Here is a 51,422-nt window from a genome sequence, read left to right as displayed (position 1 = left end):
CGCCCGCCCCCCCCGCCCACACCCCCCCCCCCCCCCCCGCCGGGGGGGCCCCCGGCGGGGGGGGGGCCCCCCCCCCGCCCCGGGGGGGGGGGGGGGGGGGGCGCCAAACACCCCCCCCCCCCCCCCCCACTCCACTTTTCCGGCCACCCGATCCCGGGTAAGGTTAGGTTTGCCTTATTGATCTCGGCGGGAGGTGGATCCGCGTGTTCGTCTGCAGCTGCTTCGGAGTGACCGAAGCGCAGGTCCAGCGGCATGCGGAGGACGGCGCCTGCACGCCCCGCCAGATTGCCTCCGCCTGCAAGGCCGGCACGGACTGCGGCTCCTGCGTCCGCCGCATCCAGGCGATCCTCGGCCGGGGCGCCTGCCCCCGCCGCGAGGCGGCCGACCAGGGCCGGCCGGTGCTCTCCGCCCTGTCCGGCCCCGGCACCCCGGACGCCCTGGACGGCCTGGACGAGGCGGCCTAGCTCTCCGGCTGTTCGATCAGCTGGGCGAGGTAGAGCGCCTCGCCGAGCTTCTCCAGCAGTTCGAGCTGGGTGTCGAGGTAGTCGATGTGGTGCTCCTCGTCGGCGAGGATGCTCTCGAAGATGTTCGCGGACGTGATGTCACCCTTGTCGCGCATCACCTTGATGCCGCGCCTGAGCCGGTCGATCGCCTCGACCTCGACCTGCCGGTCCGCCTCGAACATCTCCCTGACGGTCTGCCCCACCCGTACATGGAACAGCCGCTGGTAGTTCGGCAGCCCCTCCAGGAACAGGATCCGGTCGGTGAGCACCTCCGCGTGCTTCATCTCGTCGAACGACTCGTGCCGGGTGTACTTGGCGAGCTTCGTCCAGCCGAAGTTCTCCTGCATCTTCGCGTGCAGGAAGTACTGGTTGATCGCGGTCAGCTCGCCGGTGAGCTGCTCGTTGAGGAACTCGATGACCTCGGGATCGCCCTGCATCGCAGAGGCTCCTTCCATACCGGGGGACGGGGGAGGCGTGCCGCCGCATGATTGCACCGACATAGAAGATCGTCCAGTAAGTGCGGGCTTAGTGAGTAAGGGCGGTCTTGTGGTGAGTTGTCCGTTTGTAGGGATGCCTGGTCAGGTGCACCGCCCGGGGTCTGTCAGGATGGAGACATGGGTCATCCGGTGGAGCGCGAATCTGGAGAAGCGGCAGGGTCCGAGCTTCCGCCGGGGCAGCGGCTGCAGCGGGGCTGGCCGGTCACGCACTACGGTCCGGTACCCAAGTTCCGGCCCGAGCGCTGGGACTTCAGGGTCTTCGGTGCCACCGCCGACGGCGACAAAGGGTGCTGGAACCACGAGGAGTTCACCGCCCTGCCGTACACCACCGTGGTGGCCGATCTGCACTGCGTGACGAAGTTCAGCATGCTCGGCGCGGAGTGGGGCGGCATCCCGGCCAGCACGGTCCTCGACCTGGCCCCTCCGGCGCCCGACGTCACCCATGTGATGGTCTGGGCGGAGTACGGCTTCAGCTCGAACCTGCGCCTGTCGGACTTCGCCTCCGAGCGCACGATCTTCGCCACCCACAAGGACGGCGAACTCCTCACCGCCGAGCACGGCTTCCCGGTCCGTCTGATCGTCCCCCACCTCTACGCCTGGAAGGGCCCCAAATGGGTCCGCGGCATCGAGTACATGACCGCCGACCGCCGGGGCTTCTGGGAGGAACGCGGCTACCACAACGTCGGCGACCCCTGGCGGGAACAGCGCTACTCCTACCAGGAGGAGCCGGGGGAGGGCCCGGAGCTGTGAACGGCGTCAGCCGTCCCTCCCCGAGCCGCCTCAGCCGTCCCTGAGCCGCTTCAGCCGCGCCACGTCCGCCGCGTGGCCCTCCTTGCCGCCCGGGGTCTCGATGACCAGCGGGACGCCCTCGGTGGCGGGGTGGGTCATCAGGGCGCGGAAGGGGTCCTCGCCGATGTGGCCGGAGCCGATGTTCTCGTGACGGTCCTTGTGGGCGCCGACCACGTCCTTGGAGTCGTTGGCGTGGATCAGCTTCAGCCGGCCCTCGCCGACCGTGTCCACCAGCAGATCGAGGGTCTGGTGCATGCCGCTCGGGCCGGTCAGGTCGTGTCCGGCGGCGAAGACGTGGCAGGTGTCCAGGCACACGCCCAGCTTCGGATGGGCGTCCAGCGCCTCGAAGTACGGTCCGAAGTCCCAGGTCCGCGAGCACAGGGAGGCGCCCTGGCCGGCGGTGGACTCCAGCAGCAGGAAGGGGTCGTCGTCCCCGGTCAGCTCGTCCAGCACCGGCAGCAGACGCTCGCGCACCTGCTTCAGCGCCACCGACCGTTCCCGGCCACCGGTCGCGCTCCCGGTGTGCACCACCACCCCGAGCGCGCCGATCTCCCGCCCCCGCCGCAGCGAGTGCCGCATCGACTCCACCGACCGCTCCACGGTCGCCTCGGTGTGCGACCCGAAGTTGATCAGGTACGGCGCGTGCACGTAGACCGGGATCGACTCCGTCGCGCACACCTGACGGAACGCCTCGTCCTGCCGGGGGTTCCCGGCGGGCGTCGCCCACCCGCGCGGATTGGCGACGAAGACCTGCACGGTCTCGGCCTTCAGATCATGGGCGTAGCCGATCCCCACGGTGTGCAGACCGCCGGCGACGGGGACGTGACCGCCGACGGGATTGCGCGGAGCGGGGCGGGAGGACAAGGGGGACAGGGAGGGCAGTGAGGGCAGTGAGGTCATGACCCACCCAGCATGCCAGCACGGGTGGGACGGCCCCCGAACCGGGTGGGCACGCCCGCCCGCGCCCGCGTGGGCGTCCCCGTCCCCGTCCCCGTCCCTGTCCGCGTCCTCGTCAGCGGATGGTGATCGTGATCGTCGACCCCTTGGGGGCCGTCCGGCCGGCGTCCACCGACTGCTTCTTCACCGTGTCGCCGAACAGACCGAGCAGACCGCGGTCCTCCTCGGCCTTGAAGCCGGCCGCCTCCAGCTGCTTCTTCGCGTCGTCGACGCTGTCCCCGACCACGTCCGGCACCTGGACCATCACCGGCCCCTTGGACAGCGTCAGGGTCACCGTGTCGCCGGTGGCGGCCTGGCCGCCGCCCGCGGGGTTCTGCTGGGCGACCTGGCCCTTGTCGAAGTCGGAGTTGACCTGGTCGGTGGAGACCCGCACCTTCAGCCCGGCGTCCGTCAGGTCCTGCCTGGCGCTGTCCACGTCCTCACCGGTGACGTCCGGCACGTCGACGGGACTGCCCTTGCTGACGGTGAGCGCGATCGCCGAGTCCGCGTGCCGCGTGGTGCCCGCCTGCGGGGAGGTGGAGATCACCGAGCCGCTGGGAACGTCCGCGCTGAAGTCCCGGGTGATCATGCCCGGTTCGAGACCGGCCTTCCTCAGCCGCTCCTGCGCCTTGTCCAGCGGGACGCCCGCCAGGTCCGGCACCCGCACCGTCTCCGGGCCGCGCGAGACGGTCAGGGTCACCGTGTCGTGGGCCCGGATACGGGCGCGGGGCTGGGGATCGGTGCTGATGACCGAGCCGCGCCGCACCGTGTCGCTGTACGCCCGCGTGACCCGGACCTCCAGACCGGCCGCCTTCAGCCGCTGCCGCGCCTCCGCCTCGGTCCGCGCCAGGAGCGCCGGGACCTTCGTGAACTGGCCGGAGTTGATGTACCAGACCCCGCCGCCCAGCCCCAGCACCAGAAGCACGGCCAGGACGGCCGTCACCAGTCCACGCCGGGACCGCGTCGGCCGCCGCCGCTCGGGAACGGGCGGCGCCTCGAACCGGCTGGTCCGGTCGACCGCCGCCGCGACCTCGTCGGGTTCGCCGACGGGCAGCGGCCGGGGCACCGTCAGCGAGCGCGGGATCACGCTCGTACGGTCCTGCGCGATGTCGTGCTCCGAGGCGAGCGCCTGCGGCGGTACGGCGTCCAGCTGCTCCTCGCTCAGGCCCGCGCGGGCGTCCCGCGCCCGGGCCAGCAGCGCCACCGCGTCGTACGGCCGCAGGTCCGGGTTGCGGGCCGTACCCGCGGCGACCAGCTCGTCCAGTGCGTACGCCAGTCCCGGCACGGCGGCCGAGGGCGGCGGCACGTCCTCGTGGATGTGCTTGTACAGCACCTGGGCCGGGGAGTCCCCCGCGTGCGGCTTCTGGCCGGTCAGCATCTCGTACAGGACGACACCGCAGGCGTACACGTCCACGCGCGGATCCGCCGAGCCCTGCTCGATCTGCTCGGGCGCCAGGTACGAGACCGTGCCGAGGACCGAGCCGGTGGTGCTGGTGACGGTGTCCACGGAGCGCACCAGCCCGAAGTCGGCGACCTTGACCCGGCCGTCGTCCCCTATCAGCACGTTCTCCGGCTTCATGTCCCGGTGCACGAACCCGGCCCGGTGCGCGGCGCCGAGCGCGGCGAGCACCGGCTCCAGGATGTCCAGCGCGGCCCTGGGCCGCAGCGCCCCGCGCTCGCGCAGCACGTCCCGCAGGGTGCACCCGGCGATGTACTCCATGGCGAGGTACACGTACGACCCGTCGGTGCCCTGGTCGAAGACCTGCACCACGTTGGGGTGGGCGAGCCGGGCCACCGACTTGGCCTCCCGGATGAACCGCTCCACGAACGACCCGTCGGCCGCCAGCGTCGGATGCATCACCTTGAGCGCGAGCACCCGGTCCAGCCGGGTGTCCAGGGCCCGGTAGACCGTGGCCATCCCGCCGACGGCGATCCGCGCGTCGACGCGATAGCGGCCGTCGAGCACCTGCCCGACGAGAGGGTCCTGAAGGGTCGTATCCACGCAGGCGAGTCTACGAGCCGGGACCGACAGTCCCACCGGCTGCTCCGTCCGGGGGACGGAATGCAGCACACCTGTGACGCTTGGGTCACGGGAAGGCGGGGCGCTCCGGGTCCAGGCGAGCGCGTCCCTCGGCGGGGGAGGAGGCCTCCGCGAAATGCCGCCGGGGGATGCGTCCCGCGAGCCGGGCCAGCCGTCCGGCCTCCACCGCGTGCCTCATCGCCTCGGCCATCACCACCGGCTCCTGCGCCCGCGTCACCGCCGAGGCGAGCATCACACCCGCGCACCCCAGCTCCATGGCCAGCGCCACGTCCGACGCCGTACCGGCCCCCGCGTCCAGGATCACCGGCACGCGCGCGTGCTCCACGATCAGCTGGAAGTTGTGCGGATTGCGGATCCCGAGCCCCGACCCGATCGGCGACCCGAGCGGCATCACGGCCGCACAGCCCACGTCCTCCAGCTTCCGCGCCAGCACCGGATCGTCGTTCGTGTACGGCAGCACCGTGAAACCGTCGTCCACCAGCGTCTCCGCCGCGTCCAGCAGCTCCACCGGATCCGGCAGCAGCGTCCGCTCGTCGGCGATGACCTCCAGCTTGATCAGGTCGGTGCCCAACGCCTCCCGGGCCAGCCGGGCGGTCAGCACGGCCTCCCCGGCGGTGAAACAGCCCGCCGTGTTCGGCAGCACCCCGATGCCCAGCCGCTCCAGCACCGAGAGCACCGAGCCGTGCACGGAAGGGTCCACGCGGCGCATCGCCACGGTGGTCAGCTCCGTGCCGGAGGCGACCAGCGCCCGCTCCAGGACGTCCAGGCTCGGGGCGCCGCCGGTGCCCATGATCAGGCGGGACGCGAAGGACGCACCGCCGAGGAAGAAGGGATCGTCGGCCATGGTCAGCCTCCTTGGACGGCGGTGAGGACTTCGACGCGGTCACCCTCGGACAGCGCGGTCGCCGCCCACTGCCCGCGCGGGACGACGGTCTCGTTGAGCGCGGCGGCCACCCCGGAGGGCGCCGCGGTCAGGGCACGCACGACGGTGTCGAGAGCCGTGCCGGGCGCGAACTCCCGGGGCTCCCCGTTGACGGAGATGTTCATGCCGGCTGCTCCGAGCGCGCGGCGGCGAACCGCCTCGGGGTGAACGGCAGCGCCTCGTCCGGCAGATCACCGGTGCTCAGCGCGTGCGCGAGGACGTCACCGGTGACCGGGGTGAGCAGTACGCCGTTGCGGTAGTGCCCGGTGGCCAGCAGCAGCCCGTCAAGCTCGGTCGGTCCGAGCAGCGGCGCGTTGTCCGGGGAGCCGGGCCGCAGCCCCGCCCGGGTCTCGGTCAGCGGCAGCTCGGTGATGCCGGGCACCAGCTCGTGGGCGTCCCGCAGCAGCTCGTACACGCCCCCCGCCGTCACCGTCGTGTCCCAGCCCAGCTCCTCGCTGGTCGCCCCGACCACCAGCTCGCCGTTCTCCCGTGGCACCAGGTAGACATGGCTGCCGCGCACCACCGCCCGCACCGTCCGGCTCAGGAACGGCGCGTGCCGCCGGGGCACGGCCAGCCGCAGCACCTGCCCCTTCACCGGCCGCACCGGCGGCAGGACGTGCTCCGGCACGCCCGCCAGCCGCCCGCTCAGACTGCCCCCCGCGAGCACCACCCGGCCCGCACCCAGCTCGGTGCCGTCCGCCGTGCGGACGCCGGCCGCGCGGTCCCGTACGACGTGCAGGCGCTCGGCCCAGGCGTGGTGGAAGACCACCCCCACCCGTTCGCACGCGGCCACCAGCGCGGTGGCCAGCCGTCGTGGGTCGATCTGGTGGTCGCCGTCGACCCGCAGGCCGCCGCGCACGCCCGGCGCGAGCATCGGCTCCAGGCGCCGGCACTCCCGCCCGGACAGCCACACCGACTCCAGGCCCGAGCGCCGCTGGAGGGCGTGCAGCTCGCGCAGATGGGCGCGGTCGTCGGCGTCCAGAGCGACGGCGAGGGTGCCGCAGCGGCGGTAGCCGAGGTCCTGGCCGGTCAGCTCGGTCAGCTCGGCCGCGAAGTCCGGGTAGCGGCGGGCCGAGGCCAGGTTGAGCCCCAGCAGGGTCTGCTCTCCGTAGTGCAGTTCGGTGACCGCGGCCAGCATCCCGGCGGCCACCCGCGCGGCCCCGCCGCCCGGCTCGGGGTCCACCACGGCCGTGCGGAACCCGCGCTGCGCGGCGCGCCAGGCCGTGACCAGGCCGATGATCCCGCCCCCGATGACGAGGACGTCTGACGTACGTGACGACATGGGCGTCCAGCCCCTCCCTTCGCCGGCATGACCCGGATCAGGTTCGTACGGTCGGAGGCCGCCAGCCTCCCTCTCAGCCCGGTGCGTCCGGGCTCCCGCGAGTGCGTGTACGGTCGCCACCCTAGCCCCCCGTTCCACGGCTCTGTAAGGGCACCGCCCGGCGGGGCGCGGCCGCGCGCCCGCTGTGCAACAGGTCACTGAACGCACTTGCTGACTGACGTTTTGTCAGTTGTCTAAGGTGATCGGGTGAGCGAGCAGACGCGGGAAGCGCGGGAAGAGGGCACGTCACAGGGGCGGCGCGTGGTCGTCGTCGGTGCGGGCATGGCCGGGGTGCAGACCGCGGTCGCGCTGCGCGAACAGGGGTTCACCGGCAGCGTGACGCTGATCGGCGCCGAGCCGCACCAGCCGTACGACCGGCCGCCGCTGTCCAAGGCGGTGCTGCTCGGCAAGGCCGAGGGCTCCGCCTTCGACGTCGACTTCGAGGCGCTCGGCATCGAGCTGTCCCTCGGACGCGAGGTGACCGGCCTGCGCCCCGGCGACCACCAGCTGGACACCGGGTCCGGGCCCGTCCCGTACGACGTCCTGGTCCTGGCCACCGGCGCGGAACCGATCCGGCTGCCGGGCGCGGAGGGTGTGCCCGGCGTGCACCTGCTGCGCACCCTGGACGACGCCGAACGGCTGCGGCCCGTGCTCGCCCGGCAGCACGACGTCGTGGTGGTCGGCGCGGGCTGGATCGGCGCCGAGTTCGCGACGGCGGCCCGTGAGGCGGGCTGCGCGGTGACCGTCGTCGAGGCCGCCGACCGTCCGCTGGCGGGCGCGCTGCCCGCCGAGGTGGCCGCGCCGATGGCCGCCTGGTACGCCGACATCGGCGCCGTCCTGCGTACGCACGCGCGCGTGGAGCGCGTCGAGCCCGGCGCGGTGGTGCTGGACGACGGCTCGCGGCTGCCCGCGGGCGCCGTGGTGGTCGGCATCGGCGCCCGGCCCGCCACCGGGTGGCTGGCCGGCTCCGGCGTCGAGCTGGGCGCGCACCGCGAGGTGGTGGCCGACGAGCACCTGCGCACCTCGGTCCCGGACGTGTACGCGGTCGGCGACTGCGCCTCCTTCCCCTCGGCCCGGTACGGCGAACGGCTGCTCGTCCACCACTGGGACAACGCCCTGCAGGGCCCGCGCACGGTCGCGGCGAACATCATCGGCGAGACCCCTTCGGTCTACGACCCGGTGCCGTACTTCTGGTCCGAGCAGTTCGGCCGCTTCGTCCAGTACGCCGGGCACCACGCCTCGGCCGACCGGGCCGTGTGGCGCGGGGACCCGGCCGGACCCGCCTGGACGGTGTGCTGGCTGCGCCAGGACCGCCTGGTGGCCCTGCTCGCGGTCGGACGGCCACGGGACCTGGCCCAGGGGCGGCGGCTGATCGAGGCGGGGCGGCGCATGGACGCGGTGGCCCTGGTGGATCCGGCCCGCCCGCTCAAGGACGCGACCGCCGTCTGACCTCCCATGTGGACCGGCCCGACTTCCGACTGTCAGTGGCAGATGGCAGGCTTGTCCCGTGACCGAGATTGACGCAAAGATCGATGCTCTCGTCCCCGCCTGGCTCACCCTCCCCGACATCGCCGAACAAATGGACGTCGAGGTGACACGTGTGCGGCAGCTGGTCAAGGACGGCCAGCTGATCGCCGTACGCCGTGGTGAGAACCGGGCCCTGCACGTCCCCGCCGCCTTCATCGACGGGGACAAGGTCGTCAAGGGGCTGTCCGGGACCCTGACGCTCCTGAGGGACGACGGCTTCACGGACGAGGAGATGCTGGAGTGGCTCTTCACCCCCGACCCGACCCTGCCCGGCACCCCGGCGCAGGCCCTGAGTGAGAACCGCGGCACGGAGGTGAAGCGCCGCGCCCAGGCGCTCGCCGTCTGACCCACGGCCGACGACCGGCGCCCCGGCCCACCCCCCGAGGCGCCGGCCTCCACCCCCGTGCCCGGACCGCGGCTGCCCGTCCGCCGCCGGCGGAAAGGGGAGGCCGACCGGCAAGACCTCCACTCGCCATGCCCGGCGGGCCGGGTCACCGGGGTCTGCCCAGCCCGACCTGCCCCGACAGTCCGGCCCGCCGACCGGGGCCAACTCGCTCACGGGTAGCCCTCCCGGCCGCTCCCCGGAAGCACGGCCCACTGTCCCGGCAGCCCGCCCTTGCGAGAGGCCGGACCGCTGGTGGACCCGGCAACCCGCGCGCTGACCGCTCCGCCGGCCAGGCCACCCTGCCCGCCAGCCGGACGGGCGATGAAACGCGCTCGGGAAGAACCACCCGCCGACCGGGAAGACGCCCGCCCCCCGGAGGCACCGCACGCTGGGCCGCCGCCCGCCGACCGGGAAGGCACCCGCCTGCCGGAGGCACCGCACGCTGGGCCGCCGCCGACCGGGAAGGCGCCCGCCCCCGGAGGCACCGCACGCTGGGCCGCCGCCGGCCGCGGCCCGCCGACCGGGAAGGCAGCCGCCTGTCGGAGGCACCGTCCGCCGGGCCGCCGCCCCCGACCAGGAAGGCGCCCGCCTGCCGGAGGCACCGCACGCTGGGTCGCCGTCGCCGTCGCCGCCCGCCGACCGGGAAGGCGGCCGCCTGTCGGAGGCACCGCACGCTGGGTCGCCGCCGCCGCCCGCCGCCCGCCGACCGGGAAGGCGCCCGCCCGCCCGAGGCGCCGCCCGCCGACCGGGAAGGCACCCGCCTGCCGGAGGCACCGCACGCTGGGCCGCCGCCCGCCGCCCGCCGCCCGCCGCCCGCCGCCCGCCGCCGCCGACCGGGAAGGCGCCCGCCCGCCGCCCGCCGCCCGGGAAGGCGCCCGCCCGCCCGAGGCACCGCCCGCCGGGCGGCAGACCGGCCGCCAGGCCAATGACCGGCCCCAAGGCAGAGCCCGGCCGCCCGGCTTACCCTCGCCGTCACGCCAATCCCCCGGCCGAGAGGCCAGCCCCCGCCGCTCGGGCCGGCCCCCGCCCTCAGGTCATCACGGCAGCCCGGCCGGGAGGTCGCCCACGTCTATCGACTACGCTCCGCCACGCACCGACCGTCACCAGGGGGACACCCATATGCCCGACACCGCGCGCGCCCAGTTGGCCGATGCCCGTCTCTACCTCTGCACGGACGCCCGTACGCGCCAGGGGGACCTCGCCGGGTTCCTGGACGCGGTGCTGGCCGGCGGGGTCGACATCGTGCAGTTGCGGGACAAGGGCATGGAGGCGGCCGAGGAACTGGAGCACCTCGCGGTCTTCGCCGACGCCTGCGCCCGGCACGGCAAGCTGCTCGCCGTCAACGACCGCGCCGACGTCGCCCACGCAGCCGGAGCCGACGTACTCCACCTCGGCCAGGGCGACCTCCCGGTCCCCGCGGCCCGCGCGATCCTCGGCGAGGACGTGCTCGTCGGCCGGTCCACGCACGCCGAGTCCGAGGCGGCGGCCGCGGCCGTCCAGCCGGGCGTGGACTACTTCTGCACCGGCCCCTGCTGGCCCACCCCCACCAAGCCCGGCCGGTACGCCCCCGGACTCGACCTGGTCCGGTACACCGCCGCCCTCGGCACCGACCGCCCCTGGTTCGCCATCGGCGGCATCGACCTCGGCAACCTCGACGACGTCCTCGACGCGGGCGCCCGCCGGGTGGTCGTCGTCCGCGCGATCACCGAGGCCGACGACCCGGGCGCGGCCGCCGCCGAGTTCGCCGAGCGGCTCGGGCGGCGGTAACCGCCCCGCTGTCCGAGGCGTGGACAACAAGTCGACAAATAGGGCATATCCCCTGCGTCCGGTTGGGGGACCACCGCCCCCTGGCTAACCTGCGAGTATGGCCCTCGGAACCGCGTCCACACGGACGGACCGCGCACGCACCGTGCGCGACATGCTCGCCTCGGGCAAGAAAACGTACTCCTTCGAGTTCTCGGCACCCAAGACACCCAAGGGTGAGCGGAACCTGTGGAGCGCGCTGCGCAGGGTCGAGGCGGTCGCCCCCGACTTCGTCTCCGTGACGTACGGTGCCGGCGGCTCCACCCGCGCGGGCACGGTCAAGGAGACCCAGCAGATCGTCGTGGACACCACGCTCACCCCGGTCGCCCACCTCACCGCGGTCAACCACTCCATCGCCGAACTGCGCAACATCATCGGCCAGTACGCGGACGCCGGCATCCGCAACATGCTCGCCGTGCGCGGCGACCCGCCCGGCGACCCGATGGCCGAGTGGGTGGCGCACCCCCAGGGCCTGACCTACGCGGCCGAACTCGTCAGCCTCATCAAGGAGTCGGGCGACTTCTGCGTGGGCGTCGCCGCCTTCCCGGAGATGCACCCGCGCTCCGCGGACTGGGACACGGACGTCGCCCGTTTCGTGGACAAGTGCCGGGCCGGCGCCGACTACGCCATCACACAGATGTTCTTCCAGCCGGAGTCCTATCTGCGGCTGCGCGACCGGGTCGCCGAGGCGGGCTGTGCCACCCCCGTCATCCCCGAGGTCATGCCGGTGACCAGCGTGAAGATGCTGGAACGGCTGCCGCGGCTCAGCAACGCCCACATCCCCTCCGTCCTGAAAGAGCGGATCCTCACAGCAAAAGACGATCCGACCGCTGTACGCTCCATTGGGATCGAATTCGCCACAGAGTTCTGCGCGCGGCTGCTGGCCGAGGGTGTGCCCGGACTGCACTTCATCACGCTCAACAACTCGACGGCGACCCTGGAAATCTACGAGAACCTGGGCCTGCACCACCCCCCGCAGGCCTAGACCGGCCGCACCGCGATACGACACACTGCGTAGCGGTCACTGGGAGAGGGGCGTACATGGGCTGGACGGTCCTCTACATCGCGTTCGGCATCGTCGCGCTGTGGTTGCTGGGCGAGGTGCTGCTGCAGTACAAGGCGCGGCTGCGCTGGCGCCTGCTCGCCTTCGCCGGCTTCCTCGGTGTCGTCCTGGGTGTCCTGATCCCCTCCGTCGTCGTCATCGGGCTCGGCGCGATCGCCTTCGCGGTCGGACAGACCTACGTCACGCTCTCCTTCCGCCGCGGCTTCGCGGCCGGCTGGGCGGTCAGCCGCCCCGGCGAGAGCGCCGGCGGCAGCAAGCGCGGCCGGCGCGGCGACCCGCAGCGGCAGGAACCCGCCGCGGAGGACGCCGACCCGGAGCCCGGCGAGGCCGGTTACGGCCAGGACGCCGACTTCGGTGCCGACAGCGCGGGCCGCGGCGGCGGCGACAGCGCGGGCTACGGCTCGGACGACGACTACGACCGCGACGACGTGTTCACCCCGGCCGCCGCCCGCTCCGCGCAGCCCTCCGCCGCCGAGACCACCGCCGTCTACGAGCCGCAGCCCCTGCCCGAGGACACCGGCTCCTACGGCGTCTACGGCGACTCCGCCCACGCGGCCGCGGCCCAGCCCCAGGACCAGGGCTACGCGACCGCGGCCCAGGGCTCCGACCAGGCCTACGCCTACGACTACTCGGGCTACGGTCAGCAGCAGTACGGCTACGACACCACCGGCCAGCAGCAGTACGCCAACTACTCCGACCCGTACATCGGCAGCCAGGCCTACGGCCAGACGTCGTACGACACCACCTACGGCGGCCAGGGCTACGACCAACAGGCTTACCCGCAGGGGCAGTACGGCACCGGCGGCTACGGCGAGACGCCGGCCGGCGGGGTCTGGGTCCCGCAGCAGCGCACCGACGAGACCTACGGCGGCGAACTCCCGCAGCAGCAGCCGTACCCGTACCAGGGCGACGGCCACCAGCAAGGCCAGGGCCAGGCGCAGGGCCAGGGACACGGCTACGACGAGCAGTACCGTTTCTGAAGCCCCAGGGGAGCCCGTGCGGCCCTCACTGGGAACCGCGGAAGTCCGGTCCCTCGACGATCAGCCCCGCCACCAGCGCGCCCGACATGCCCGCGTGCGCCAGTCCGCCGCCGGGGTGCGACCAGCCGCCGGCCGTGAACAGGCCCGGTATCAGCGTGGAGTTGGACGGGTGCAGGATCCCGTCGGCGGCGGCCAGCGCGGGCGGCGGGACGGCACCGCCCTCGGCGCCCGTCTCCCGCTCGGTGTCCACGGGGGTGCGGACCTCGCGCCACAGCGTCCGCTCGCGCAGCCCCGGCACCGCCCGCCCGGCGGCGGCGACCATCCGGTCCGCGAAGGCGTCGGCGGCCCCCGGCGCGGCCCAGTCGTACCCCGTCGCGGACGCCACCGTCGCCGTCAGCACCACCGACTCGTGCGCGTCGTCGGGCCGCAGGGCCGCATCGTCCGGGCGGTCGATCCGGACCGTGGGCCTGTCGGGGGTGGTCCCGGGCCCGAACAGGCCGAGTTCCGCCACCGCGTCGGGTGAGTGCACCACCGTACGGTGGACGGCGCCCGGCTCCCGCGCCCCGCGCAGCGCGAGGCACACCACCACCCGGCCGGGATACCGGCCCTCGACCACGGGTTCCACCGACCCGGTCCCGTACAGCCTGTGGCCCGCCCGCACCATGCCGCCCAGGCGCCGGGGCCCGGCGCCGACCACGGTGTCCGCCTCGGCCACCGTGCCGTCGGCCAGCTCCACCCCGGCCGCCCGGTCGTCCTTCTCCAGGATCCCGGTCACGTCGGCGCCGAAGCGGAACTCGACCTTCCGGCGCAGACACCGCTCGTAGACCGCGCGCGCCAACTCCCGCATGCCACCGCGCACGTACCAGGTGCCGAAGGCGTGCTCCAGGTACGGCAGCACGGCCGCGCTCGCCGGGGCCGTGCCGGGATCGACGCCGTAGAGCAGGGCGTGGCTGTGCAACAGGGCCGCCAGGCGCTCGTCGCGCAGCTCCCAGGCGCCGATCTCGGCGAGCGTGGTCGCACGGCGGGTGCGCAGCAGGCGCTTGTGCGGGACCGCCGGATAGGGCTCACGCTCGGTCAGCACCGCCCAGTCGGCCCACAGGGGCTCCTCCAGCAGCGGGCGCCGGGTGCGGTCCCAGGCCTCGCGGGCCCGCACCAGGAAGTCACCCCAGCGCTCACCGGCCCCCGCCCCCAGCGCCGCCTCCAGGGACGAGACGGCACCCGCGCGCGAGGCGTTGGGCAGCGACACCTCGGTGCCGTCGGCGAAGACGTGCCGCGCGGACGGGTCGACCTGGACCAGCTCGACGCAGTCCTCCAGCGGCTCCTTGCCGGTCTTGACGAACAGATCGCGCCAGACGGCCGGCAGCGGCAGCAGTCCGGGACCGGTGTCGAAGGCGAACCCGTCCCGCTCGAACCGGCGCACCGCACCGCCGTACGTCTCCGTACGCTCGTACACCACCACCCGGTGGCCCGCGACGGCCAGCCGGGCAGCGGCCGCCATCGCGCCCATGCCGGCGCCGATCACCGCAATCCGTGCCATGCCTGCGACTTTATCGACCGCCACTGACAATCCGGTCCCCGGGCGGTGTGACACCGATGCGCCGGCGACGCGGCGGTCGTCCCGTGCCGGGAGTGAGCGCGCGGGGCTGAGTATCCGTACTCAGGCGGTGAGATGAGTACGGATGCGGATGGGGCCGCACCCGTGCGAACGGGAGAGTAGGGGCACGGAAAGGGGCGCGGCTCCGGCACCGGCGACACGGGGCGCCGGAACGGAGCGGCCCCGCTCCGCTCCTTCCGCCGATCACGTCGGCGGAAGCGGGACACGGGGGAGGGGGGAAGGCCGGGGGGCGACCGGAACGACACCGTACGGGGGGCGTACGGGGAGCCCGGGGGAGTGGGGGAGGAGGCGCCGGTTCGAGGTGGCCCGCGGGGGACGCGGCCACCCCGGACCGGCGCCTTCCGCGTCGCCCCCGGTCCCGCCGGTCCCCCGGCTAACGCTCCCCGCTCACCCGTCCGTGGAGCAGCCGGGACAGCGCCGCGTGGACGTCGTCCAGGGAGCGCTCCGGCTGGAAGGACTGCCAGTCCAGCGCGGCCACCAGGACCATGCCGACCAGCGCGGACGCGGTCAGCGGCACATCGATTTCGGCACTGAACTCGCCGGCCGCCACACCCTCGCGCAGCACGTCCTCCACCACCGCGACCGCCTGCTGCCGTACCACCATCAGGGTGGACTGCCAGGCGCGGTTGGTGCGCCACAGCTCGGCGACGTACAGCTGGGTGAAGGCCGGGTAGCGGTCGATGAAGACCAGGCCCGCGCGGATCATCGCGTCCAGGGCGTCGACCTTGCCGCCGCCCTCGCGGGCGGTCCGCTCGGCCGCCTCCTTGAGGGAGGCGGTGAGCAGGCCCACACCGTGCCGCAGCAGCTCCTCGAAGAGGACCGACTTGCTCGCGAAGTTGTAGTAGACCGTGCCCTTCGCGACCCCGGCCCGCTCGGCGATCTCGTCCACGGTGGTGGCGGAGAAGCCCTGCTCGGCGATGAGCGTGACGGCGGCCTCGTAGAGCTTTTGCCGGGTGGCCTCGCGGCGCGGGCTGCCGCTGCTCGGCGTCCTGGTGCTGCTGCTTTCCATGGCGTCGATTGTCACAGGCTCAGCTCCGGGTGGAGACGGTCCAGGGTCCACACCTGGCGACGGCGGGCCGACACCGCGGTGAGCGCGAGGGCGCCAGCGGTGAACGCGGTCAGCACGGCGCACGCCTGCCACACCGGGCCGAGCCCGCCGCCCGTGATCAGCCGGCGCAGCGCCTCCACGATGTAGCTCATCGGCAGGAAGGGGTGGATCGCGTTGAAGAAGCCCGGGCTGGTCTGCACCGGGTAGGTGCCGCCCGCCGAGGTCAGCTGCAGCATCAGCAGCGCGAGGACGAGGATCCGCCCGGCCGCCCCGAAGCGCGCGTTCAGCCACTGGACGATCGCCCCGAAGCAGGCCGTCACCAGGAACAGGAAGCCCACCGTCCCGGCCGCCCGGGCCATCCGCAGGCCGATTCCCCAGTGCAGTACGGACATCAGGGCGGCCACCTGGAGCACCCCGACGGCGACCACCGGAAGCCAGCCCGCGAGCGCTATCCGCCAGGCGGACGTACCGACCGCCAGGGCCCGCCGGTTGAGCGGCGGGATCAGCATGTACGCCACCATCGCGCCCACCCACAGGGACAGCGGGATGAAGTACGGGGCGAACCCGGTGCCGTAGTTCGGCGCCTTGTGCAGGTCGTGGGAGGCGAGCTGGACCGGGTCCGCCATGACGCCGGTGCGCCGGTCGCGGTCCTGCTTGTCGTAGTCGGGGATCCTGTCGGCCCCGGCGTGCAGTCCGCCGGCCAGCTTCCCGGAGCCGTCGACGAGCTTGTACATGCCGCCGTTCAGATCGTCGGCGCCGCCGCTCAGCCTGCCGACGCCCTGGTCGAGGGTGTCCGCGCCGGTGCGGGCCGTGCCGAGGCCGGTGTGCAGCGTCTTCGCGCCGGCGGCGACCTTGCCCGCGCCCTCGTTCAGCTTGTTGATCTTCTTGACGGCGTCGTCGACGTCCTCGGAGAGGTGCGGGGCGCGGTCGGCGAGGGCCTGGGCCTGCGTCTGGAGGGTGCCCAGGTCGGCGCTGAGGGTCTTCAGGCCGCCGTTCTGGTCGGCGATCAGCGTGTTGAGGTCGTCGGCGACGGTGGCCACGTCGGCGGCCGCCTGCTCGGCCTTCTTCAGGTCGGCGCAGACGGGGTCCGGCAGCACCGGGGTCTCGCACCGCGTCCGGTAGACGTCGTCGAGGGTCCTGGAGGCCGCGTGGGCGGTCCTGGCGGCGGCCGGCGCCGTCTTCACCAGGACGTCCAGGTTGTGCCGGACCGCCTTGGCGGAGTCGGCGACCAGCCGGGCCGTGTCCCCGATGGTCTTCTCGTTGTCCCTCAGGAACGGGCCGGCCTTCGCGTACACCCCGTTGACCTGGTCGGCGAGGTTCTGGGTGCCGTCCGCGACCTGCCGCGATCCGTCCTCCAGGGTGCCCGCGCCCGTGTCGAGCTTCGTCAGGCCCGCCGCGAGCCTGCCGCTGCCGCTCTTGGCGTCCTTGAGGCCGTCGGCGAGGTCCTGGGAACCCTGCTCCGCCTTCCCGAGGCCGCCCTTGAGCCGGTCGGCGCCCTGGGCGGCCGTCACGGTCTTGCCGTGGATGTCGGAGAAGGAGACGAAGATCCGGTCCAGGAACGTCCGGGACGCCTTCGTGGAGGCGGCCGAGCGCACCTCGCTGAAGACGGTCTTGGAGATCTGCCCGACGATGTAGTTGTTGGCGTCGTTGGTGCGCACCTGGAGGGCGCCCGTCTCGGGGGAGTCGCCCGCACTGGAGGCGACGCGCCGGCTGAAGTCGGCCGGCATGGTCAGCGAGAGGTAGTACGTGCCGTCCTCGACGCCCTGGCGGGCCTCGGCGGCGCTCACCTCGTGCCACTCGAAGGTGCGGCTGTCCCGCAGCCCGTCGACGATGTCGTCGCCCGCCGTGATCTTCTTCCCGCCGGCGGTGGCCCCCTTGTCGTCGTTGACCAGCGCCACGGGAATGCGGTCCAGCCGGCCGTACGGGTCCCAGAACGACCACAGGTACAGGGCTCCGTACAGCAGCGGCAGCACCAGCAGCGCCACCAGGGCGGCGCGCGGCAGCTTTCCCCGCCCGAAGCGCCTCAGCTCAAGCGCGGCCAGTCGCGGTGAGCGCATCCGCCGTCTCCTCTCCGTGGGTGGACACCCGCACGGCCTCCTCGGGGGCCTCGCTGCACACCGCCACCACCGTCGTGCCGCCCTCGGCGACCGACTTCAACAGCGCCCATGCCTCGGCCCGTTCGGTGTCCGACAACTTGAGGTCGGTGTCGTCTACGCCGAGCAGCGCGGGACGGCCGACCAGCGCCAGCGCGACGGACAGCCGCAGCTCCTCCAGCCGCTCCAGGTCGCGTACGGCGGTCCGGGCGCCCTTCGGCAGCGTCTCCAGGTCGAGTCCGGCGGCGGCGAGCGCCGAGTCGACCCGCAGCTTCGCCCGTGCCGCCCGCTCCTTGCGGGGCCGCAGCAGCGCGCGCGGCGAGCCGCCGAAGCGGCGCTCCAGCAGGGCCCGTTCGCGCAGGTGCTCGCCGACGGTCAGCGCCGGGTCGAGGTCGGTGACCCCGGCGACGTTGGCCACGGCGCTGATCCGGCGGACCGCCGCCAGCTGCTTGGGCAACCGTGCCCCGCCCACGGCCGCCGTGCCCTCGGTGGCCCTCATCCGTCCGGTGAGCGCCAGCAGCAGGCAGGTACGGCCCGATCCCGACGGTCCCTCGACGGCGATCAGCGCCCCTGGCTCCGCGTCGATGCCGATCCCGCGGAACGCCCAACCGCGTGGGCCCTTGAGTCCGAAGCCCTCGGCCGTGACACCGATGCCCTCCACAGACTCCCCCTGTGCTCCTCGATTTTGAACTGACTGGTCAGTGCAAAAACTACTCCGAACTTTCGATCGAAGCAAAAGTCCAGGTCAGAACGGATTGTCAGTCCCATACCCCACGATGGGCCACATACGGCACTCCATATCAGGTCTGCCGTCACAGACGACAGGAGGTTCGTCATGGCCAACTCCTCCGCGGCTGCCGCCCGTCGGCGCCGCGCCTCCGGCCCTGCCCCCTCACTGACCGGACCGGCGGGCGACGTGCACCCCGTGCTGCGCCGGACCACGGCCCCGCCCGCCGCCCTCGACCTGCTCGCCCAGGCCCGCGCCGGACTCGACGAGGCCGCCGCCCTCGAAACGCCCAACGAGCGCTACGCGATCGCCCACCTCGCCGCCCTGCGCACCGCCGCCGCCGTCCTCGCCGCCCGCGGCCGCCCCGAACCCCCCTCCCGGCGCCGGGCCAGGATCCGGAGCGCCTGGGAGGTACTCCCGGAGATCGCGCCCGAACTCACCGAGTGGAGCGCGCTGTTCGCCTCCGGCGCCCGGCGCCGGGCCCGGGCCGAGGCCGGCATACAGGGCGCCGCGAGCCGCCGGGACGCCGACGACCTGATACGTGACGTGGCGATGTTCGTCCGCCTCGTCGAACGGATGCTGGTCCTCCAGCCCGTGCTGCCCCAGCCCCGCCAGGACGCCGAGGAGCCGGGCGGACCTGCCGCCCCGCCCGCGATGCCGGACGCCGGCTGACGCGTAGCGGGGGCGCCGGAGGCAATAGGGTGTGGTGGAAGGCACCCCTGAAGGCCGTCTCGAGGAGTCAACTGCCGTGTCGGACCCGATGCGCCCCCGCGCCTCTCTCCGTACCGCCGTGGTCTGGGAGGTCCTCCAGGACGCCCTCGACCGGCGGGTCAAGGCCACGGGCCGGGACCGCCTGGACGTCCTCGACACCGGAGGCGGCAGCGGCAACTTCGCCGTGCCCGTCGCCCGCCTCGGCCACCACGTCACCGTCGTCGACCCCAGCCCCAACGCCCTGTTCGCACTGGAGCGCCGCGCCGCCGAGGCCGGCGTCGCCGACCGGGTGCGCGGCGTCCAGGGCGACGCCCACGGCCTGTTCGACGTCGTGGAGCGCGGCGGCTACGACGCCGTGCTGTGCCACGGCGTCCTGGAGTACGTCGACGACCCCGCCGAGGGCGTGCGCAACGCGGTGGCCGCGCTGCGCTCCGAGGGCGTGCTGAGCCTGCTCGCCGCGGGCCTCGGCGGCGCGGTGCTCGCCCGCGCCCTGGCCGGACACTTCAAGGAGGCCAAGCAGGCCCTCGACGCCCCGGACGGCCGTTGGGGCTCCGGCGACCCGGTGCCGCGCCGGTTCACCGCCGAGCAGCTCACCGCGCTGGTGGAGGGAGCGGGCCTGCGGGTCGGGGCCGTGCACGGGGTGCGGGTCTTCGCCGACCTCGTGCCCGGCGTCCTGGTCGACACCGAGCCCGGAGCCCTCGACGCCCTGCTGAAGCTGGAGGCCGCAGCCGCCGAACTCCCGGCCTTCCACTCGGTCGCCACCCAGCTGCATGTGCTCGGTGAGACACGAGGGGCCACGCAGGCCTGAGCAGCGTCCCGCCGTCGCGGCCCTGATCAGGGCCGCGACGGCGGATGGAGTACGCCACAGGCCCCCCGATCGAGGGGTTTGCGCCGTATGATCGAGGGAGACCGCTCGGCATGACGGGTCGGCCGCCGGGGAATGGAAGCCTCAGCGACCGGGTTGGCCATGGCGTAATCCGGTTGGCCAATTGGCGCAGAGGGGCGGGTTTCACGGGGGCGATTCCCTGCCTATCCTGAAGGGACCCCCCGGGTCGCCCCGGCGACTGCACGATGAGGAGGACTCCGTGCCGCTCTCGGAGCACGAGCAGCGCATGCTCGAGCAGATGGAGCGAGCGCTGTACGCCGAAGATCCCAAGTTCGCGTCGGCGCTCGAGGGAAGCGGGCTGCGTACGTACACCCGGCGGCGGGTCTACCAGGCGGTCGCAGGCTTCCTCGTAGGTATCGCGCTCCTCATGGCCGGAATGGTCGCGCAGCAGATCTGGGTCAGCGTGGTGGGCTTCCTCGTCATGCTCGGCTGTGCCGTACTCGCCGTCACCGGGTGGCGCAAGGCCCCCAAGCCGGGCGAACAGCCCGCCGCCGGCGGCCCCCACGCCCGCCGCCAGCCGCGGCAGAAGCGCTCCGTGATGGACCGCATCGAGCAGCGCTGGCAGCGCCGGCGCGACGAACAGGGTCATTAGCCCGTACCGGCATACGTGAGGGGCGGTCACCGGATGGTGACCGCCCCTCACGCATGCCCCTGGAGCCGTCCCCGCCGCCGCCTCAGCCCTGCTGCCGCGACGGCCGGCGCGGCGCCGGCCGAGGTGCCGACACCCGGGCCCGGAGCGCCGCCCACCGCGCCGAGACCGCCCACAGCACCCGCACCGCAGAGCGCGGAGCGAACAGCGCCCGCAGCCGCGTACCGCCGCTCACCGGGGCGCCCAGCCCGGCGATCACCCGGCGCACGTCCTCGGCCAGACCCGTCACCGGACGCGGCCGGGGCGCGTACAGCACCTGCTCCACGGCGTCCGCCACCCGGTGCACCGCCGCTCCCGCCGCCGGGTCCAGATGCCCGAGCCGGATGATCCGCGCGGCCGCCTTGCGCGGCGTCTGCGAATCGTCCGGCAGGATGCCGAAGTCCCACGCGGAGTCCGTCAGCTCCTGCCAGGCCGCCAGCGCGTGCGCCGCCGCGCCCTCCTCGGTACGCGCATGCGCGCCCAGCCGCACGGCCCGCAGCCGCCTGCGGCACAGCAGCGGCGCCAGCGGAACCACCACCACGGCCAGCGCGGCCAGCCCCCACAGCGTGTACTGCCAGGGCGTCGGACCGTTGTCGTCCGGGGCCTGCGCCACTGTGGCGGACGGGCTGGAGCACGCCTGGAGCCTGCGCGCCTGCACCGGGCAGCTCTCGTTCGGCGAGGCCGCCGTGGACGGCGCCGCACTCGACCTGTGGGACGGCAGGCTCTGGTCCGGCAGCGAATTGCCGGGGGTGTCCGACTCGGTGTACGACGGCACGGTGCCCCGCGTGGGGGTCGGCTCGAAGCGGGTCCAGCCCACGCCCTCGAAGTACAGCTCGGGCCAGGCGTGCGCGTCCTTCAGGTTCACCGCCACCGTGCCGTCCGCCTGCGGGGAACCGGGCGCGAAGCCGACCGCCACCCGGGCCGGAATGCCCAGCGTGCGGGCCATCGCGGCCATCGCGAAGGAGAAGTGGACGCAAAAGCCCTGCTTCTTCTTCAGGAAGTTCGCGATGGCGTCCGGACCCCGGCCGATGTCCACCCTGGTGTCGTACTGGAAGCCGCCCGTCACCGCGAAGTAGTCCTGGAGCTTGACCGCCTCGTCGTAGTGGCTCGTGGCGCCCTCGGTGATCTGCCGGGCCGTGTCGGCCACCACCTTCGGCAGCGACTTCGGCACCTTGGTGTACTCGCGCTTCAGGGCCCCCGACGGCTCCGGGGCGGTCGCCAGCTGCTGCGGCGTCGGTTCCACGTCCAGGCTGGTCACCTGGTAGGTCTCGCCCCGGGTGGTCTGGCCCTTGTCGCCGACGAGCGTCATCCCGACGGGCTCGTAGCGCCAGGTCCCGGCGATCTTCACCCCGCTGGGCGGGTACGGCATCGGCAGCCAGTCCTGGGCGTAGGAGTCCGCCGCCGAGACCGTCGTCCGCACCGTCGTCCGCCTGACGTCCGGGCCCAGTCCGGGGGGCGTGGGCAGGCTGTCCGGCACGCCGACGATGTGCCGCTGGGACGGCTTCCAGGTGGTGCCGTCGAAGTCGTCCAGGGAGACGATGCGCAGATAGAGGTCCGAGATGTCGTTCGTGGTGGTCCGCAGCGACAGCACCTGGCGGTCGTTGTCCTGGTTCAGGCTGTCGCGCAGCGACACCAGTGGGTTGACCGCGTTGATCATGCCGCCGTCCCCCGCGCCCGCCCCGATGCCGGCGCCGGCCGGGCCCAGCAGACCGCCCTGCATCGCCGGCAGGGCGAGCGGCACCACCAGCGCGACACCCAGCGCCACCGCGCCGATCCGCCGTCCGGTGCGCACCGGGGCGAGCGCGCCGCCCTCCGCCTCGCCGGGACCGCGCGAGGCACCGCCGAAGACCCGCCCCCACTGGGAGAGCCGGTCGCGGCCCTCGGCGAGCAGCAGCATCAGATAGCCGGCCGCCGCGACCAGGAACCACAGCCAGTCGGCGCCCCCGTGGGACAGCCCCGCGGCGACGGAGTACAGCGCCAGCAGCGGCAGACCGGCCGGGGCGGCACTGCGGAAGGTCACCGCGAGGGTGTCCACGATCAGGCCGACCAGGAGGACACCGCCGATGAGCATCAGCTTGATGCCGTCGGTGACCGGTGCCGGTATCGAGTACCGGCTGACGTCGTCGGAACCCTGCTGGAGCAGGTCGGCGAAGTACCGGAAGGCGTCCGGGCCGGGGACCAGCCCGGCGATCGCGTGCGACCGGGCGAAGGTCAGCGTCAGCATCATCAGGCCGGCCAGGGCCTGTGCCGCCACGGTCAGCGGCCGGGCCAGCGGCACCCGGCGGGCCGCCGCGCCCACCCCCGTCTGCGCCGCGACTAGGAAGGCCGCCTCCATCAGCCAGGTCGGCTGGTCCACCAGGGGCAGCAGCGCGCACGCGGCCATCAGGGTGGCCGCCGCGGCACACAGCGCAAGTCGTGCCCGCCCGCTCATGCCCGGCCCTCCCCGCCCACCGTGGCCACGCCCGTGCGCAGCCGGTCCGCCTGCCGCCACACCTCGTCCAGCGAGGCGCCCCGGGGCACGCCGACGGCCGTCCAGCCCGCCTCGCGCAGCATGCGCAGCCGGTCCCGCTGCCAGGTGTCCGGCCGGGGCACGTCGGTGGGTTCCCTGATCCAGGCGTCCGGGTCGAGCAGGAAGGCGAGCGCGCCGCCACTGCGCCGGCGCATCCGGGCGACCACCGCGGCCTGCTCCTCGTCGAGGTCGCCGAGGAAGGCGACCAGCAGCCCCTCGTTCCCGCCGCGCAGCACCTCGTACGCCCGGGACAGGTCCGTCGCGTCGGAGTGGTCGATCACCGCGAGCGTGTCCATCATCAGCCCGGCCGCGTCGGCGCTCTCCTGGCCCGACCCCGCGAAACCGTCGGCGCCCTCCCCGGGCACCGTGGCGCCGGTGTCGGTCAACAGACGGACCGAGAATCCGCGTTCGACCATGTGCACCAGCACCGAGGCGGCGCCGGACACCGCCCACTCGAACGCCGAGTCGGGCCCCGAACCCTCGAAGGCGACGGTCCGGGTGTCGAGCAGCACCGTGCAGCGGGCGCGCTGCGGCTGCTCCTCACGGCGCACCATCAGCTCGCCGTAGCGCGCGGTGGAGCGCCAGTGCACCCGGCGCAGGTCGTCGCCGTAGCGGTAGCCGCGCGGGATCACGTCGTCCTCGCCCGCCAGGGCCAGCGAGCGCTGCCGCCCCTCGCCGTACCCCTTGGCCTCGCCGCTGAGCCGCACCGGCGGCAGCGGCTCCACGCGCGGGACCACGGTCAGCGTGTCGTACGCCGAGAAGGAACGGGTCAGCTCGCACATCCCGAACGGGTCCGTCAGGCGCAGTTGCAGCGGGCCCAGCGGATAGCGGCCGCGCAGGTCCGAACGGACCCGGTAGGACACCTCGCGGCGGCCGCCCGGCTCCACCCGGTCCAGCACGAAGCGCGGGCGCGGACCGAGGACGTAGGGCACCCGGTCCTGGAGCATCAGCAGGCCGGTGGGCAGCCGGGAGACGTTGTCCATCCGCAGATGCACACGGGCCTCGCCGCCGGCGGGCACCCGCGCGGGGGAGAGCCGGCGGCTGCCCGCCACCCGGTAGCGGGTGCGGTAGAGCACGCCCGCGCAGATCAGCGGGAGCACCGCCAGCAGCAGCCCGACCCGGAGCAGGTCGCTCTGGCCCAGCACGTACGCGCAGATCGCCGCGGCGATCCCGGCCGCCAGGAAGGAGCGCCCCCGGGTGGTCAGCCCGGTCAGGGCCGTACGGACGCCGCCCTGCTCCCCGCCGTCGGCCTCCGACTGCCCCGCACCCCCCATGGTCATCACAGCGTCCGCGGCGGCTGTGCGGGATACGCCGGCGCGCCGCCCCGGCCCAGCCCGAGGCCGCCCTGCGGCGGGGCCGCCGTCGGCACCGGGGTCTGCTGCAGGATCTCCTGCATGACCTGCTCGGAGGTGCGCCGGTTGAGGTGGGCGGCCTGCGCGGTGGGCAGCAGCCGGTGGGCGAGCACGGCCACCGCGAGGGCCTGCACGTCGTCCGGCAGCGCGTACTCCCGGCCGCTGAGGGCGGCGGACGCCTTCGCCGCGCGCAGCAGGTGCAGCGTCGCGCGCGGGGAGGCGCCGAGTCTGAGGTCGGGGTGGGTGCGGGTGGCGGCGACCAGGTCCACCGCGTACCGCCGGACCGGGTCGGCGACGTGCACGCCCCGGACGGCCTCGATCAGCTTCACGATCTCGTGGGCGTGCGCCACGGGCTGGAGGTCCTCCAGCGGGGAGACGCCGCCGTGCACGTCCAGCATCTGCAACTCGGCCTCGACGCTGGGGTAGCCGACCGACACCCGGGCCATGAAGCGGTCGCGCTGGGCCTCGGGCAGCGGATAGGTGCCCTCCATCTCGACCGGGTTCTGGGTGGCCACCACCATGAACGGGCTGGGCAGTTCGTAGGTCTGCCCGTCGATGGTGACCTGGCGCTCCTCCATCGACTCCAGCAGTGCCGACTGGGTCTTGGGCGAGGCGCGGTTGATCTCGTCGCCGATCACGATCTGCGCGAAGATGGCGCCGGGCTTGAACTCGAAGTCCCGGCGCTGCTGGTCCCAGATCGACACGCCCGTGATGTCCGAGGGCAGCAGGTCGGGCGTGAACTGGATGCGCCGCACCGAACAGTCGATGGACCGTGCCAGCGCCTTGGCGAGCATCGTCTTGCCCACGCCGGGGACGTCCTCGATCAGAAGATGCCCCTCGGCGAGCAGCACGGTCAGCGAAAGCCGTACGACCTCTGGCTTGCCCTCGATCACACCCTCCACCGAACTGCGCACCCGCTCCACAGTGGCGGTCAGATCAGTGAGGCTCGCTCGATCGTCATAGGTCGTCACCCGGCCCTCCTCGGCCCGTTCTTACTCGGGCCGCCGCTCTCGACTGCGCGACCGGCCCACCCCGAACACGGACACCACGCGGGAAAAGTTCCGCGTGACGTCACAACCGCATTCTTGCCGCCGTTACCGTTTCGTGTCACTCGCCTGTGGACAACTGCCCGCACTATGTCGGTCTTACGGCCTTTTGGGCTGCGGTTTTCGATCCGGGCGACGGGGTGTGTTCGGGTGGGCCGGCCGGCCGGTCAGGCCGGATCGACCTCGCGCAACAGACCCGTGCGGACGTCGAAGACGAAGCCGCGCACGTCGTCGGTGTGCAGCAGGAACGGCGAGGTGCGCACCCGCTGCATGGACTGGCGCACGTCCTGGTCGACGTCCCGGAAGGACTCCACCGCCCAGGCCGGGCGCTGCCCGACCGCCATCTCCAGCTCGGTGCGGAAGTCCTCGGTGAGGGCCTCCAGACCGCAGCCGGTGTGGTGGATGAGCACGACGCTGCGGGTGCCCAGCTTGTGCTGGCTGATGGTCAGGGAGCGGATCACGTCGTCGGTGACCACACCGCCCGCGTTGCGGATGGTGTGACAGTCGCCCAGTTCCAGCCCGAGCGCCGCGTGCAGGTCGAGCCGGGCGTCCATGCAGGCCACCACGGCCACATGGAGGACGGGTCGGGCGTCCATACCGGGGTCGGTGAACGCGGAGGCGTACCGCTGGTTGGCTTCGACGAGGCGGTCGGTCACGGCGCCGCCGCCGGCTATGGCGCCTTCGGATCCAGTGGAAGCTGCTGCGGAAGTCGTCATAGCCATGACGTTACTGGTCACCCGTGGTCCCGGCCCGCTGTGGGAGAGGGACAAAGAACGTCATCGTGGCTTGTTGTGAGCTAACCCACACGGAGGGCAAACCTGGTTCGGACGGGTGAATCCCTTCGAATTGCGGCCCCGGGCAGGATGCGGTACGCGACGCGCAGGCTGGTTGATTGACCGCGCGACACGGTGGACTAAAGTGACGCGAAGCGGGAGGCGAGGCCCTCCCCGCTGAACCGAATTCCCCGCGCGGCGCGTACGTACGGCTCGGCCTTCTCCCGCTCCCGGTCGGCTGACGCTTCCGGCGCCGGCAGGCCTCCCCTTCCCGAGCGGGCGGGGACCCGGCGGTGCGTACGGCTCCGTGCCGGACCTGAGAGGGACCCTTGAGCCAGAGTCGACACGTCCCGGTGATGCTCCAGCGGTGCCTGGACCTGCTGGCGCCCGCCCTGGAGCGGCCGGGAAGCGTGGTCGTCGACTGCACCCTCGGCCTCGGCGGCCACAGCGAGGCACTGCTGGCCCGGTTCCCCGAGGCCCGGCTGGTCGCCCTGGACCGCGACAAGGAGGCGCTGCGGCTGTCCGGCGAACGGCTGGCGCCCTACGGCGAGCGGGCCACCCTCGTGCACGCCGTCTACGACGAGTTGCCGGACGTACTGCGGCGGCTCGGCATCGCGCGCGTGCGGGGCGTGCTGTTCGACCTCGGCGTCTCCTCCATGCAGCTCGACGAGGCGGGCCGCGGCTTCGCCTACGCGCAGGACGCGCCCCTGGACATGCGGATGGACCAGTCGAGCGGGGTCAGTGCGGCCGAGGTGCTCAACACCTATCCGGCCGGTGAACTCGTGCGCATCCTGCGCGCGTACGGCGAGGAGAAGCAGGCCAAGCGGATCGTGTCCGCGATCGTCCGCGAGCGCGAGAAGGAGCCGTTCAGCACCAGCGCGCGGCTCGTCGAGCTGATCCGGGACGCGCTGCCGCAGGCCGCCAAGCGCACCGGCGGAAACCCGGCCAAGCGCACCTTCCAGGCGCTGCGCATCGAGGTCAACGGCGAACTGTCCGTACTGGAGCGGGCGATCCCCGCCGCCGTGAAGGCCCTCGACGTCGGCGGCCGGATCGCCGTGCTGTCGTACCACTCGCTCGAGGACCGTCTGGTCAAACAGGTGTTCGCGGCCGGTGCCGCGTCCACCGCGCCGCCCGGGCTGCCGGTCGTCCCCGAGCGTTACCAGCCCCGGCTCAAGCTGCTCACGCGAGGTGCCGAACTTCCCACCGAGGAAGAGGTGGCCGAGAACCGCCGGGCCGCACCGGCGCGGCTGCGCGGGGCGGAGCGCATCAGGGAGGACGCCGAGTGAGCGCGTCGGGTCCCCGGACTCACCGGAGGGCAAGTGAGTAGGAAACCCAAACTGAGAGGGAGGGCCGCCCGGCTCGCCCGGCTGTTCCCCACCGGGCGCGCGCGGGCGGCCCGCGCCCCGTTCGTCCTGCTCGTCGTCCTGCTCCTCGGCGGCGGACTCATCGGACTGCTGGTCCTGAACTCGGCCCTCAGCGAAGGCTCCTTCAAACTCGACGACCTGCAGCGGCAGACGAAGAACCTCACGGACGAGGAACAGGGGCTGCAGCGGGACATCGACGCCTACTCGGCCCCCGACGCCCTCCAGCGCCGCGCCCGCGAACTGGGCATGGTCCCCGGCGGCGACCCGGCCTTCCTGAACCCCGACGGCACCGTCAAGGGCGTCCCCGGCGCCGCCCCCGCCGGTCAGGCCGCGGCCCGCCCCGCGGCGGTCCTGGCCCCCGAGACGCTCAGCCCGGCCGCGGCCCCCGCGCAACTCCCGGCCGCCACGCAGTCCTCGGCAGCCGCCCCGTCCTCGCCCCGAATGACCGCCCCCGACGTCCCGGGCGCGCCCGACGCCGCGGGCGCCCTCATGCCACCGGCGCCGCAGACCGACCCCGCCCTCCCCGAGCCCGCGACCGTCCCGCTCGCCCCCCAGACCGTCACGACCCCGACCCCCGGCAGGTGACCGAAGTGTCCGACAGGGAACCGCCGCGCCGTCGTGTGCCCGGACCCGCCAAGCCGCCCCGGCAACGCGGGGAGATCCGACGGCAGGCCGGCCCCGCTGCCCGGCCCGCCCGTCGTCCCTCCGGGCCGACGCCGATGGTCCAGCCCCCGCTCCGGCTCGGCAGCCCTCGGCCCCGGCTGCGCATGATCAGCCTCGGGCTGACCCTGGTGCTGCTCGCCTTCGTCGTCCGGCTGCTCCAGGTCCAGGCCGTCGACGCGAGCGCGTACGCCGCCAAGGCCGAACTGAACCGGTACGTCGTGCACACGCTGGCCGCCGAGCGCGGCGGCATCACCGACCGCAACGGCGTGGCCCTCGCCATCAGCGAGGACGCGTACGACATCACGGCCGACCCGACGATGTTCACCCGCAAGCAGCTGAAGATCGGCGACGGCCCGGAGCAGGCCGCCGCGCTGCTCGCGCCCATCCTCGGGCAGAGCCAGGCGGACATCGTCGCGAAGCTGCGGCCGAGGAACAAGGAGTCGCGCTACACCAAGCTCGCCTCCCGCCAGACCCCGCAGGTCTGGAAGCAGATCAAGGACCTGCGGGCCACGCTCGCCAAGAAGGCCGGGACCGACGGCGGCACGGCCAACGTGCTCGCCGGAGTCTTCGCCGACCCCAGCAGCCAGCGCGTCTACCCCAACGGCGACCTCGCCGCCGGGCTGCTGGGCTGGGTCAACTCCACCGGCCGGGGCGGCGGCGGCATCGAGCAGCAGTTGGACAAGCTGCTCTCCGGCAAGGACGGCAGGATCCGCTACGCCCAGTCCGGCGGTATCCAGGTGCCCACCGTGGGTTCCACCGAGACCCCCGCCGTGCCCGGCTCCGACGTGGAGCTGACCATCGACCGGGACATCCAGTGGGCCGCGCAGAACGCCATCACCCAGCAGGTCGAGCGGTCCCACGCCGACCGCGGGTACGTCGTCGTCCAGGACACCCGCACCGGGGAGATCCTGGCCATGGCCGACTCGCCCGGCTTCGACCCCAACGACCTGTCGAAGGCGGACGCCGCCGCCATGGGCAACGCGGCCCTCCAGGACGCCTACGAGCCCGGCTCCACCGCCAAGGTCATGTCGATGGCGGCGATCCTGCAGCAGAACGCCGCCACCCCGCTGACCCATGTCGTCGTACCCAACCGGCTGCACCGCGGCGACCGCCTCTTCCAGGACGACGTGGACCACGACACCTGGTACCTCACGCTCAACGGCGTGCTCGCCAAGTCCAGCAACATCGGCACCATCCTGGCCGCCGGCCAGCTCGGCAGGACCCAGCCGCAGGCCAACCAGGTCCTGTACTCCTACCTGCGCAAGTTCGGCATCGGCAGCTACACCGGACTCGGCTTCCCCGGCGAGACCAAGGGCATCCTCGCGCCCGCCGACAAGTGGTCCACCTCGCAGCAGTACACGATTCCTTTCGGTCAGGGCTTCTCGATCAACGCCATGCAGGCCGCCTCCGTCTACTCGACGATCGCCAACGGGGGCGTCCGTATCCAGCCCACCCTGGTGCGCGGCACCCAGGGCGCCGACGGGCGCTTCACCCCCGGACCCAAGCCCGGCAAGACCCGGGTGGTCAGCGAGAAGACCGCCAGGACCCTCGCCCAGATGCTGGAGTCCGTGGTGGACGACGAGCAGGGCACCGGCATCAAGGCCCGCATCCCGGGGTACCGGGTGGCGGGCAAGACCGGTACGGCCAACCGTGTGGATCCGGCCACCGGCAAGTACCGCGGCTACACCTCGTCGTTCGCCGGATTCGCCCCCGCGGACAACCCCAGCATCACCGTCTACTGCGCCATCCAGAACGCCACCGCGGGCAGCTACTTCGGCGGCCAGATCTGCGGTCCCGTCTACAAGCAGGTGATGGAGTTCGCCCTGAAGACCCTGCAGGTCCCGCCGACCGGTGCCAAGGCGGCGAACCTGCCCGTCACCTACAAGCCCTGATCGGCACACCCGCCCCGTCGGCACCCCGGCAAGACCACCAGGAACCAGCCCGTGACAACGATCACTCCCGACCCCGGCAACCGGGGCGCCCCGGGCCCCTCACTTCGCCCCGGAGCGGGTACGCCCGGTACGCTCACCGCCGTGCCACACGCTGATCAGTCCCAAACCACCCAGAAGGGCGCTTCCGTGACATATCCGGGACCGCCGCGGCCGGCCCAGGTCTCCGCCACCCCCCTCGCGGAGCTCGCCGATCAGCTGGGTGCCGAACCATCGGGGAACCTGGCCGGCACAGCCGAGGTCACGGGCATCACCCACGACTCGCGCGCCGTCCGCCCCGGCGATCTGTACGCCGCCCTGCCCGGCGCCCGGCTGCACGGCGCCGACTTCGTCACCCAGGCCGCCGGACTCGGCGCGGTCGCCGTGCTGACCGACCCGACCGGCGCCGAGCGCGCCGCCGCCACCGGACTGCCGGTGCTGGTCGCCGACGACCCGCGCGCGCGGATGGGCGAGCTGGCGGCCACGATCTACGGCCACCCCGGCCGCGATCTCCTCCAGATCGGCATCACCGGCACCTCCGGCAAGACCACCACCGCCTACCTCATGGAGGGCGGCCTCCGGACGGCCCGGGCCACCGGCCTGATCGGCACGGTCGAGACGCGCATCGGCGACGAGCGCATCCGGTCCGAGCGCACCACCCCGGAAGCCACCGACCTGCAGGCCCTGTTCGCCGTCATGCGCGAGCGCGGCGTCGAGGCGGTCGCCATGGAGGTCTCCAGCCACGCCCTGGTCCTCGGCCGGGTCGACGGCTGTGTCTTCGACATCGCGGTGTTCACCAACCTCAGCCCGGAGCACATGGAGTTCCACTCCGACATGGAGGACTACTTCCAAGCCAAGGCGCAGTTGTTCACGCCCGAGCGGAGCAGGCTCGGCGTGGTCAACACCGACGACGAGTACGGCCGCCGGCTCGCCCGGGAGGCGACCGTCCCGGTGGTCACCTTCTCCGCCGAGGGCCACCCCGACGCCGACTGGCGCGCCACCGACGTCCAGATCGGCCCGCTGGACTCGACGTTCACCGTGATCGGCCCCCAGGGGGAGCGGATCTCCGCCAGGTCACCGCTGGCGGGACCCTTCAACGTGGCGAACACCCTCGCCGCCGTCGTCGCCCTCGCCACGGCGGGCCTGGACCCGCAGACCGCCGCCGACGGCATCGCCGCCGTACCGGGCGTGCCCGGCCGCCTGGAGCGCGTGGACGCCGGTCAGCCCTACCTCGCGGTGGTCGACTACGCCCACAAGACCGACGCGGTCGAGTCGGTGCTCAGGGCGCTGCGCAAGGTCACCAAGGGCCATCTGCACATCGTCCTCGGCTGCGGCGGCGACCGGGACCGGACCAAGCGGGCCCCGATGGGCGCCGCCGCCGCCCGGCTCGCCGACACGGCCGTACTGACCTCCGACAACCCCCGCTCCGAGGACCCCCTCGCGATCCTCGCGACCATGCTCCAGGGCGCGGCCTCCGTGCCCGCGCACGAGCGTGGCGAGGTCGCCCTGTTCGAGGACCGGGCCGCCGCCATCGCCGCCGCCGTCGCCCGCGCCCGGCCCGGCGACACCGTGCTGGTCGCGGGCAAGGGGCATGAGCAGGGCCAGGACATCGCCGGGGTGGTCCGTCCCTTCGACGACCGCCAGGTGCTTCGCGAAGCTATCCAGAACACCCAGGGATGAACTTGTGATCGCCCTCTCTCTCGCCGAGATCGCAGAAGTCGTCGGCGGGCAGACGCACGACATACCGGATCCGTCCGTCCAGGTCACCGGATCCGTCGTCCGGGACTCCAGGGAGGTGGGGCCGGGCAGTCTCTTCGCCGCCTTCGTCGGCGAGCGCGTCGACGGTCACGACTACGCCTCGCGGGTCGTCGAGGCCGGCGCGGTCGCCGTACTGGCCTCGCGTCCGGTCGGCGTACCCGCCATCGTCGTGGACGACGTCCAGACCGCCCTCGGCGCCCTCGCCCGCCACGTCGTACGACGGCTCGGCGCCACCCTCGTCGCCCTCACCGGCTCGGCGGGCAAGACCAGCACCAAGGACCTCGTCGCGCAGGTGCTGCGGCGCAAGGCGCCGACGGTGTTCACGCCCGGTTCCCTCAACAACGAGATCGGGCTGCCCCTGACGGCCCTCAGCGCCACCGAGGAGACCAGGTTCCTCGTCCTGGAGATGGGCGCCCGAGGCATCGGCCACATCCGCTACCTGGCCGGTCTGACGCCCCCGAAGATCGGCCTGGTGCTCAACGTCGGCACCGCCCACATCGGCGAGTTCGGCGGCCGTGAGCAGATCGCCCAGGCCAAGGGCGAGTTGGTCGAGGCCCTGCCCCCGGCGGACGAGGGCGGCGCCGCGATCCTCAACGCCGACGACCCGTTGGTGCGGGCCATGGCCTCCCGTACCAAGGCGAAGGTGATCCTTTTCGGAGAGTCGGCCGAAGCGGACGTACGCGCCGAGAACGTGCGACTCACGGACAGCGGACAGCCCGCCTTCAGGCTTCACACACCCTCCGGTGCAAGCGATGTGACCATGCGCCTGTACGGTGAGCACCACGTGTCGAACGCGCTCGCCGCGGCCGCCGTCGCCCATGAGCTGGGCATGTCCGCGGAAGAGATCGCCACCGCGCTCTCGGAGGCGGGCACCCTCTCCCGCTGGCGGATGGAGGTCACCGAGCGCCCGGACGGCGTGACCATCGTCAACGACGCCTACAACGCCAACCCCGAGTCCGTGCGGGCCGCCCTGAGGGCGCTCGCGGCCATGGGCAAGGGGCGCCGCACGTGGGCGGTGCTCGGCAAGATGGCCGAGCTGGGGGACGAGGCGCTCGCCGAGCACGACGCCGTCGGACGGCTCGCCGTCCGGCTCAACGTCAGCAAGCTCGTCGCCGTCGGGGGGATTGAGGCCTCCTGGCTGCAACTGGGCGCATATAACGAGGGTTCGTGGGGTGAGGAGTCGGTGCACGTGTCCGACGCACAGGCGGCGATCGACCTGTTGCGCAGCGAGTTGCGCCCAGGGGACGTCGTGCTCGTGAAGGCGTCCCGTTCGGTGGGGCTCGAGAGCGTCGCCCAGGCGCTCGTCGAGAGCGGTGCCGAGGGTGAGGTCGCCGCCCGATGATGAACCAGATCCTGTTCTCGGGCGTCATCGGTCTCTTCCTGACGCTGGTCGGCACCCCGCTGCTGATCAAGCTCCTCGCCCGCAAGGGCTATGGCCAGTACATCCGGGACGACGGCCCGCGCGAGCACGCCAGCAAGCGCGGTACGCCGACCATGGGCGGTATCGCCTTCATCTTCGCCACGATCGCCGCCTACTTCCTCAGCAAGGTGATCACCGGCAAGCCGCCGACCTACTCCGGGCTGCTGGTCCTCGGACTGATGGCGGGCATGGGCCTGGTCGGCTTCCTGGACGACTACATCAAGATCGTCAAGCGCCGGTCGCTGGGTCTGCGGGCCAAGGCGAAGATGGCCGGCCAGCTGATCGTCGGCATCTCCTTCGCCGTGCTGTCGCTGATGTTCTCGGACTCGCGCGGCAACACCCCGGCGTCCACGAAGCTGTCGTTCATCACGGACTTCGGCTGGTCGATCGGCCCGGTGCTGTTCGTGGTCTGGGCACTGTTCATGATCCTCGCGATGTCCAACGGCGTGAACCTGACGGACGGTCTGGACGGCCTGGCCACCGGCGCCTCGGTCCTCGTCTTCGGCGCCTACACGTTCATCGGCGTCTGGCAGTTCCAGGAGTCCTGCGCCAACGCGCAGACCCTGACCAACCCGAACGCCTGTTACGAGGTGCGTGATCCGCTCGACCTGGCCGTGGTCGCCTCCGCCCTGATGGGCGCCTGCCTCGGCTTCCTGTGGTGGAACACGTCGCCCGCCAAGATCTTCATGGGTGACACCGGTTCACTCGCCCTCGGCGGTGTCCTGACGGGCCTGGCCATCCTCTCCCGCACCGAGCTGCTGGTGGCCATCATGGGCGGTCTGTTCGTCCTCATCACCATGTCGGTCGTCATCCAGGTCGGCTCCTTCCGGCTCACCGGGAAGCGCGTCTTCAGGATGGCGCCACTCCAGCACCACTTCGAACTCAAGGGCTGGTCCGAGGTCCTGGTGGTGGTCCGCTTCTGGATCATCCAAGGCATCTGTGTGATCGTCGGACTGGGCCTCTTCTACGCGGGATGGGCAGCGGAAAAGTGACCTCCTCGGTGCCTTCCGGGCCATCGGCCTTCCAGGGCAAGCACGTCGCCGTCGCCGGGCTCGGCGTCTCCGGCGTACCGGCGGCCAAGGCGCTGCACGCGCGCGGCGCGATCGTCACGGTCGTCAACGACGGCGACGACGCACGCGCGCGTGAGCAGGCCGCCGAGCTGACGGCGCTCGGCATCACCGTGCGCCTCGGTGACGGGGCGACCCTGCCCGAGGGCACCGAGCTGATCGTCACCGCACCCGGCTGGAAGCCCGACAAGCCGCTGTTCACCGCGGCCCGCGAGGCCGGCGTCCCCGTCTGGGGCGACGTGGAGCTGGCCTGGCGGCTGCGCGGACCCGACGCCGCCCCCTGGCTGGCCGTCACGGGCACCAACGGCAAGACCACCACCGTCCAGATGCTCGCCTCCATCCTCGAGGCGGCGGGCCTGCGCACGGCGGCCGTCGGCAACATCGGCGTCTCCCTGCTCGACGCGGTCCTCGGCGACGAGGTGTACGACGTCCTGGCCGTGGAGTTGTCGAGCTATCAGCTGCACTGGGCGCCCTCCCTGCGCGCCCACTCCGCCGCCGTCCTCAACATCGCCCCGGACCACCTGGACTGGCACGGCTCCATGGAGGCCTACGCCGCCGACAAGGGCCGTATCTACGAGGGCAACCGGGTCGCCTGCGTCTACAACGTGGCCGACAAGCTCACCGAGGACCTGGTGCGCGAGGCGGACGTGGAGGAGGGCTGCCGTGCCGTCGGGTTCACCCTGGGCACCCCCGGGCCCTCCCAACTCGGGGTCGTGGAGGGCATCCTGGTCGACCGCGCCTTCGTCGAGAACCGGCACCGGAACGCGCAGGAGCTGGCGGAGGTCTCCGACGTCAACCCGCCGGCCCCGCACAACATCGCCAACGCCCTCGCCGCGGCCGCCCTCGCGCGCGCCTTCGGGGTGCCCCCCACGGCCGTACGCGACGGCCTGCGGGCCTTCCGCCCGGACGCGCACCGCATCGCGCACGTCGCCGACGTGGACGGGGTCGCCTACGTCGACGACTCCAAGGCGACCAACACCCACGCGGCCGAGGCCTCCTTGGCGGCCTTCGATTCCGTCGTGTGGATCGCGGGCGGTCTGGCCAAGGGCGCGACCTTCGACGAACTGGCCGCCAAGTCGGCGAAGCGACTTCGCGGGGCGGTCCTCATCGGCGCCGACCGCGCCCTGATCCGTGAAGCCCTCGCGCGACACGCGCCGGAAGTACCCGTCGTCGACCTCGAACGGACCGACACTGGGGCGATGCTCCAGGCGGTGAGGGAAGCGACGCGGCTCGCACGGCCCGGCGACACGGTGCTGCTGGCCCCGGCCTGTGCCTCCATGGACATGTACACCAACTACCACCAGCGCGGTGACGCGTTCGCGGAGGCGGTTCGCGAACTCGGCGCGGGCGCCTGACGGCGGGTCTCGGCCACGGCGGGTGCTTCGGGACCCTTGGAGGGACGCGTGACTCGGATGTGGCTCAGTTCGCGAGGAGCCGGTGATGTCCGGTAACCGTACGGGCCGACCCCCCGTCCAGCGGGCCGCCCGACGGCCGCCCGGCGGCCCGCTGAACGGGGGGTCGCGCGACCATCCCGTACGACGGCTGTGGACGCAGGCCCGCAAGGCCTGGGACCGGCCGCTCACCGCCTACTACCTGATCCTCGGCGGCAGCCTGCTGATCACGATGCTGGGCCTGGTGATGGTCTACTCGGCCTCCCAGGTCACCGCGCTCCAGCTGTCTCTGCCGGGGTCCTACTTCTTCCGCAAGCAGTTCCTGGCGGCGGTCATCGGCGGTGGACTCCTGTTCGCCGCCTCCCGCATGCCGGTGAAGCTGCACCGCGCACTGGCGTACCCCATGCTGGCCGGCGCCGTCTTCCTGATGGCCCTGGTGCAGGTGCCGGGGATAGGGATGGCCGTCAACGGCAACCAGAACTGGATCTCCCTCGGCGGCTCCTTCCAGATCCAGCCCAGCGAGTTCGGCAAGCTCGCCCTGGTGCTGTGGGGCGCCGACCTGATCGCCCGCAAGCAGGAGAAGAAGCTGCTCACGCAGTGGAAGCACATGCTGGTGCCGCTGGTCCCGGGCACCTTCCTGCTGCTCGGGTTGATCATGCTCGGCGGTGACATGGGCACCGCGATCATCCTCACGGCGATCCTGTTCGGCCTGCTGTGGCTCGCGGGGGCGCCCACCCGCCTCTTCGTCGGCGTGCTCACGATCGCCGGCCTGATCGGCGGGGTGCTGATCAGGACCAGCCCCAACCGCATGGCCCGGCTCGCCTGCATCGGCGCCACCCAGCCCAAGACCGGGGTCGCCGACTGCTGGCAGGCCGTGCACGGCATCTACGCCCTCGCCTCCGGCGGCCTCTTCGGATCCGGTCTCGGCGCGAGTGTGGAGAAATGGGGCCAACTGCCGGAAGCGCACACCGACTTCATCTTCGCCGTCACCGGTGAGGAACTGGGTCTGGCGGGGACACTGTCGGTGCTCGCCCTGTTCGCGGCTCTAGGCTATGCGGGTATCCGCGTGGCCGGACGCACGAAGGACCCCTTCGTGAGGTATGCCGCGGGAGGCGTGACCACCTGGATCACCGCACAGGCGGTGGTCAACATCGGTGCGGTGCTCGGTCTGCTGCCGATCGCCGGCGTCCCTCTCCCGCTGTTCTCCTACGGAGGGTCCGCCCTGCTGCCGACCATGTTCGCCATCGGGCTGCTGATCGCCTTCGCGCGCGACGAGCCCGCTGCGCGGGCGGCCCTTGCCATGCGGCAACCCCGCTTTGGTAGAAAGCGGGGGACTGGGGGCTCCGCGCCGGTCAGAAGGCCGGCCGGTACCCCCCGGAGATGGAACACGATGCGACGGCGTGCCTCGGCGGCGCGTTCGTCCGGAGAGCGGTGAATTTCGGTGCATGTCGTACTCGCTGGTGGGGGGACCGCCGGCCACATCGAGCCTGCGCTCGCCCTCGCGGACGCCCTGCGCAGGCAGGACCCGGCCGTCGGGATCACGGCCCTGGGCACGGAGCGCGGTCTGGAGACCAGGCTCGTTCCCGAGCGCGGCTATGAGCTGGCGCTGATCCCGGCCGTCCCCCTGCCGCGCAAGCCGACCCCGGAGCTGATCACCGTCCCGGGCCGGCTGCGCGGCACCATCAAGGCCGCCGAGCAGATCCTGGAGCGCACCAAGGCGGACGCCGTGGTCGGCTTCGGTGGATATGTCGCCCTGCCCGGCTATCTGGCCGCCAAGCGCCTCGGTGTGCCCATCGTGATCCACGAGGCCAACGCCCGCCCGGGCCTGGCCAACAAGATCGGATCCCGGTACGCCGCCCAGGTCGCCGTCTCCACGCCCGACAGCAAGCTGCGCGGCGCCCGCTACATCGGCATCCCGCTGCGCCGTTCCATCGCCACGCTGGACCGCGCCGCCGCCCGTCCGGAGGCCCGCGCCATGTTCGGGCTGGACCCGAACCTGCCGACGCTGCTGGTCACCGGCGGTTCGCAGGGCGCCCGCCGGCTGAACGAGGTGGTCCAGCAGGTCGCTCCCTGGCTCCAGCAGGCCGGGATCCAGATCCTGCACGCGGTCGGCCCGAAGAACGAACTGCCGCAGGTGCACCAGATGCCGGGAATGCCCCCGTACATCCCGGTAAGTTACCTGGACCGGATGGACCTCGCGTACGCGGCGGCCGACATGATGCTCTGCCGCGCGGGCGCGATGACCGTCGCCGAACTCTCCGCCGTCGGGCTCCCGGCCGCCTATGTCCCGCTGCCCATCGGCAACGGCGAACAGCGGCTGAACGCCCAGCCGGTGGTCAAGGCCGGCGGCGGGCTGCTGGTCGACGACGCGGAGCTCACACCGGAGTGGGTGCAGCAGAACGTCCTGCCCGTCCTCGCCGACCCGCACCGGCTGTACGAGATGTCCCGGGCCGCCAGTGAGTTCGGCCGCCGGGACGCCGACGACCTGCTCGTCGGGATGGTGTACGAGGCGATCGCCTCGAACCGTTAGGACGATATGCACGGAGGGCAGTGAGCGTGGCCGGACCGACGACCGCCCAGCGCGGTGAACGCCAGCACGAGTCGTCCGGCCCGCCGCCCTCCGGACGGTTGAGAAGGCGACGCCTTCGTACGATCGTCATTCTGGCCGTGGTCCTGGTGCTCCTCGGCGCGGGCACCGTCTGGACGCTGTACGGCTCCTCGTGGCTGCGCGTGCGGCAGGTCTCGGTCTCCGGCACCCTGGTGCTGACCCCGGCCGAGGTCCGTGAGGCCGCCGACGTACCGGTCGGGGCGCCGCTGATTTCCATCGACACGGGTGCCATCGAGGCCCGATTGCGCCGGAAACTGCCCAGAATCGACACCATTGACGCTTTCCGTTCCTGGCCCCATGGAATCGGCCTGAAAGTGACCGAGCGTCTTCCGGTTCTGCTGATCCGAAAAGACGGAAACTTCATCGAGGTGGACCGCGAAGGTGTCCGTTTCGCCATGGTTTCGCGGGCACCGAATGACATTCCGGCGCTGGAACTGGACGTCTCCCGCTCGGGTTCCGGCGCGGCCGGCCTGCGGCGCTTCGGCACCGACCGGCTCGTGCGGGAGGCCGTCACGGTGGCCGGCGCGCTTCCGGCAGCCGTCGCGCGGGAGACCCGGGCCGTCAAGGTCCGTAGCTACGACGACATCTCGCTGGAGTTGAGCGGCGGCCGGACCGTCGAGTGGGGCAGCGGCGACAGCGGCCGCGCCAAGGCCCGTTCGCTCACCGCTCTCATGAAAGCAGCTTCCGGCGCGCGGCACTTCGACGTGAGCGTCCCCACCGCCCCTGCGTCATCGGTGAGTTGACGCACATCAGCGCAGGCCAGCACCCTGGTTGGGCACTGCTACGGCTGATCACATAGGGTGAAAAGAAAAACGGGAGGTTCGGCGTGTTCGTTGAACGGGCGCCACTTGTCGACTTAGTGTCCTGTTCAGAAGACTCCAGGGAACACACACACTGGTAACCCTAAACTTCAGGGTTAGGGTTCGGGTCGGCGCTACGGACCGTCCCATTCGGCATCTGTCGTCCGGCGCGGGGCAACCGCGGTGGCGACAACGTAATTCGAGGCGAGAGGCCTTCGACGTGGCAGCACCGCAGAACTACCTCGCAGTCATCAAGGTCATCGGTGTCGGCGGCGGTGGTGTCAATGCCATCAACCGGATGATCGAAGTCGGTCTCAAGGGTGTCGAGTTCATCGCCATCAACACCGACGCACAGGCGCTGTTGATGAGCGACGCCGACGTCAAGCTCGACGTCGGCCGCGAACTCACCCGCGGACTCGGCGCCGGAGCCAACCCGGCCGTCGGCCGCAAGGCCGCCGAGGACCACCGCGAGGAGATCGAGGAGGTCCTCAAGGGGGCCGACATGGTCTTCGTGACGGCCGGTGAGGGCGGCGGCACCGGCACCGGCGGCGCGCCGGTCGTGGCCAACATCGCCCGCTCGCTGGGCGCCCTCACCATCGGCGTGGTCACCCGCCCGTTCACCTTCGAGGGGCGGCGCCGCGCCAACCAGGCCGAGGACGGCATCGCGGAACTGCGCGAAGAGGTCGACACCCTCATCGTCATCCCCAACGACCGGCTGCTGTCCATCTCGGACCGCCAGGTCTCGGTGCTCGACGCCTTCAAGTCGGCCGACCAGGTCCTGCTCTCCGGTGTCCAGGGCATCACCGACCTCATCACCACGCCCGGCCTGATCAACCTCGACTTCGCCGACGTGAAGTCGGTCATGTCCGAGGCCGGTTCGGCCCTCATGGGCATCGGCTCGGCCCGCGGCGACGACCGCGCCGTGGCCGCCGCCGAGATGGCGATCTCCTCGCCGCTGCTGGAAGCCTCCATCGACGGCGCCCGGGGCGTGCTGCTCTCCATCTCCGGCGGCTCCGACCTCGGCCTGTTCGAGATCAACGAGGCCGCCCAGCTGGTCAGCGAGGCCGCCCACCCCGAGGCCAACATCATCTTCGGCGCGGTCATCGACGACGCCCTCGGCGACGAGGTCCGGGTCACCGTGATCGCGGCCGGCTTCGACGGGGGCCAGCCGCCGGCCCGCCGGGACAACGTCCTCGGCTCGACCTCGGGCTCGGCCCGCCGCGAGGAGCCCGCTCCGGTGCGGCAGCCCGAGAGCCGCCCGTCCTTCGGTTCGCTCGGCAGCGTGACCCCGAAGGAGGAACCGGAGCCGGCGCCCGAGCCGGTCGCCGACATCCCGGTCGCCCCGCCGGTCCCGTCCTCGCGGACCTACTCGGACAGCGCGGCCGAGGAACTGGACGTACCGGACTTCCTCAAGTGATGCTCCTGACGTGATAGGACAGCGCAACATCGTGAACGGCGCGCATTTCGCCTTCACCGACCGGTGGGGCGGGGTGAGCGCCGTTCCGTACGAGGAACTGAACCTCGGCGGAGCGGTCGGCGACGACCCCGGTGCCGTGCGGACCAACCGTGAACTGGCCGCCAAGTCGCTGGGCCTCGACCCGGCGGACGTGGTCTGGATGAACCAGGTGCACGGGGCCGACGTCGCCGTGGTGGACGGGCCCTGGGATCCGGCGGCGCCGGTCCCGGCCGTCGACGCCCTCGTCACCGCCCGCCGGGGACTCGCCCTGGCGGTGCTCACCGCCGACTGCGTGCCGGTGCTGCTCGCCGACCCGGTCGCGCAGATCGCCGCAGCGGCCCACGCGGGCCGGCCCGGACTGGTCGCCGGGGTCGTCCCCGCCGCCGTACGGGCCATGATCGAACTCGGCGCCGAGCCCTCCCGGATCGTCGCCCGCACCGGCCCCGCCGTCTGCGGCCGGTGCTACGAGGTGCCGGAGGCGATGCGCGCCGAGGTGGGCGCCGTCGAGCCGGCGGCGCACGCCGAGACGAGCTGGGGCACTCCGGCGGTCGACGTGAGCGCCGGGGTGCACGCGCAGCTCGGGCGCCTCGGGGTGCACGACCGGGAGCAGTCGCCGGTGTGCACGCTGGAGTCGGGCGACCACTTCTCCTACCGCCGGGACCGCACCACCGGGCGGCTCGCGGGCTATGTGTGGCTGGACTGATGGGACATGACGGACCGTAGGGATGAACTCGCCAGAAACTTGGCGAAAGTGGAAGAGCGCATCGTGGCCGCGTGCGCGGCGGCCGGGCGCAAGCGGGAGGAGGTGACCCTGATCGTGGTCACCAAGACCTACCCGGCGAGCGATGTGCGGATCCTGTCGGAACTGGGGGTGCGCCAGGTCGCCGAGAACCGCGACCAGGACGCCGCCCCGAAGGCCGCCGCATGCTCGGATCTGCCTCTCACCTGGCACTTCGTCGGTCAACTGCAGACCAACAAGGTGCGCTCGGTGGTGGCCTACGCGGATGTCGTGCAGTCCGTCGACCGCCCCCGGCTCGTCGGCGCGCTGTCCAGGGAGGCGGCGCGCGCCGGGCGTGAGGTGGGGTGCCTCGTCCAGGTCGCGCTGGACGCGGGCCAGGGGCCGGCGGGGACGGCCGCGGAGGGTGAGCGCGGTGGCGTCGCGCCGGACGGAATCGAAGAGTTGGCCGACCTCGTCGCCCGGTCCCCGGGGCTGCGGCTCGACGGGCTGATGACCGTCGCCCCGCTCGCCGGGGAGTACGCGGGGCGCCAACAGGCGGCGTTCGAGCGCCTCATGGATTTGTCGACCGACCTGCGCCGCGCTCATCCGGCTGCGAACATGGTGTCGGCAGGGATGAGCGCGGACCTCGAACAGGCCGTGGCGGCCGGAGCGACACATGTGCGCGTCGGCACTGCGGTACTCGGAGTCCGCCCTAGGCTCGGGTAACGTCGCCAAGAAGTCGGACCACAGCAGAAAATATGGTCAATGCCCGTCGAACACGGGCGCAACGACCTCGTGGATCGCGGGCACTTGGCAGTCAGTCGATCCACCACAGAGCGGAGGACTCAGAGCATGGCCGGCGCGATGCGCAAGATGGCGGTCTACCTCGGCCTCGTGGAGGACGATGGGTACGACGGCCGCGGTTTCGATCCCGACGACGACTTCGAGCCCGAACTCGACCCGGAGCTGGAGCGGGATCATCGACGGCACGAACCGTCCCACCAGTCGCATGGTTCGCATCAGTCCCATCAAGCATCACCCAGGGACGAATCGGTGCGAGTGGTACAGCCTTCGGCGCCACGCGAGTCCGTCTCCCATTCGGCTTCGCTGCCCGCGGAATCGGGACGCCCGGCGCGGATCGCGCCCGTGGCATCCATCACACAAGAACGTCAGTCTCTGGAGAAGAACGCGCCGGTGATCATGCCCAAGGTTGTGTCGGAACGAGAGCCGTACCGGATCACCACGCTTCACCCCCGGACCTACAACGAGGCCCGTACCATCGGGGAACACTTCCGTGAGGGCACCCCGGTGATCATGAATCTGACTGAGATGGACGACACAGACGCGAAGCGACTTGTCGACTTTGCGGCCGGTTTGGTGTTTGGTCTTCACGGCAGCATCGAGCGGGTGACGCAGAAGGTGTTCCTGTTGTCGCCTGCTAACGTCGATGTCACGGCGGAGGACAAGGCCCGCATCGCAGAGGGCGGGTTCTTCAACCAGAGCTGAGACGCAGTAGCAGTACCGGAGAACGAAGCATGGAACAGGGGAGAGGGAAACGCAGGCCATGAGCGTGTTCGCGCAGGTGATCTACATCGCGCTGATGGTGTTCCTCATCGTGCTCATCTTCCGGTTGGTCATGGACTACGTCTTCCAGTTCGCCCGCTCGTGGCAACCCGGCAAGGCGATGGTGGTCGTTCTCGAGGCGACCTACACTGTCACCGATCCACCGTTGAAGCTTCTGCGGCGGTTCATTCCGCCGCTGCGTCTCGGGGGCGTGGCGCTCGACCTGTCCTTCTTCGTACTGATGATCATCGTCTACATCCTGATCACGATCGTGCAGAACGTGATGTGAGCGATGTGAGAGATACGGTCTTGCCGAATGCCGACGACTACGTTGAGGTGAAGAGATGCCGTTGACCCCCGAGGACGTGCGGAACAAGCAGTTCACGACCGTCCGCCTCCGAGAAGGCTATGACGAGGACGAGGTCGATGCCTTCCTCGACGAGGTCGAAGCCGAACTGACCCGTCTGCTCCGCGAGAACGAGGACCTGCGCGCCAAGCTGGCCGCGGCCACGCGCGCCGCTGCCCAGAACCAGCAGAACATGCGCAAACCTCCGGAGCAGGACCAACAGCAGGGCGGTATGCCGCAGCAGGGCATGCGAGGTCCCGGCGCTCCGGTACCCGCCGGGATATCGGGCCCGCCGCAGCAGCAGATGGGTGGCCCCATGGGTGGTCCGCCCCAGCTGCCGAGCGGTGCCCCGCAGCTGCCCGCCGGTCCCGGTGGTCAGGGTGGTCCGCAGGGCCAGGGTCCGATGGGTCAGGGTCCGATGGGCCAGAACCCCATGGGCCAGGGTCCGATGGGCCAGGGTCCGATGGGTCAGGGTCCGATGGGCCAGAACCCCATGGGTCAGGGTCCGATGGGCCAGAACCCCATGCAGCAGCAGATGGGCGGTCCGATGGGCGGCCCCATGGGCGGTCCGATGGGCGGCCCCGGTCAGGGCCCCGGTGGCGACAGCGCCGCCCGAGTCCTCTCGCTGGCCCAGCAGACCGCCGACCAGGCGATCGCCGAGGCCCGCTCCGAGGCCAACAAGATCGTCGGCGAGGCCCGCAGCCGTGCCGAGGGTCTGGAGCGTGACGCCCGTGCCAAGGCCGACGCGCTGGAGCGGGACGCGCAGGAGAAGCACCGCGTCGCCATGGGCTCCCTGGAGTCCGCGCGCGCCACGCTGGAGCGCAAGGTCGAGGACCTGCGCGGCTTCGAACGCGAGTACCGCACGCGTCTGAAGTCGTACCTGGAGTCGCAGCTGCGCCAGCTGGAGACCCAGGCCGACGACTCGCTGGCTCCGCCGCGCACCCCGGCCACCGCCTCCCTCCCGCCGTCCCCGGCGCCTTCCATGGCCCCGGCCGGCGCGAGTGCCCCGTCCTACGGCGGCAACCAGACGATGGGCGGCGGCCCGGCGCCCTCCGCTCCGTCGTACGGCGGCCAGCAGCAGATGACCCCGGCGATGACCCAGCCCATGGCTCCGGTCCGTCCCCAGGGCCCCTCGCCGATGGGTCAGGCTCCCTCGCCGATGCGCGGGTTCCTGATCGACGAGGACGACAACTGACGGCCGCGGCACGGTGAGTAGTACGCCGTAGGCGTCGGCAGCGTTCAAAAAGGGCGGGGCCCCGGATCCGATCCGGGGCCCCGCCCTTTTTACGCGTGTTGACGTCCTCCCACGGAAACCGTGCCCATCCGCAGGGGTGCGGGGTGCGGGGTGCGGGGCGCGGGGGCCGTATCGCCATGCGGCCGGCGCCGCGTGTGCGCGACCGGCCCCCGCGTCCCCGGGTCGCCGACGGCGAGGGTCACACCTTCCGCAGGCGGAACGTGAGCGACAGGCCGTCGTCGGTGAACGGCTCGCCGAAGGAGTCGTCCGCCTCGCCCTGGCCGAAGTCGGTCGCCAGGACCTCCTCGGCGATCAGACCGGTGTGCTCGCCCAGCGCGGCGGCGACCGCCGGATCGGTCGACCGCCACCGCAGCGCGATCCGGTCGGCGACGTCCAGACCGCTGTTCTTGCGGGCCTCCTGGATCAGCCGGATCGCGTCCCGGGCCAGACCGGCCTGCCGCAGCTCCTCGGTGATCTCCAGGTCGAGGGCGACCGTGGCCCCCGAGTCGGAGGCCACCGACCAGCCCTCGCGCGGGGTCTCCGTGATGATCACCTCGTCCGGTGCCAGCGTGACCGTCTCGCCGTCGACCTCCACCGACGCCGTGCCCTCGCGCAGCGCCAGGGACAGAGCGGCGGCGTCGGCCGCGGCGACGGCCTTGGCCACGTCCTGCACCCGCTTGCCGAACCGCTTGCCCAGCGCGCGGAAGTTGGCCTTGGCCGTGGTGTCGACCAGGGAACCGCCCACCTCGGACAGCGAGGCCAGCGAGGAGACGTTCAGCTCCTCCGTGATCTGCGTGTGCAGCTCGGGGTCGAGGGCCTCGAAGCCGGCGGCGGCGATCAGGGCCCGCTGCAGCGGCTGGCGGGTCTTGACGCCCGACTCCGCGCGCGTGGCCCGGCCCAGCTCCACCAGGCGGCGCACCAGGACCATCTGCTTCGACAGCTCCGGGTCGATCGCCGAGAGGTCCGCCTCGGGCCAGGACGCCAGGTGCACCGACTCCGGGGCGCCCGGGGTGACCGGCACGACCAGGTCCTGCCAGACCCGCTCGGTGATGAACGGCGTGAGCGGTGCCATCAGCTTCGTGACCGTCTCGACGACCTCGTGCAGGGTGCGCAGCGCGGCCTTGTCGCCCTGCCAGAAGCGGCGCCGCGAGCGGCGGACGTACCAGTTGGACAGGTCGTCGACGAACGCGGACAGCAGCTTGCCGGCGCGCTGGGTGTCGTACGCCTCCAGGGCCTGGGTCACCTGGTCGGTGAGCGCGTGCAGCTCCGACAGCAGCCAGCGGTCGATCAGCGGACGCTCGGCCGGGGCCGGGTCCCCGGGGCCGGGCGCCCAGTTCGACGTACGGGCGTACAGCGCCTGGAAGGCGACCGTGTTCCAGTACGTCAGCAGCGTCTTGCGGACGACCTCCTGGATGGTGCCGTGACCCACGCGGCGGGCCGCCCAGGGGGAGCCGCCGGCCGCCATGAACCAGCGGACCGCGTCCGCGCCGTGCCGGTCCATCAGCGGGATCGGATCCAGGGTGTTGCCCAGGTGCTTGGACATCTTGCGGCCGTCCTCGGCGAGGATGTGGCCGAGGCAGACGACGTTCTCGTACGACGACTTGTCGAAGACCAGGGTGCCGACCGCCATCAGCGTGTAGAACCACCCGCGCGTCTGGTCGATCGCCTCGGAGATGAACTGCGCCGGGTACCGGCTCTCGAACAGTTCCTTGTTCCGGTGCGGGTAGCCCCACTGCGCGAACGGCATCGAACCCGAGTCGTACCAGGCGTCGATGACCTCAGGTACACGCGTGGCCGTCTTCGCGCAGCCGTCGTGCGGGCAGGCGAAGGTGACCTCGTCGATGTACGGGCGGTGCGGGTCCAGCTCCGACTGGTCGGTGCCGGTCAGCTCGGTCAGCTCGGCGCGTGAGCCGACGCAGGTCAGGTGCTCGTCCTCGCAGCGCCAGATCGGCAGCGGGGTGCCCCAGTAGCGGTTGCGGGACAGCGCCCAGTCGATGTTGTTGTTCAGCCAGTCGCCGAAGCGGCCGTGCTTGACGGACTCCGGGAACCAGTTGGTCTTCTCGTTCTCCTGGATGAGGCGGTCCTTGACGGCCGTGGTGCGGATGTACCAGGAGGGCTGCGCGTAGTACAGGAGCGCGGTGTGGCAGCGCCAGCAGTGCGGGTAGCTGTGCTCGTAGGGCAGGTGCTTGAAGAGCCGGCCGCGCTGCTGGAGGTCCGCGGTGAGCTGTTCGTCCGCCTTCTTGAAGAAGACGCCGCCGACCAGCGGGAGACCCTCCTCGAAGGTGCCGTCGGGGCGGACCGGGTTCACGACCGGCAGGCCGTAGGCGCGGCAGACCCTCAGGTCGTCCTCGCCGAAGGCGGGGGACTGGTGGACCAGACCCGTACCGTCCTCGGTCGTGACGTATCCGGCGTTCACCACGTAGTGGGCGGGTGCTGGGAACTCCACCAGCTCGAACGGACGTTGATAGGTCCAGCGCTCCATCTCGGCGCCGGTGAAGGTCTGCCCCGTGGTCTCCCAGCCCTCGCCGAGCGCCTTGGCGACGAGCGGCTCGGCGACGACGAGCTGCTCCTCACCGTCGGTGGCGACGACGTAGGTGACCTCGGGGTGGGCGGCGACGGCGGTGTTGGAGACCAGGGTCCAGGGGGTCGTCGTCCACACCAGGAGCGCGGCCCGGCCCGCGAGCGGACCGGAGGTGAGCGGGAAACGGACGTACACGGAGGGGTCGACGACCGTCTCGTAGCCCTGTGCCAGCTCGTGGTCGGACAGGCCGGTGCCGCAGCGGGGGCACCAGGGGGCGACGCGGTGGTCCTGGACCAGCAGGCCCTTGCCGAAGATCTCCTTGAGCGACCACCACACGGACTCGATGTAGGCGGGGTCCATGGTGCGGTAGGGGTCGTTGAGGTCGGTCCAGTACCCCATGCGGGTCGTGAGCGCCTCGAAGGCGTCGGTGTGGCGGGTCACCGACTCGCGGCACTTGGCGTTGAACTCGGCGATGCCGTACTTCTCGATGTCCTGCTTGCCGGAGAAGCCCAGCTCCTTCTCGACCGCCAGCTCCACCGGGAGGCCGTGGCAGTCCCAGCCGGCCTTGCGGGCCACGTGGTAGCCGCGCATGGTGCGGAAGCGGGGGAAGACGTCCTTGAAGACGCGCGCCTCGATGTGGTGGGCGCCGGGCATGCCGTTGGCGGTGGGCGGGCCCTCGTAGAACACCCATTCGGGGCGGCCCTCGGACTGCTCCAGGGTCTTGGCGAAGATCTTCTGCTCGCGCCAGAAGTCGAGCACGGCGTGCTCGAGCGCGGGCAGGTCGACCTGGGCGGGCACCTGGCGGTACGTCGGCGCTGTCATCTGCGGGCTTCCTCCAACGGACTTGCTGCCTTCCGTCGGAGGGACGAGAGCCGGATGACTTCCGGACGCCGTGTGCGGCGCGCTCCCGCGGTACCACCCTCCTTGGCTCTCCGGTGTGCCGTACGCACCGGGAAGCCCCCTCATTGGGGTCGCGATGCCGGGTCTAGCGGCCACTGCTCGGCGCTGCGGCTTTCTTCCGGCGGCTCCGGGGTGATCTTCACGTCGCGCTCGCCCCCGGGCTCACACCGTCCCCGGGTCGCTCTGGGCTGCGTACGCCGCTACTCGTCCCCATCCACGCTTCTCGCTCCGCCCAGTGTACGGCGCCCCGCCGACAGCGGCCGACCGGTTTTCCAGGCGCCGGCGGCTCGGGCGGCTCACGGGCCGGGATGACCCGAATGGCGAGGTACGCCTGTTCGCATCCTGGGATGTCCGCACCGGCGGATTACCCGGCGGGTTGCTGGGCACAACGCATGCAGGCTTGCTGCGCGGGGGTCGCGGGGCGGGCGGATCGGGCGGCGTGCCCCGTTGCCGCGGGACTCAAGTCGATTTATCGTCCCAGCACGATTCGCCTGCAAAATCACAATATGTGAAGGGGCCGCGGCCATGGTGGCGAAGAAGACCGCCGTACAGCAGCCGGCGTCCGGCCGGTCCGCCCAGGGGGTCGGCGGAAAGAAGACCGCGTCGGCCGGGACCGGGGCGGCTTCCGCGCGTTCGCCGAAGCCGGCGGTCCGGGGGGAGGGGAGTGGCGGACGGGCGGCTGCGGAGACGGCTGTGGTGACCGGCAGGAGGAGCCGCGTCCGGGAAACGGGCGGTGGTCGGGACGGCGGCCGCGAAGGGAAGACCGCCGCCGAGAAGCCGGCGGCCAGGAAGCCCGCCGCGAAGAAGGCGGCGGTGTCCGCGGCGGACGCCGGGAAGGCGACCGCGAGGAGCCCGGCCGCCGGGGAGGGCGCGGGCGGGGAGGGCGCGGGCGGGACGCAGCCCTCCGGGGCGACGGCCGTGACGAAGACGGCCGTGACGAAGACGGCCGTGACGAAGACGGGCGGGAAGAAGGCGGGCGGGAAGAAGGCTTCGGCCAGGAAGCCGGCTGCGAAGAAGGCGGTCGCCGGGAGGGCCGTCGACGTGACGGCGGCTGCCGCGGTGAGCGGCGGGGATACCTCGCCCGAGGCGGCGGCGCCGGTGGCGGAGGCGGGCGGGAAGAGGGCAGTCAGGAAGCCGACCGAGAAGAAGGCGGCCGGCCGTGCGAAGAGACCGGCCGGCGAGAAGGCGGGCGACGCGAAGGCGGGCGACGCGAAGGCGGGTGGTGAACAGGCCGCGGTCTTCGCGGGAGCGGACGTCGGCGAGGCCGTCGGGAAGGTGGGTGCCGTGGCGGGGGGCGGTGTGGGCGAGGGCGTCTCGGGGCAGAGCGTTTCCGGGAAGGGCACCTCCAAGGGGGCGGCGGAGAAGAGCACGGCCAAGAAAGCGGGCGCGGCGCGGGCCGCGAAGCAGACGGGAGCCACGACAGTGGTGGTGAAGAAGACTCCTGACACGGCCGCGGCGGAGCAGACCGCCGTACCCAAGGCGCGGGGCACCGCGGCGGCACCCGGCGAACTGGCGGTACGCCCGGGCGAGGACCCCTGGACCCCGGCGGAGGTCGCGGAGGCGCGCACCGAGCTGATGTCCGAGACGGCCCGGCTGCAGGCCGAGATCACCGCCTCCGAGGAGTCCCTGGCCGGCCTGATGCGGGACTCGGGAGACGGCGCGGGCGACGACCAGGCGGACACCGGCACCAAGAACATCACGCGCGAGCACGAACTGGCGCTGGCCGCCAACGCGCGCGAGATGCTGATCCAGACCGAGCGCGCCCTGCAGCGGTTGGACGCGGGCACCTACGGCCTGTGCGAGAACTGCGGCAACCCCATCGGCAAGGCCCGGATGCAGGCCTTCCCCAGGGCCACCCTGTGCGTGGAGTGCAAGCAGAAGCAGGAACGCCGCTACTGAGCGAGTGGGCCGCCCGGGCCGTACCGTAGTCTCGTCCTCGGTCAGGCATCTAGGTTGAGGGACTCAAGTGGCAGAGGCGGAGCGCATCATCGGTACGCCGGGCACCCCGGACGACAGCGGCGAGCGGACGGCGGCCGACCGGGCCCCGGGCGCGTCCGATACGCAGGGGCAGGCCCCGGCCCGGCGGCCCGGCCGCGGGCGCCGGGTGGTCGTGCTGTTCGCGGTGGCCGCGTTCGCCTACGCCCTCGACCTGATCAGCAAGATCATCGTGGTCAGGAAGCTGGAGCACCGCGAACCGATCAAGGTGGTCGGGGACTGGCTGGAGTTCCACGCCATCCGCAACCCGGGCGCCGCCTTCGGCTTCGGCGCGGCCTTCACGGTCATCTTCACGCTCATCGCGGCGGCCGTGATCGTCGTGATCATCCGCCTGGCCCGCAAGCTCTACAGCCTGCCCTGGGCGATCGCCCTCGGCCTGCTGCTCGGCGGCGCGCTCGGCAACCTCACCGACCGGATCTTCCGGGCCCCGGGCGTCTTCGAGGGCGAGGTCGTCGACTTCATCGCTCCCAAGGGCTTCGCGGTGTTCAACCTGGCCGACTCCGCGATCGTGTGCGGCGGCATCCTGATCGTGCTGCTGTCCTTCCGCGGTCTGGACCCGGACGGCACGGTCCACAAGGACTGAGCGCACGCACTGGCGTACGGCGTTGTCGGACCCGTCCGGCATACTCGTCGGGTGAGCACGATTCCCGAGATCCGTACCCTGCCCGTGCCCGACGGTCTGGAGGGCGAGCGCGTCGACGCCGCCATCTCCCGGATGTTCGGCTTCTCCCGTACCAAGGCGGCGGAGCTGGCCGCCGCGGGCAAGGTCCAGGTCGACGGCGCGGTGGTCGGCAAGTCCGAGCGGGTGAGCGGCGGCGCCTGGCTGGAGGTCGAGATGCCGCAGGCGCCCGCGCCGGTGCAGGTGGTCGCCGAGCCGGTCGAGGGCATGGAGATCGTGCACGACGACGACGACGTGGTGGTGATCGTCAAGCCGGTCGGCGTCGCCGCCCACCCCAGCCCCGGCTGGACCGGCCCGACAGTCATCGGCGGTCTCGCCGCCGCCGGGTACCGGATCTCCACCTCCGGCGCCGCCGAGCGCCAGGGCATCGTGCACCGCCTGGACGTGGGCACGTCCGGCCTGATGGTGGTGGCCAAGTCGGAGTACGCGTACACGTCGCTCAAGCGCCAGTTCAAGGAGCGCACGGTCGACAAGCGCTACCACACCCTCGTGCAGGGCCACCCCGACCCGACGAGCGGCACGATCGACGCCCCCATCGGCCGCCACCCCCAGCACGACTACAAGTGGGCGGTCACGGCCGACGGCAAGCCCTCCGTGACCCACTACGACCTCATCGAGGCCTTCCGCGCCGCCTCCCTGCTCGACGTGAAGCTGGAGACCGGCCGCACCCACCAGATCCGCGTCCACATGGCCGCCCACCGCCACCCCTGCGTCGGCGACCTCACCTACGGCGCCGACCCCACCCTCGCCAAGCGGCTGCGCCTGACTCGGCAGTGGCTGCACGCCGTGCGGCTCGGCTTCGAGCACCCGGGGGACGGCCGGTGGGCCGAGTTCGAGTGCGACTACCCCGAGGACC

Annotated in this window: 44 protein-coding genes and 1 riboswitch (1 of these 45 cut by a window edge); of the genes, 29 read left to right on the top strand and 15 right to left on the bottom strand. The window is 72.3% G+C overall.

The features are described from left to right. Positions 1-203 precede the first annotated feature (203 nt). Complete coding sequence (locus tag ACFYMM_RS05165) at positions 204-464, top strand: bacterioferritin-associated ferredoxin (protein WP_388383987.1); 261 nt, start codon at positions 204-206, stop codon at positions 462-464. Here ACFYMM_RS05165 and bfr read toward each other — a convergent pair. Beyond that, complete coding sequence (bfr, locus tag ACFYMM_RS05160; protein WP_388383985.1) at positions 461-940, bottom strand: bacterioferritin; 480 nt, start codon at positions 938-940, stop codon at positions 461-463. The genes ACFYMM_RS05165 and bfr overlap by 4 nt on opposite strands. 177 nt (positions 941-1,117) lie before the next feature. Here bfr and ACFYMM_RS05155 point away from each other — a divergent pair, with 177 nt between their 5' ends. After that, positions 1,118-1,750 carry a sulfite oxidase-like oxidoreductase gene (locus tag ACFYMM_RS05155; RefSeq protein WP_388383983.1) on the top strand — a complete coding sequence of 211 codons (633 nt, stop codon included), beginning with the start codon at positions 1,118-1,120 and terminating at the stop codon, positions 1,748-1,750. Between the two features lie 30 nt (positions 1,751-1,780). Here ACFYMM_RS05155 and ACFYMM_RS05150 read toward each other — a convergent pair whose 3' ends face one another. The 5 genes from ACFYMM_RS05150 to thiO form a co-directional block, all read right to left on the bottom strand. Beyond that, on the bottom strand, positions 1,781-2,689 hold the full coding sequence (locus ACFYMM_RS05150) for a deoxyribonuclease IV (protein ID WP_388383981.1): 909 nt from the start codon (positions 2,687-2,689) through the stop codon (positions 1,781-1,783). 112 nt (positions 2,690-2,801) lie between these two features. Next, a complete protein-coding gene (gene pknB / locus ACFYMM_RS05145) occupies positions 2,802-4,727 on the bottom strand; it encodes a Stk1 family PASTA domain-containing Ser/Thr kinase (RefSeq protein ID WP_388383979.1) in 1,926 nt (641 codons plus the stop codon). Positions 4,728-4,812: 85 nt separating this feature from the next. After that, entirely contained in the window at positions 4,813-5,610 is a 798-nt protein-coding gene (locus tag ACFYMM_RS05140) for a thiazole synthase (RefSeq protein WP_388383977.1), read from the bottom strand. A gap of 2 nt (positions 5,611-5,612) precedes the next feature. Further along, positions 5,613-5,813 carry a sulfur carrier protein ThiS gene (thiS, locus tag ACFYMM_RS05135; protein WP_388383975.1) on the bottom strand — a complete coding sequence of 67 codons (201 nt, stop codon included), beginning with the start codon at positions 5,811-5,813 and terminating at the stop codon, positions 5,613-5,615. Beyond that, entirely contained in the window at positions 5,810-6,970 is a 1,161-nt protein-coding gene (gene thiO / locus ACFYMM_RS05130; protein ID WP_388383973.1) for a glycine oxidase ThiO, read from the bottom strand. Before thiO ends, thiS begins: the two co-directional genes overlap by 4 nt. After that, positions 6,968-7,079: riboswitch (TPP riboswitch) on the bottom strand. Its footprint overlaps the gene before it by 3 nt. Before the next feature lie 137 nt (positions 7,080-7,216). Between thiO and ACFYMM_RS05125 the strand changes: the two genes are divergently transcribed. From ACFYMM_RS05125 to ACFYMM_RS05105, 5 genes are all read left to right on the top strand, one after another. After that, positions 7,217-8,458, top strand: coding sequence for an NAD(P)/FAD-dependent oxidoreductase (locus ACFYMM_RS05125; RefSeq protein WP_388383971.1), 1,242 nt, complete (start codon positions 7,217-7,219; stop codon positions 8,456-8,458). A 58-nt stretch (positions 8,459-8,516) separates the two neighbouring features. Continuing rightward, positions 8,517-8,882, top strand: coding sequence for an Rv2175c family DNA-binding protein (locus ACFYMM_RS05120; protein WP_388383969.1), 366 nt, complete (start codon positions 8,517-8,519; stop codon positions 8,880-8,882). Between the two features lie 1,158 nt (positions 8,883-10,040). Continuing rightward, positions 10,041-10,688, top strand: coding sequence for a thiamine phosphate synthase (gene thiE / locus ACFYMM_RS05115; RefSeq protein WP_388383968.1), 648 nt, complete (start codon positions 10,041-10,043; stop codon positions 10,686-10,688). Between the two features lie 97 nt (positions 10,689-10,785). Next, positions 10,786-11,709 (top strand): methylenetetrahydrofolate reductase [NAD(P)H], encoded by a 924-nt coding sequence (metF, locus tag ACFYMM_RS05110; RefSeq protein WP_388383966.1) that lies wholly within the window; start codon positions 10,786-10,788, stop codon positions 11,707-11,709. A gap of 56 nt (positions 11,710-11,765) precedes the next feature. Continuing rightward, on the top strand, positions 11,766-12,767 hold the full coding sequence (locus ACFYMM_RS05105) for a hypothetical protein (RefSeq protein WP_388383963.1): 1,002 nt from the start codon (positions 11,766-11,768) through the stop codon (positions 12,765-12,767). A 25-nt stretch (positions 12,768-12,792) separates the two neighbouring features. On the opposite strand, the gene ACFYMM_RS05100 is transcribed toward ACFYMM_RS05105, so the two are convergent. The 4 genes from ACFYMM_RS05100 to ACFYMM_RS05085 all read right to left on the bottom strand — a co-directional run bounded on the left by ACFYMM_RS05100 (position 12,793) and on the right by ACFYMM_RS05085 (position 18,184). Further along, positions 12,793-14,304, bottom strand: a complete 1,512-nt coding sequence (locus tag ACFYMM_RS05100; RefSeq protein WP_388383961.1) for a phytoene desaturase family protein — start codon at positions 14,302-14,304, stop codon at positions 12,793-12,795. A 451-nt stretch (positions 14,305-14,755) separates the two neighbouring features. After that, positions 14,756-15,391 carry a TetR/AcrR family transcriptional regulator gene (locus tag ACFYMM_RS05095; RefSeq protein WP_388383959.1) on the bottom strand — a complete coding sequence of 212 codons (636 nt, stop codon included), beginning with the start codon at positions 15,389-15,391 and terminating at the stop codon, positions 14,756-14,758. 11 nt (positions 15,392-15,402) lie between these two features. Next, complete coding sequence (locus ACFYMM_RS05090; protein ID WP_388383957.1) at positions 15,403-17,487, bottom strand: YhgE/Pip family protein; 2,085 nt, start codon at positions 17,485-17,487, stop codon at positions 15,403-15,405. Continuing rightward, entirely contained in the window at positions 17,459-18,184 is a 726-nt protein-coding gene (locus tag ACFYMM_RS05085) for an ATP-binding cassette domain-containing protein (RefSeq protein ID WP_388383955.1), read from the bottom strand. Before ACFYMM_RS05085 ends, ACFYMM_RS05090 begins: the two co-directional genes overlap by 29 nt. Positions 18,185-18,358: 174 nt before the next feature. Here ACFYMM_RS05085 and ACFYMM_RS05080 point away from each other — a divergent pair, with 174 nt between their 5' ends. The 3 genes from ACFYMM_RS05080 (at position 18,359) to ACFYMM_RS05070 (ending at position 20,439) form a co-directional block, all read left to right on the top strand. Beyond that, positions 18,359-18,922, top strand: a complete 564-nt coding sequence (locus ACFYMM_RS05080; protein WP_388383953.1) for an SAV_6107 family HEPN domain-containing protein — start codon at positions 18,359-18,361, stop codon at positions 18,920-18,922. A gap of 76 nt (positions 18,923-18,998) precedes the next feature. After that, complete coding sequence (locus ACFYMM_RS05075) at positions 18,999-19,769, top strand: methyltransferase (RefSeq protein WP_388383951.1); 771 nt, start codon at positions 18,999-19,001, stop codon at positions 19,767-19,769. Between the two features lie 277 nt (positions 19,770-20,046). Beyond that, a complete protein-coding gene (locus ACFYMM_RS05070; RefSeq protein ID WP_388383949.1) occupies positions 20,047-20,439 on the top strand; it encodes a DUF3040 domain-containing protein in 393 nt (130 codons plus the stop codon). 82 nt (positions 20,440-20,521) lie between these two features. Here the strand turns inward: ACFYMM_RS05070 and ACFYMM_RS05065 are convergent, their stop codons facing one another. The 4 genes from ACFYMM_RS05065 to ACFYMM_RS05050 all read right to left on the bottom strand — a co-directional run bounded on the left by ACFYMM_RS05065 (position 20,522) and on the right by ACFYMM_RS05050 (position 26,098). After that, complete coding sequence (locus tag ACFYMM_RS05065; protein ID WP_388383947.1) at positions 20,522-22,906, bottom strand: DUF3488 and DUF4129 domain-containing transglutaminase family protein; 2,385 nt, start codon at positions 22,904-22,906, stop codon at positions 20,522-20,524. After that, complete coding sequence (locus ACFYMM_RS05060) at positions 22,903-24,264, bottom strand: DUF58 domain-containing protein (RefSeq protein WP_388383945.1); 1,362 nt, start codon at positions 24,262-24,264, stop codon at positions 22,903-22,905. Before ACFYMM_RS05060 ends, ACFYMM_RS05065 begins: the two co-directional genes overlap by 4 nt. Next, a complete protein-coding gene (locus ACFYMM_RS05055; protein WP_388383944.1) occupies positions 24,264-25,307 on the bottom strand; it encodes an AAA family ATPase in 1,044 nt (347 codons plus the stop codon). The genes ACFYMM_RS05060 and ACFYMM_RS05055 overlap by 1 nt, the downstream gene beginning before the upstream one ends. Before the next feature lie 242 nt (positions 25,308-25,549). Continuing rightward, positions 25,550-26,098: a beta-class carbonic anhydrase gene (locus tag ACFYMM_RS05050; protein WP_388383942.1), complete on the bottom strand. Its 549-nt coding sequence runs from the start codon at positions 26,096-26,098 to the stop codon at positions 25,550-25,552. Positions 26,099-26,484: 386 nt separating this feature from the next. On the opposite strand from ACFYMM_RS05050, the gene rsmH reads away from it, so the two are divergent. The 16 genes from rsmH (at position 26,485) to ACFYMM_RS04970 (ending at position 44,432) form a co-directional block, all read left to right on the top strand. After that, positions 26,485-27,441, top strand: a complete 957-nt coding sequence (gene rsmH, locus ACFYMM_RS05045; RefSeq protein ID WP_388383940.1) for a 16S rRNA (cytosine(1402)-N(4))-methyltransferase RsmH — start codon at positions 26,485-26,487, stop codon at positions 27,439-27,441. A gap of 33 nt (positions 27,442-27,474) precedes the next feature. Next, a complete protein-coding gene (locus tag ACFYMM_RS05040) occupies positions 27,475-28,104 on the top strand; it encodes a septum formation initiator family protein (protein WP_388383939.1) in 630 nt (209 codons plus the stop codon). 5 nt (positions 28,105-28,109) lie between these two features. Beyond that, positions 28,110-30,074 carry a peptidoglycan D,D-transpeptidase FtsI family protein gene (locus ACFYMM_RS05035; RefSeq protein ID WP_388383937.1) on the top strand — a complete coding sequence of 655 codons (1,965 nt, stop codon included), beginning with the start codon at positions 28,110-28,112 and terminating at the stop codon, positions 30,072-30,074. 51 nt (positions 30,075-30,125) lie between these two features. Further along, the gene (locus ACFYMM_RS05030) at positions 30,126-31,790 is read left to right on the top strand and encodes a UDP-N-acetylmuramoyl-L-alanyl-D-glutamate--2,6-diaminopimelate ligase (RefSeq protein ID WP_388383934.1); all 1,665 of its coding nucleotides are present in this window, start codon (positions 30,126-30,128) and stop codon (positions 31,788-31,790) included. A 4-nt stretch (positions 31,791-31,794) separates the two neighbouring features. Next, a complete protein-coding gene (murF, locus tag ACFYMM_RS05025; RefSeq protein ID WP_388383933.1) occupies positions 31,795-33,210 on the top strand; it encodes a UDP-N-acetylmuramoyl-tripeptide--D-alanyl-D-alanine ligase in 1,416 nt (471 codons plus the stop codon). After that, the gene (gene mraY, locus ACFYMM_RS05020; RefSeq protein ID WP_388383931.1) at positions 33,207-34,280 is read left to right on the top strand and encodes a phospho-N-acetylmuramoyl-pentapeptide-transferase; all 1,074 of its coding nucleotides are present in this window, start codon (positions 33,207-33,209) and stop codon (positions 34,278-34,280) included. Before murF ends, mraY begins: the two co-directional genes overlap by 4 nt. Next, the gene (gene murD / locus ACFYMM_RS05015; RefSeq protein ID WP_388383929.1) at positions 34,262-35,710 is read left to right on the top strand and encodes a UDP-N-acetylmuramoyl-L-alanine--D-glutamate ligase; all 1,449 of its coding nucleotides are present in this window, start codon (positions 34,262-34,264) and stop codon (positions 35,708-35,710) included. Before mraY ends, murD begins: the two co-directional genes overlap by 19 nt. An 85-nt stretch (positions 35,711-35,795) precedes the next feature. Then, positions 35,796-37,181 carry a putative lipid II flippase FtsW gene (gene ftsW / locus ACFYMM_RS05010; protein ID WP_388383927.1) on the top strand — a complete coding sequence of 462 codons (1,386 nt, stop codon included), beginning with the start codon at positions 35,796-35,798 and terminating at the stop codon, positions 37,179-37,181. A gap of 6 nt (positions 37,182-37,187) precedes the next feature. Next, on the top strand, positions 37,188-38,276 hold the full coding sequence (gene murG / locus ACFYMM_RS05005; RefSeq protein ID WP_388383925.1) for an undecaprenyldiphospho-muramoylpentapeptide beta-N-acetylglucosaminyltransferase: 1,089 nt from the start codon (positions 37,188-37,190) through the stop codon (positions 38,274-38,276). A gap of 26 nt (positions 38,277-38,302) precedes the next feature. Next, positions 38,303-39,097 (top strand): cell division protein FtsQ/DivIB, encoded by a 795-nt coding sequence (locus tag ACFYMM_RS05000; protein ID WP_388383922.1) that lies wholly within the window; start codon positions 38,303-38,305, stop codon positions 39,095-39,097. Positions 39,098-39,374: 277 nt separating this feature from the next. Next, positions 39,375-40,571, top strand: a complete 1,197-nt coding sequence (gene ftsZ / locus ACFYMM_RS04995) for a cell division protein FtsZ (RefSeq protein WP_388383921.1) — start codon at positions 39,375-39,377, stop codon at positions 40,569-40,571. 10 nt (positions 40,572-40,581) lie between these two features. Then, a complete protein-coding gene (gene pgeF / locus ACFYMM_RS04990; RefSeq protein ID WP_388383919.1) occupies positions 40,582-41,313 on the top strand; it encodes a peptidoglycan editing factor PgeF in 732 nt (243 codons plus the stop codon). Between the two features lie 6 nt (positions 41,314-41,319). Continuing rightward, positions 41,320-42,054, top strand: coding sequence for a YggS family pyridoxal phosphate-dependent enzyme (locus tag ACFYMM_RS04985; protein WP_388383917.1), 735 nt, complete (start codon positions 41,320-41,322; stop codon positions 42,052-42,054). Positions 42,055-42,180: 126 nt separating this feature from the next. Continuing rightward, positions 42,181-42,834 carry a cell division protein SepF gene (locus ACFYMM_RS04980; RefSeq protein WP_388383916.1) on the top strand — a complete coding sequence of 218 codons (654 nt, stop codon included), beginning with the start codon at positions 42,181-42,183 and terminating at the stop codon, positions 42,832-42,834. Positions 42,835-42,892: 58 nt separating this feature from the next. After that, positions 42,893-43,180 carry a YggT family protein gene (locus ACFYMM_RS04975; protein ID WP_388383914.1) on the top strand — a complete coding sequence of 96 codons (288 nt, stop codon included), beginning with the start codon at positions 42,893-42,895 and terminating at the stop codon, positions 43,178-43,180. Between the two features lie 55 nt (positions 43,181-43,235). Further along, positions 43,236-44,432 (top strand): DivIVA domain-containing protein, encoded by a 1,197-nt coding sequence (locus tag ACFYMM_RS04970; protein ID WP_388383913.1) that lies wholly within the window; start codon positions 43,236-43,238, stop codon positions 44,430-44,432. A gap of 238 nt (positions 44,433-44,670) precedes the next feature. Here the strand turns inward: ACFYMM_RS04970 and ileS are convergent, their stop codons facing one another. After that, on the bottom strand, positions 44,671-47,814 hold the full coding sequence (ileS, locus tag ACFYMM_RS04965; RefSeq protein ID WP_388383911.1) for an isoleucine--tRNA ligase: 3,144 nt from the start codon (positions 47,812-47,814) through the stop codon (positions 44,671-44,673). Between the two features lie 603 nt (positions 47,815-48,417). Between ileS and ACFYMM_RS04960 the strand changes: the two genes are divergently transcribed. The 3 genes from ACFYMM_RS04960 to ACFYMM_RS04950 form a co-directional block, all read left to right on the top strand. After that, entirely contained in the window at positions 48,418-49,791 is a 1,374-nt protein-coding gene (locus ACFYMM_RS04960; protein ID WP_388383909.1) for a TraR/DksA family transcriptional regulator, read from the top strand. Positions 49,792-49,858: 67 nt separating this feature from the next. Beyond that, entirely contained in the window at positions 49,859-50,470 is a 612-nt protein-coding gene (gene lspA, locus ACFYMM_RS04955; protein ID WP_388383907.1) for a signal peptidase II, read from the top strand. 51 nt (positions 50,471-50,521) lie between these two features. Then, on the top strand, positions 50,522-51,422 hold the 5' portion of the coding sequence (locus ACFYMM_RS04950; RefSeq protein ID WP_388383905.1) for an RluA family pseudouridine synthase. Its footprint extends 44 nt past the window's final position; 901 of the gene's 945 nt are visible here — the first part of the coding sequence; the start codon lies at positions 50,522-50,524; its stop codon lies off the right edge, out of view.

The organism is Streptomyces sp. NPDC006739, from assembly GCF_042869815.1.
GTDB lineage: Bacteria > Actinomycetota > Actinomycetes > Streptomycetales > Streptomycetaceae > Streptomyces.
The sequence above is the reverse complement of the archived record's forward strand: the minus strand, read 5'-3'. Positions and strand labels throughout refer to the sequence as shown.

Excerpts from the sequence above, each read along its gene's own strand:
- ACFYMM_RS05090 (WP_388383957.1), bottom strand. The coding sequence starts at position 17,487 with ATGCGCTCACCGCGACTGGCCGCGCTTGAGCTGAGGCGCTTCGGGCGG.
- metF (WP_388383966.1), top strand. The coding sequence starts at position 10,786 with ATGGCCCTCGGAACCGCGTCCACACGGACGGACCGCGCACGCACCGTG.
- bfr (WP_388383985.1), bottom strand. The coding sequence starts at position 940 with ATGCAGGGCGATCCCGAGGTCATCGAGTTCCTCAACGAGCAGCTCACC.
- ACFYMM_RS05065 (WP_388383947.1), bottom strand. The coding sequence starts at position 22,906 with ATGAGCGGGCGGGCACGACTTGCGCTGTGTGCCGCGGCGGCCACCCTG.
- ACFYMM_RS05095 (WP_388383959.1), bottom strand. The coding sequence starts at position 15,391 with ATGGAAAGCAGCAGCACCAGGACGCCGAGCAGCGGCAGCCCGCGCCGC.
- ACFYMM_RS05060 (WP_388383945.1), bottom strand. The coding sequence starts at position 24,264 with ATGACCATGGGGGGTGCGGGGCAGTCGGAGGCCGACGGCGGGGAGCAG.
- ileS (WP_388383911.1), bottom strand. The coding sequence starts at position 47,814 with ATGACAGCGCCGACGTACCGCCAGGTGCCCGCCCAGGTCGACCTGCCC.
- ACFYMM_RS04975 (WP_388383914.1), top strand. The coding sequence starts at position 42,893 with ATGAGCGTGTTCGCGCAGGTGATCTACATCGCGCTGATGGTGTTCCTC.
- thiS (WP_388383975.1), bottom strand. The coding sequence starts at position 5,813 with ATGAACATCTCCGTCAACGGGGAGCCCCGGGAGTTCGCGCCCGGCACG.
- thiO (WP_388383973.1), bottom strand. The coding sequence starts at position 6,970 with ATGTCGTCACGTACGTCAGACGTCCTCGTCATCGGGGGCGGGATCATC.
- ACFYMM_RS04985 (WP_388383917.1), top strand. The coding sequence starts at position 41,320 with ATGACGGACCGTAGGGATGAACTCGCCAGAAACTTGGCGAAAGTGGAA.
- ACFYMM_RS05100 (WP_388383961.1), bottom strand. The coding sequence starts at position 14,304 with ATGGCACGGATTGCGGTGATCGGCGCCGGCATGGGCGCGATGGCGGCC.
- ACFYMM_RS05105 (WP_388383963.1), top strand. The coding sequence starts at position 11,766 with ATGGGCTGGACGGTCCTCTACATCGCGTTCGGCATCGTCGCGCTGTGG.
- murD (WP_388383929.1), top strand. The coding sequence starts at position 34,262 with ATGGGCAGCGGAAAAGTGACCTCCTCGGTGCCTTCCGGGCCATCGGCC.
- ACFYMM_RS05080 (WP_388383953.1), top strand. The coding sequence starts at position 18,359 with ATGGCCAACTCCTCCGCGGCTGCCGCCCGTCGGCGCCGCGCCTCCGGC.
- ACFYMM_RS05150 (WP_388383981.1), bottom strand. The coding sequence starts at position 2,689 with ATGACCTCACTGCCCTCACTGCCCTCCCTGTCCCCCTTGTCCTCCCGC.
- ACFYMM_RS04960 (WP_388383909.1), top strand. The coding sequence starts at position 48,418 with ATGGTGGCGAAGAAGACCGCCGTACAGCAGCCGGCGTCCGGCCGGTCC.
- ACFYMM_RS04970 (WP_388383913.1), top strand. The coding sequence starts at position 43,236 with ATGCCGTTGACCCCCGAGGACGTGCGGAACAAGCAGTTCACGACCGTC.
- ACFYMM_RS05155 (WP_388383983.1), top strand. The coding sequence starts at position 1,118 with ATGGGTCATCCGGTGGAGCGCGAATCTGGAGAAGCGGCAGGGTCCGAG.
- ftsW (WP_388383927.1), top strand. The coding sequence starts at position 35,796 with ATGTCCGGTAACCGTACGGGCCGACCCCCCGTCCAGCGGGCCGCCCGA.
- ACFYMM_RS05140 (WP_388383977.1), bottom strand. The coding sequence starts at position 5,610 with ATGGCCGACGATCCCTTCTTCCTCGGCGGTGCGTCCTTCGCGTCCCGC.
- ACFYMM_RS04980 (WP_388383916.1), top strand. The coding sequence starts at position 42,181 with ATGGCCGGCGCGATGCGCAAGATGGCGGTCTACCTCGGCCTCGTGGAG.
- mraY (WP_388383931.1), top strand. The coding sequence starts at position 33,207 with ATGATGAACCAGATCCTGTTCTCGGGCGTCATCGGTCTCTTCCTGACG.
- ACFYMM_RS05050 (WP_388383942.1), bottom strand. The coding sequence starts at position 26,098 with ATGACGACTTCCGCAGCAGCTTCCACTGGATCCGAAGGCGCCATAGCC.
- thiE (WP_388383968.1), top strand. The coding sequence starts at position 10,041 with ATGCCCGACACCGCGCGCGCCCAGTTGGCCGATGCCCGTCTCTACCTC.